This window comes from Pyrococcus sp., assembly GCF_030153625.1.
In the GTDB taxonomy this organism is placed as follows: Archaea; Methanobacteriota_B; Thermococci; order Thermococcales; family Thermococcaceae; genus Pyrococcus; species Pyrococcus furiosus.
Genome location: NZ_JASKLM010000004.1, coordinates 1 through 52,835, shown reverse-complemented (window position 1 = coordinate 52,835; position 52,835 = coordinate 1). Strand labels below are relative to the sequence as shown.

General features: G+C 40.0%; 52 protein-coding genes, 4 tRNA genes and 3 pseudogenes. 17 read left to right on the top strand and 42 right to left on the bottom strand.

Annotated features, from left to right (window positions below; all coding sequences use genetic code 11):
- Nucleotides 1-94: 94 nt before the first annotated feature.
- Nucleotides 95-1,072 carry a thiamine ABC transporter substrate-binding protein gene (locus PWP39_RS01405; RefSeq protein ID WP_288072071.1) on the top strand — a complete coding sequence of 326 codons (978 nt, stop codon included), beginning with the start codon at nucleotides 95-97 and terminating at the stop codon, nucleotides 1,070-1,072.
- Here the strand turns inward: PWP39_RS01405 and PWP39_RS01400 are convergent.
- The 11 genes and pseudogenes from PWP39_RS01400 to PWP39_RS01350 form a co-directional block, all read right to left on the bottom strand.
- Nucleotides 1,059-2,054 (bottom strand): ABC transporter ATP-binding protein, encoded by a 996-nt coding sequence (locus PWP39_RS01400; protein ID WP_288072066.1) that lies wholly within the window; start codon nucleotides 2,052-2,054, stop codon nucleotides 1,059-1,061. The two genes, PWP39_RS01405 and PWP39_RS01400, sit on opposite strands and share 14 nt — an antisense overlap.
- Nucleotides 2,048-3,613 (bottom strand): ABC transporter permease, encoded by a 1,566-nt coding sequence (locus tag PWP39_RS01395; RefSeq protein ID WP_288072064.1) that lies wholly within the window; start codon nucleotides 3,611-3,613, stop codon nucleotides 2,048-2,050. Before PWP39_RS01395 ends, PWP39_RS01400 begins: the two co-directional genes overlap by 7 nt.
- A 22-nt stretch (nucleotides 3,614-3,635) precedes the next feature.
- Nucleotides 3,636-5,639 (bottom strand): annotated as a pseudogene (gene fdhF, locus PWP39_RS01390) (formate dehydrogenase subunit alpha).
- 54 nt (nucleotides 5,640-5,693) lie between these two features.
- Nucleotides 5,694-6,467, bottom strand: coding sequence for an ABC transporter ATP-binding protein (locus tag PWP39_RS01385; RefSeq protein ID WP_011012669.1), 774 nt, complete (start codon nucleotides 6,465-6,467; stop codon nucleotides 5,694-5,696).
- A complete protein-coding gene (locus PWP39_RS01380) occupies nucleotides 6,439-6,852 on the bottom strand; it encodes a hypothetical protein (RefSeq protein ID WP_014835434.1) in 414 nt (137 codons plus the stop codon). The genes PWP39_RS01385 and PWP39_RS01380 overlap by 29 nt, the downstream gene beginning before the upstream one ends.
- Nucleotides 6,849-7,640: a hypothetical protein gene (locus tag PWP39_RS01375; RefSeq protein WP_011012671.1), complete on the bottom strand. Its 792-nt coding sequence runs from the start codon at nucleotides 7,638-7,640 to the stop codon at nucleotides 6,849-6,851. The genes PWP39_RS01380 and PWP39_RS01375 overlap by 4 nt, the downstream gene beginning before the upstream one ends.
- 492 nt (nucleotides 7,641-8,132) lie before the next feature.
- A complete protein-coding gene (locus PWP39_RS01370; protein WP_011012672.1) occupies nucleotides 8,133-8,441 on the bottom strand; it encodes a hypothetical protein in 309 nt (102 codons plus the stop codon).
- A 176-nt stretch (nucleotides 8,442-8,617) separates the two neighbouring features.
- Nucleotides 8,618-9,019 carry a hypothetical protein gene (locus tag PWP39_RS01365; protein ID WP_011012674.1) on the bottom strand — a complete coding sequence of 134 codons (402 nt, stop codon included), beginning with the start codon at nucleotides 9,017-9,019 and terminating at the stop codon, nucleotides 8,618-8,620.
- A gap of 125 nt (nucleotides 9,020-9,144) precedes the next feature.
- Nucleotides 9,145-9,738: a pyridoxal 5'-phosphate synthase glutaminase subunit PdxT gene (gene pdxT / locus PWP39_RS01360; protein ID WP_011012675.1), complete on the bottom strand. Its 594-nt coding sequence runs from the start codon at nucleotides 9,736-9,738 to the stop codon at nucleotides 9,145-9,147.
- 31 nt (nucleotides 9,739-9,769) lie between these two features.
- On the bottom strand, nucleotides 9,770-10,777 hold the full coding sequence (pdxS, locus tag PWP39_RS01355; RefSeq protein WP_011012676.1) for a pyridoxal 5'-phosphate synthase lyase subunit PdxS: 1,008 nt from the start codon (nucleotides 10,775-10,777) through the stop codon (nucleotides 9,770-9,772).
- A 100-nt stretch (nucleotides 10,778-10,877) separates the two neighbouring features.
- Nucleotides 10,878-11,636 carry a sulfide-dependent adenosine diphosphate thiazole synthase gene (locus PWP39_RS01350; RefSeq protein WP_011012677.1) on the bottom strand — a complete coding sequence of 253 codons (759 nt, stop codon included), beginning with the start codon at nucleotides 11,634-11,636 and terminating at the stop codon, nucleotides 10,878-10,880.
- A gap of 128 nt (nucleotides 11,637-11,764) precedes the next feature.
- Here PWP39_RS01350 and thiC point away from each other — a divergent pair, with 128 nt between their 5' ends.
- The 4 genes and pseudogenes from thiC to PWP39_RS01330 all read left to right on the top strand — a co-directional run bounded on the left by thiC (nucleotide 11,765) and on the right by PWP39_RS01330 (nucleotide 16,747).
- Nucleotides 11,765-13,054: a phosphomethylpyrimidine synthase ThiC gene (gene thiC, locus PWP39_RS01345; protein ID WP_011012678.1), complete on the top strand. Its 1,290-nt coding sequence runs from the start codon at nucleotides 11,765-11,767 to the stop codon at nucleotides 13,052-13,054.
- A gap of 105 nt (nucleotides 13,055-13,159) precedes the next feature.
- Complete coding sequence (locus tag PWP39_RS01340; RefSeq protein WP_011012679.1) at nucleotides 13,160-14,476, top strand: NAD(P)/FAD-dependent oxidoreductase; 1,317 nt, start codon at nucleotides 13,160-13,162, stop codon at nucleotides 14,474-14,476.
- Nucleotides 14,477-14,600: 124 nt separating this feature from the next.
- The gene (locus PWP39_RS01335; protein ID WP_014835437.1) at nucleotides 14,601-15,938 is read left to right on the top strand and encodes an NfeD family protein; all 1,338 of its coding nucleotides are present in this window, start codon (nucleotides 14,601-14,603) and stop codon (nucleotides 15,936-15,938) included.
- Nucleotides 15,938-16,747, top strand: a pseudogene (locus PWP39_RS01330) (slipin family protein). Before PWP39_RS01335 ends, PWP39_RS01330 begins: the two are co-directional and overlap by 1 nt.
- Nucleotides 16,748-16,751: 4 nt before the next feature.
- Here PWP39_RS01330 and malP read toward each other — a convergent pair.
- The 4 genes from malP to PWP39_RS01310 are packed head-to-tail and all read right to left on the bottom strand — an operon-like array spanning nucleotide 16,752 to nucleotide 22,015.
- Nucleotides 16,752-19,271, bottom strand: a complete 2,520-nt coding sequence (malP, locus tag PWP39_RS01325) for a maltodextrin phosphorylase (protein WP_011012682.1) — start codon at nucleotides 19,269-19,271, stop codon at nucleotides 16,752-16,754.
- Nucleotides 19,272-19,273: 2 nt separating this feature from the next.
- Nucleotides 19,274-19,825 carry a [protein ADP-ribosylglutamate] hydrolase gene (locus PWP39_RS01320; protein ID WP_014835438.1) on the bottom strand — a complete coding sequence of 184 codons (552 nt, stop codon included), beginning with the start codon at nucleotides 19,823-19,825 and terminating at the stop codon, nucleotides 19,274-19,276.
- Nucleotides 19,809-20,756 (bottom strand): DUF835 domain-containing protein, encoded by a 948-nt coding sequence (locus tag PWP39_RS01315; protein WP_011012684.1) that lies wholly within the window; start codon nucleotides 20,754-20,756, stop codon nucleotides 19,809-19,811. Before PWP39_RS01315 ends, PWP39_RS01320 begins: the two co-directional genes overlap by 17 nt.
- Nucleotides 20,756-22,015: an amidohydrolase family protein gene (locus tag PWP39_RS01310; RefSeq protein WP_011012685.1), complete on the bottom strand. Its 1,260-nt coding sequence runs from the start codon at nucleotides 22,013-22,015 to the stop codon at nucleotides 20,756-20,758. The genes PWP39_RS01315 and PWP39_RS01310 overlap by 1 nt, the downstream gene beginning before the upstream one ends.
- A gap of 81 nt (nucleotides 22,016-22,096) precedes the next feature.
- On the opposite strand from PWP39_RS01310, the gene PWP39_RS01305 reads away from it, so the two are divergent.
- The gene (locus PWP39_RS01305; RefSeq protein WP_011012686.1) at nucleotides 22,097-22,999 is read left to right on the top strand and encodes a dihydroorotate dehydrogenase; all 903 of its coding nucleotides are present in this window, start codon (nucleotides 22,097-22,099) and stop codon (nucleotides 22,997-22,999) included.
- 94 nt (nucleotides 23,000-23,093) lie between these two features.
- Nucleotides 23,094-24,482 carry an acetate--CoA ligase II subunit alpha gene (gene acdAI / locus PWP39_RS01300; RefSeq protein ID WP_011012687.1) on the top strand — a complete coding sequence of 463 codons (1,389 nt, stop codon included), beginning with the start codon at nucleotides 23,094-23,096 and terminating at the stop codon, nucleotides 24,480-24,482.
- 8 nt (nucleotides 24,483-24,490) lie between these two features.
- Here acdAI and PWP39_RS01295 read toward each other — a convergent pair whose 3' ends face one another.
- Together PWP39_RS01295 and PWP39_RS01290 are read right to left on the bottom strand one after the other, a co-directional pair.
- A complete protein-coding gene (locus PWP39_RS01295; protein WP_014835439.1) occupies nucleotides 24,491-24,679 on the bottom strand; it encodes a 50S ribosomal protein L37e in 189 nt (62 codons plus the stop codon).
- Nucleotides 24,680-24,690: 11 nt separating this feature from the next.
- Nucleotides 24,691-24,921 (bottom strand): LSm family protein, encoded by a 231-nt coding sequence (locus tag PWP39_RS01290; RefSeq protein ID WP_011012689.1) that lies wholly within the window; start codon nucleotides 24,919-24,921, stop codon nucleotides 24,691-24,693.
- 253 nt (nucleotides 24,922-25,174) lie between these two features.
- Between PWP39_RS01290 and PWP39_RS01285 the strand changes: the two genes are divergently transcribed.
- Both PWP39_RS01285 and PWP39_RS01280 read left to right on the top strand, forming a co-directional pair.
- Nucleotides 25,175-25,630 (top strand): Lrp/AsnC family transcriptional regulator, encoded by a 456-nt coding sequence (locus PWP39_RS01285; RefSeq protein WP_011012690.1) that lies wholly within the window; start codon nucleotides 25,175-25,177, stop codon nucleotides 25,628-25,630.
- A 17-nt stretch (nucleotides 25,631-25,647) separates the two neighbouring features.
- Complete coding sequence (locus PWP39_RS01280) at nucleotides 25,648-27,114, top strand: hypothetical protein (protein WP_011012691.1); 1,467 nt, start codon at nucleotides 25,648-25,650, stop codon at nucleotides 27,112-27,114.
- On the opposite strand, the gene PWP39_RS01275 is transcribed toward PWP39_RS01280, so the two are convergent.
- Nucleotides 27,095-27,430 carry a nascent polypeptide-associated complex protein gene (locus PWP39_RS01275; protein WP_011012692.1) on the bottom strand — a complete coding sequence of 112 codons (336 nt, stop codon included), beginning with the start codon at nucleotides 27,428-27,430 and terminating at the stop codon, nucleotides 27,095-27,097. The genes PWP39_RS01280 and PWP39_RS01275 overlap by 20 nt on opposite strands.
- 21 nt (nucleotides 27,431-27,451) lie before the next feature.
- Nucleotides 27,452-27,539 (bottom strand) — tRNA-Leu (locus PWP39_RS01270).
- A gap of 138 nt (nucleotides 27,540-27,677) precedes the next feature.
- Here PWP39_RS01270 and PWP39_RS09750 point away from each other — a divergent pair.
- Nucleotides 27,678-27,755 (top strand): annotated as a pseudogene (locus PWP39_RS09750) (IS6 family transposase); the annotation flags it as partial.
- 207 nt (nucleotides 27,756-27,962) lie between these two features.
- Here the strand turns inward: PWP39_RS09750 and PWP39_RS01265 are convergent.
- Complete coding sequence (locus PWP39_RS01265) at nucleotides 27,963-28,304, bottom strand: DUF7132 family protein (RefSeq protein ID WP_011012693.1); 342 nt, start codon at nucleotides 28,302-28,304, stop codon at nucleotides 27,963-27,965.
- Between the two features lie 34 nt (nucleotides 28,305-28,338).
- Complete coding sequence (locus tag PWP39_RS01260; RefSeq protein ID WP_011012694.1) at nucleotides 28,339-29,385, bottom strand: M42 family metallopeptidase; 1,047 nt, start codon at nucleotides 29,383-29,385, stop codon at nucleotides 28,339-28,341.
- A 109-nt stretch (nucleotides 29,386-29,494) separates the two neighbouring features.
- On the opposite strand from PWP39_RS01260, the gene PWP39_RS01255 reads away from it, so the two are divergent.
- From PWP39_RS01255 to PWP39_RS01245, 3 genes are all read left to right on the top strand, one after another.
- Nucleotides 29,495-30,589 carry a hypothetical protein gene (locus PWP39_RS01255; RefSeq protein WP_288072051.1) on the top strand — a complete coding sequence of 365 codons (1,095 nt, stop codon included), beginning with the start codon at nucleotides 29,495-29,497 and terminating at the stop codon, nucleotides 30,587-30,589.
- Nucleotides 30,590-30,658: 69 nt separating this feature from the next.
- Nucleotides 30,659-31,687 (top strand): RNA 3'-terminal phosphate cyclase, encoded by a 1,029-nt coding sequence (rtcA, locus tag PWP39_RS01250; protein WP_288072050.1) that lies wholly within the window; start codon nucleotides 30,659-30,661, stop codon nucleotides 31,685-31,687.
- A gap of 11 nt (nucleotides 31,688-31,698) precedes the next feature.
- Entirely contained in the window at nucleotides 31,699-32,211 is a 513-nt protein-coding gene (locus PWP39_RS01245; protein ID WP_011012697.1) for a metallophosphoesterase, read from the top strand.
- Here the strand turns inward: PWP39_RS01245 and PWP39_RS01240 are convergent.
- Nucleotides 32,208-33,482, bottom strand: coding sequence for a TIGR00375 family protein (locus PWP39_RS01240; RefSeq protein WP_011012698.1), 1,275 nt, complete (start codon nucleotides 33,480-33,482; stop codon nucleotides 32,208-32,210). The genes PWP39_RS01245 and PWP39_RS01240 overlap by 4 nt on opposite strands.
- 51 nt (nucleotides 33,483-33,533) lie before the next feature.
- Between PWP39_RS01240 and PWP39_RS01235 the strand changes: the two genes are divergently transcribed.
- From PWP39_RS01235 to PWP39_RS01225, 3 genes are read left to right on the top strand one after another with little or no spacing between them, the layout of a single operon-like run.
- Entirely contained in the window at nucleotides 33,534-33,962 is a 429-nt protein-coding gene (locus PWP39_RS01235; RefSeq protein WP_011012699.1) for an archease, read from the top strand.
- A 13-nt stretch (nucleotides 33,963-33,975) separates the two neighbouring features.
- Nucleotides 33,976-34,911 carry a tRNA (cytosine(49)-C(5))-methyltransferase gene (locus PWP39_RS01230; RefSeq protein ID WP_288072045.1) on the top strand — a complete coding sequence of 312 codons (936 nt, stop codon included), beginning with the start codon at nucleotides 33,976-33,978 and terminating at the stop codon, nucleotides 34,909-34,911.
- Nucleotides 34,912-34,917: 6 nt separating this feature from the next.
- Nucleotides 34,918-35,169: a hypothetical protein gene (locus PWP39_RS01225; protein WP_011012701.1), complete on the top strand. Its 252-nt coding sequence runs from the start codon at nucleotides 34,918-34,920 to the stop codon at nucleotides 35,167-35,169.
- Here PWP39_RS01225 and truD read toward each other — a convergent pair.
- From truD to psmA, 20 genes are all read right to left on the bottom strand, one after another.
- Nucleotides 35,166-36,389 (bottom strand): tRNA pseudouridine(13) synthase TruD, encoded by a 1,224-nt coding sequence (gene truD / locus PWP39_RS01220; protein WP_288072042.1) that lies wholly within the window; start codon nucleotides 36,387-36,389, stop codon nucleotides 35,166-35,168. The two genes, PWP39_RS01225 and truD, sit on opposite strands and share 4 nt — an antisense overlap.
- Before the next feature lie 10 nt (nucleotides 36,390-36,399).
- A complete protein-coding gene (gene pth2, locus PWP39_RS01215) occupies nucleotides 36,400-36,759 on the bottom strand; it encodes a peptidyl-tRNA hydrolase Pth2 (protein ID WP_011012703.1) in 360 nt (119 codons plus the stop codon).
- Nucleotides 36,760-36,771: 12 nt separating this feature from the next.
- The gene (locus PWP39_RS01210; protein WP_011012704.1) at nucleotides 36,772-37,605 is read right to left on the bottom strand and encodes a universal stress protein; all 834 of its coding nucleotides are present in this window, start codon (nucleotides 37,603-37,605) and stop codon (nucleotides 36,772-36,774) included.
- A 67-nt stretch (nucleotides 37,606-37,672) separates the two neighbouring features.
- Entirely contained in the window at nucleotides 37,673-38,320 is a 648-nt protein-coding gene (gene rpsG / locus PWP39_RS01205) for a 30S ribosomal protein S7 (RefSeq protein WP_011012705.1), read from the bottom strand.
- A gap of 6 nt (nucleotides 38,321-38,326) precedes the next feature.
- Nucleotides 38,327-38,770: a 30S ribosomal protein S12 gene (locus PWP39_RS01200; RefSeq protein ID WP_288072039.1), complete on the bottom strand. Its 444-nt coding sequence runs from the start codon at nucleotides 38,768-38,770 to the stop codon at nucleotides 38,327-38,329.
- 10 nt (nucleotides 38,771-38,780) lie between these two features.
- Nucleotides 38,781-39,218, bottom strand: a complete 438-nt coding sequence (locus PWP39_RS01195) for a NusA-like transcription termination signal-binding factor (protein WP_011012706.1) — start codon at nucleotides 39,216-39,218, stop codon at nucleotides 38,781-38,783.
- An 8-nt stretch (nucleotides 39,219-39,226) separates the two neighbouring features.
- Nucleotides 39,227-39,526, bottom strand: a complete 300-nt coding sequence (locus tag PWP39_RS01190) for a 50S ribosomal protein L30e (RefSeq protein WP_011012707.1) — start codon at nucleotides 39,524-39,526, stop codon at nucleotides 39,227-39,229.
- 3 nt (nucleotides 39,527-39,529) lie between these two features.
- Entirely contained in the window at nucleotides 39,530-40,723 is a 1,194-nt protein-coding gene (gene rpoA2, locus PWP39_RS01185) for a DNA-directed RNA polymerase subunit A'' (protein ID WP_011012708.1), read from the bottom strand.
- Nucleotides 40,724-40,733: 10 nt separating this feature from the next.
- The gene (locus PWP39_RS01180; protein ID WP_288072036.1) at nucleotides 40,734-43,466 is read right to left on the bottom strand and encodes a DNA-directed RNA polymerase subunit A'; all 2,733 of its coding nucleotides are present in this window, start codon (nucleotides 43,464-43,466) and stop codon (nucleotides 40,734-40,736) included.
- Between the two features lie 3 nt (nucleotides 43,467-43,469).
- A complete protein-coding gene (locus PWP39_RS01175) occupies nucleotides 43,470-46,823 on the bottom strand; it encodes a DNA-directed RNA polymerase subunit B (RefSeq protein ID WP_011012710.1) in 3,354 nt (1,117 codons plus the stop codon).
- Nucleotides 46,824-46,843: 20 nt separating this feature from the next.
- Nucleotides 46,844-47,092, bottom strand: coding sequence for a DNA-directed RNA polymerase subunit H (locus tag PWP39_RS01170; protein WP_011012711.1), 249 nt, complete (start codon nucleotides 47,090-47,092; stop codon nucleotides 46,844-46,846).
- A 103-nt stretch (nucleotides 47,093-47,195) separates the two neighbouring features.
- A tRNA-Thr gene (locus tag PWP39_RS01165) sits at nucleotides 47,196-47,272 on the bottom strand.
- Between the two features lie 49 nt (nucleotides 47,273-47,321).
- Nucleotides 47,322-47,942 (bottom strand): hypothetical protein, encoded by a 621-nt coding sequence (locus PWP39_RS01160; protein ID WP_014835441.1) that lies wholly within the window; start codon nucleotides 47,940-47,942, stop codon nucleotides 47,322-47,324.
- A 22-nt stretch (nucleotides 47,943-47,964) separates the two neighbouring features.
- Nucleotides 47,965-48,042, bottom strand: a tRNA-Pro gene (locus PWP39_RS01155).
- 2 nt (nucleotides 48,043-48,044) lie between these two features.
- Nucleotides 48,045-48,121: transfer RNA gene (locus PWP39_RS01150), tRNA-Thr, on the bottom strand.
- A 49-nt stretch (nucleotides 48,122-48,170) separates the two neighbouring features.
- Entirely contained in the window at nucleotides 48,171-49,004 is an 834-nt protein-coding gene (gene rrp42, locus PWP39_RS01145) for an exosome complex protein Rrp42 (protein WP_014835442.1), read from the bottom strand.
- The gene (rrp41, locus tag PWP39_RS01140; protein WP_288072032.1) at nucleotides 48,994-49,746 is read right to left on the bottom strand and encodes an exosome complex exonuclease Rrp41; all 753 of its coding nucleotides are present in this window, start codon (nucleotides 49,744-49,746) and stop codon (nucleotides 48,994-48,996) included. The genes rrp42 and rrp41 overlap by 11 nt, the downstream gene beginning before the upstream one ends.
- Complete coding sequence (gene rrp4 / locus PWP39_RS01135) at nucleotides 49,721-50,515, bottom strand: exosome complex RNA-binding protein Rrp4 (RefSeq protein ID WP_011012715.1); 795 nt, start codon at nucleotides 50,513-50,515, stop codon at nucleotides 49,721-49,723. The genes rrp41 and rrp4 overlap by 26 nt, the downstream gene beginning before the upstream one ends.
- Nucleotides 50,512-51,222: a ribosome assembly factor SBDS gene (locus tag PWP39_RS01130; protein ID WP_011012716.1), complete on the bottom strand. Its 711-nt coding sequence runs from the start codon at nucleotides 51,220-51,222 to the stop codon at nucleotides 50,512-50,514. Before PWP39_RS01130 ends, rrp4 begins: the two co-directional genes overlap by 4 nt.
- Nucleotides 51,223-51,255: 33 nt before the next feature.
- The gene (gene psmA / locus PWP39_RS01125) at nucleotides 51,256-52,038 is read right to left on the bottom strand and encodes an archaeal proteasome endopeptidase complex subunit alpha (RefSeq protein ID WP_288072031.1); all 783 of its coding nucleotides are present in this window, start codon (nucleotides 52,036-52,038) and stop codon (nucleotides 51,256-51,258) included.
- 160 nt (nucleotides 52,039-52,198) lie between these two features.
- Here psmA and trpY point away from each other — a divergent pair, with 160 nt between their 5' ends.
- On the top strand, nucleotides 52,199-52,699 hold the full coding sequence (gene trpY, locus PWP39_RS01120) for a TrpY family transcription regulator (RefSeq protein WP_014835443.1): 501 nt from the start codon (nucleotides 52,199-52,201) through the stop codon (nucleotides 52,697-52,699).
- Nucleotides 52,700-52,835 lie beyond the last annotated feature (136 nt).

Below are 52,835 nucleotides of genomic sequence, written 5' to 3'. Positions count from 1 at the left end.
AGTAAATAATGGTTTCAGACTTCATGTTCCCCCTTCTTTTTCTAAAGTACTGCCAGTAACTTAAACCTGACACCCCACAGCTTATCCTAACAGTATCCAGGGTGAACAGGAAAAGTTTTTAACAGTATATGCCTATGATAGCCTAGAATACTGGCTAAAGGAAGTAATTCCAGAGTTCGAGAAAGAATATAACGTAAAGATAAATTTAGTCCTAGTGGGGAGTACAGGAGAACTTGTTAACAGGTTAATTATAGAAAAGGACAATCCAAAGGCGGATGTTGTAGTTGGTATTGATAACACATTTATGAGCAAAGCAATAAAGGCGGGTGTTCTAGAAAAATACAAGCCCAGGAATGTTGATGTTATACCTCAGTGGATAATAGAAAAGTTCGACCCCGAATTTTACTTAACACCATTTGACTTTGGATACATAGCATTCAACTACAGAACTGACCTAATCCAAGACTATCCAAAGAGTTTAAATGATTTAATAAAACCAGAATGGAAAGGAAAAATTATAATCGAAGACCCGAGGACAAGTTCTCCAGGATTAGCATTTATGCTCTGGACTATTGCAGTGTATAAGGACCAGTGGCTCGATTATTGGGCAGAGTTACGAGAAAACGTCCAGATAGTAAAGGGATGGAGTGCAGCCTGGGAAGCTTTTAGTAAAGGCGAGTATCCAATAGTCCTTAGTTACGCCACTTCACCGGCAGCTTCTGTGTATTATGAAAACAAAACGAATATTAAGGCTATTGAGTTTGAAGAAGGAAACTTCCTTCAGATTGAAGGTGTTGGAATAGTTAAGGGAACTAAAAATATGGAGCTAGCCAAGAAGTTTGTAGAGTTCCTAATCAGCGAAAAGGCTCAAGAGAAGTTACCAACAACCCAGTGGATGTACCCTGTAAATAAGAACGTTAAGCTACCAGAAGTATATAAGTACGCTCTAGATGTTAAAAAGCCTGTCACTATTGATCCAGGTCTTGTGGAAGAAAATCTTGATAATTGGTTAAAGCAGTGGACAGAGGTTGTTGTAGAAGGAAAGAATCCTGAAGATGTTAAAGGACAATAAACTTTTTTACCTTAATTCCCACCTTTTCTCCCTTTCTTATTTTCTCTATCTCGTCTAGAGGTCTCTCAGCTAATATTGTTATGTTATCAACTTCTAAGTATACCCTCACTCTTCCTGGAATTATCTCGTAGTCAGCAACTCTAGCCATATTTCCCTCTTCAATTTCAACGTGTTCAGGCCTAAAAAATATCTTAACTTTTTTGGATGATATAGGGATATTAAATTCTAGAGAACCAATCTTTGCTTTTCCGTCTTCCACTCTTGCCTCCAACAAATTTCCGTCTCCCAAAAATCTTGCAACGAACTCACTATTTGGATTTAGATAAAGCTTCAAAGGTTCCCCAACCTGCTCTATTCTTCCAAAGTTCATCAAAGCTATCCTATCACTTATTGCCATGGCTTCCACTTGATCATGAGTTACGTACACAGTTGTAATTCCAACTTCCTCTTGGATTCTCCTTATTTCACGCCTAAGCCTTTCCCTAACTCTAGCATCTAAATTGCTCAAAGGTTCATCCAAAAGAAGAATATCTGGCTCAATAACTAGTGCCCTTGCAAGAGCAACCCTCTGTTGCTGCCCACCGCTAAGTTGTTCTGGATAGCGATTTTCAAGGCCTTCTAGTCCAACTAATTCTATAACTTCCTTAACTCTTCTTTTAATTTCATCTTTAGAAATCTTTCTAACTTTTAATCCAAATGCAATGTTCTCGTAGACGGTCATGTGAGGAAAGAGAGCATAATCTTGAAATACAAATCCAACATTCCTCTCATAAGGCTTTTTTGATGTAACATCTTCTCCGTCAAACAGAACCCTACCGGAGTCGGGACTTTCAAGCCCAGCAATTATTCTAAGGGTCGTTGTTTTCCCACATCCACTTGGACCTAAAAGGGTTAACAGCTCGCCATCTCTAACTTTTAAGCTTACATCAAGTCTAAAGCTCCCAAAAGATTTGGCTACATTCTTGAGTTCTACCCTCACCATATCTCACCACCAACTTTTTCAATTATTAAAAAGCTAATTCCCGAAACAAACATAAGAATTACAGCTAAAGCCGAAGCTGGACCAAATTGCCTTGCAGATATAAATTTGTAGATGGCCATTGTTAGTGTTGTATATTCTGGCCTTGCAAGCATGTAGGTAGTTGCAAGTTCTCCCAAGCTTATTGCAAAGGCAAATAGAGCTCCAGTTATAAGGCCTTTTTGTATCAGTGGGAGTTCCACCTCTTTAAAGGCAATCCCTTCTTTAGCTCCCAGTGTTAATGCAGCTTCAAACAGAGATTTCTTTATCTTCACTAGGGATGAGGAAAGAGCTCTTAGCACAAAAGGATATGCAATCGTTGAGTGAGCCAACACAATTATCACCCAGGAGTCATAAAGAGGAGTCTTTCTAAAGGCGAGAAGATATCCAAGGCCTAGAACTACAGAAGAACTGGCTAAGGGAAGAGTTGCAAGAGCATCTATCAGTATCTTTCCTTTGAATCTGTATTTAGTTATTGTATAGGCTAGAGGAAGAGCAACTAAAAGGGAGATTACCATTGTGAAGACACCGAATATTAGGGAGTTAAGAATTGTCCTTATGGAGGTTGTTCCAAACATTGGATTATACTCTTCCGAAAATGCTCTCATATACCATTCCAAACTAATCCTTCCGTCATAAGTTAAAGAGTCAACGACAACAGCCATCAGCGGACCAATAATAAATACTCCAATAAATGCGAAATAGAGAAGAGTTAGATAGAGAGTCAACCCCTTCAATTTTTTCTTCTCTATCATGATTCTTTGCTCTTCCATTTTTGCATAGAAGGTGAGTATCTTTAAGTAGGCGTATATAAAGACTAAGCTTAGAATGAGTTGAAGGAGAGCCAATGCAGAGCCTGTTTTGAAGTCCAAAAGAACCATTATTGAGGCAAAGATGTCAACTTCGAGAGTTGAATACTTATAACCTCCTAAGATCAAAGGTATTGAAAAGCTCATAAATGAGAATGTAAATGTTAGAAGGGCAGAAGATATCACTCCTGGAAGAATTAGAGGAAACGTCACCTTCCTAAAGAGAAGAAAACCTCTTGCTCCTAAGGTCATTGCTGCTTCTTCATAATGGGGATTTGTTCTTTCCAAGACAGCACTCACCATTCTCACTACTACTGGATAGTTGTAGAAAGCATGAGCCAAAATAATCGCTTTCCACGAGTACAGGATATTAAGCCATCCAAAAGGTCCTGACTTCCCAAAAAGTATTAGAAATCCCAAAGCAACCATAACACTTGGCATTACAAAGGGAATCGTGATTAAAGCCTTAAGAAAATCCCTCCCTGGGAAGTCATACTTTGCAAAGATATAAGCTCCAGGGAGTCCTATAACGAGAGTTACCACAGTTGAACCTATTGCCTGGACAAAGGTGAACGAAATAACTCTTAGGTGATAACTATCGGTCAACACATCCACTAAGGCCTTTACATCGATTCCCTCCTTGACTATAAGGAAAATTGGAAGGTAGAAAAACACCCCCAAGAACAAAAGTGATAAAGGCAACAATCTCTTCATGATTGTTTGTTAGATTAAGGAGTTATGAAACTTTCCTTATTCTTGCTGCCGAAAACTTGAGCTCTGGAGTTCCTGCTTTATTTAACGCATCGTTGGTTAATACATTGGCCTCAAAGTGGAAGGGTATTGCTATAACACCCCTTTGGATGTTTGATATCTTTGCCTTGAGGGTTAAGTTTCCCCTTCTCGTTTCAACTACAACGTAGTCTCCTTCTTTAATTCCGTACTCTTGGGCATCTTCCCTACTAATTAGTACAAACGGTTCACCAATCATTTTTGTCAAGGACGGACTCCTCATTGTCATCTCTCCAGTGTTATAATGAGTAATCAACCTAACCGTTGTAAGAATGAGAGGATATTCTCCATTCGGTTCTTCCCATGGCATTATTTGTTCCACTGATATAAATCGGGCCCTTCCACCTGGAGTCAAAAATCTATCGGTATACAACCTGGGTGATGGAATTACAATGCCCTCAGAGTTTTTCAGTTCCTCTACACTCCTATTTTCAAGTTCTGGGAATAACTTAAAGTATTCCTCTGTTATTTCCTCAACCCTTTTGTAGTTAAAACCCCTCAACCCAAGAGCATTTGCCAACATTGTTAGAATCTCCCAATCTGGCTTGCTCTCCCCTAGTGGTTCGCAAGCTTTATGACTCCACTGTATTCTCCTCTCGCTATTCATGTAGGAACCTTCCTTCTCACAGAAGGCGGCCGCTGGCAGGACATAGTGAGCGTACCTAGCTGTTCTTGTGAGAAATATGTCCTGAACAACCAATAACTCGAGCTTAGTTAGGGCCTTTCTAACTTTTAGAACATTTGCATCACTAATGGCAGGATTTTCACCAACGATGTAGAGGACCTTTAAATCACCATTCAATATGGCATCCCAATATTCAGTAAGGTACAAACCTCTCTCCGTGGGTAAATCTTCAACTCCCCACAATTTTGCAACTTTTTTCCTGAACTCCGAATCAGATAAAGGTACGTAACCAGGAAGAAATTCACTTAAAGTTCCCATGTAAGCTGCTCCTTGGACATTATTCTGTCCCCTCATGGGATATAATCCACCCTTTTCCCCAAAATATCCCAGGAGAAGAGCTATATTTATTAAAGCAAGAACGTTTTCAACTCCCGCTATTTGCTGAGTAACTCCCATTCCCCATAATATAGCCCCACTTCCAGCCTTTGCAAAAGCTTCAGCTATTTCTTTAATTAACCTCGCTGGAACGCCCGTAATCTTTTCAGCATATTCGGGAGTGTATTTCTTAACTCCCATCCTTATCTCTGAAAATCCTACAGTCCTCTTCTCAATGAAATCTTTATTGTACCAACGATTTTCAATTATGACATTCATTATGGCGTTTGCCAAAGTTATATCAGTCCCAGGACGAATTATTACCTTATAATCCCCAAATTTCATTGTTGTAGTTTCCCGAACGTCCACAACAATAATCTTAGCCCCATTCTTCTTGGCATTCATTATGTATTGCATAACGACAGGATGAGTTTCGGCTGGATTGTAGCCCCATATCATGAGTGCCTTGAACTTTTCCAAATCTGAGTAGGGGTTAGTCTGAATCCCTGCTCCTAGAGTTAGCTTTAAGGCGTGTACACTTGATTCATGACACAATCTAGCACAATTGTCTATGTTGTTTGTGCCCAAAAGTCTCGCAATTTTTTAGAGCAAATAATTTTCTTCATTAGTAATCTTTGATGAGGCAATAAAAGCTATTGAACTCGGTCCATAATTTTCAATAATTTCTCTTATCTTCTCAGCTATCTCGGAAATTGCTCTCTCCCAGGATATTCTCTTAAAGTCACTGCCTTCTCTTTTTAGGGGGTATCTAAGTCTATCTTTTGAATAGACATGCTCAAGTGCAAATAATCCTTTTGGACAAAGCTTACCCCTGTTTGGCTCGCCCCTATAAGGCCTAACTTTCTTTGTAATTGTATCTACCAAAAGATTGCAACCAAAACCACAGTAGGGACAAACTACTTTCACACTCATTCTCACACCTATAGACATGATAATGTCAAAAATTAAAAGTTTTTTGGTCTGTATTTACACATAAATGTAAATCTAAAACATCTTCATCAGCCAATCTTCAATAGAAATTGGTTCTATCTTAACAAGCTTCTTTCCTTGGGAGATTAGGGAATTCACTTTTTCCACATCGTTTATTATCACATTTCCATCCTCAAATATAGCCCTAAATCCTGTCAAATCAGATAGTTCTTTTCCTCTATAATTTGCAAGAACCTTGCCATGATAAAGAACCACAAGGGAATCTATTTCTTCAATGTTTGTAAATACGTGAGAGACAATTACTATGTTGAGCTTTTTCTTTAGCTCCAAAAATGTCCTCATCATACTTCGCTTAGCTATTATATCAACGTTACTAAACGGCTCATCAAGAAATACAGCCCTAGGATTTCCAACAAATGCTGAAGCTACTAAAAACCTCCTCTTGAACCCCTGGGAAAGCTCTTTAAATCTCTTATTTTTAACTTTATCTAGTTCAAAGAGGGTTATTATTTCATCAGAGTTATCATTCCCCCTAAGGTGTCCGACGGCACTAAGGTATTCCTTAACTCTGATGTTCGGTGGAAACACAATTTTTTCATACGCAAAACCCAATTCAGAGGCAGGAACATCCAGATAGTCCCTGCCGAATATCCTTATATTTCCAGAGTCTGGCCTTATTATATTGCTCATAATTTTGATAAAAGTTGTCTTTCCACTTCCATTTGGCCCTAGAATAAATGACAGTCCCTCATCAAGTACAAATGAGACATTATCTAGAGCTTTTATTTCTCCGTACGATTTACTTACGTTCCAGCACTCTAAAAACATATCCCCCCACCACGCCAATTATTATAATAAGGGCTACATGAGGAGTTGGAAATTTAACTTTAGGAAGCAACTTAACGGTAGCTTTGCTATTGAGGCTCTGAACTACCATCAACACAGCACCTCTGAGGTTAGTAGAAAATCTACCCTTGTGTGTACCTTCATAAGTAACTACGGTAACGTTTTCTCCTTTAATGAGATATTCCCCCGCTATGGGAATTGTTATAAGCTTTATATTAACTGCACACGTTTTTGTTTCTTCTTCCCCTTTAGAGACTCCGAAGGATAAAAAGGTCATTTCTAGGGGATGAGAAGCTAAGAAAGTAATCACTCCTAATGTTCCAGCCAAAAATAGAGATGACAAAATAATCGTCATCCAAAACCTCAATAGTAGTCACCTCCCTCAAAGATTTTAATTGTTACAAGAGGTGTAATGCCCAATAAGAGCAAACCAACAATGGACGTAAACTTCAACTCCACAAATTCAGGGAAGAGCATCCATTGAAAGAGGTCTAAGAAAGGAAAAATAAGTTCATTTCCTGGCAGTTCCGACAAGAATGCCCCAACCACTAGGAAAGAGAGTAGAACAGAAAAAGAGTATTCCCTTGAAGAAACAGAAATTAGCGATGAAAAGAAAATTCCCCAGGTTGAAGCTAAAAATAGCGAAATAAAGAGCTTTAACATAACACCAACTTCAATGTTCATTCCATATAGCTGAAGAAGGAAAGAAATAGCAATGCTAACAAGTAGGGAGCTGAAGAGAGAATAAACTAGAACTGGGGATAATCTCGTCAAGATTATGGCCCTTTTATTTCTCAAAATTCCAATGTCATATATTATGGTTCCCATAGAGATAGATTTTCCCAGGATAAGAGCAGATAAAAGAGAAGCAGACAAGAAAACTCCACTAAATACAATTTTTATTCCCTTTTTAAGTGCTTTAGTTTGGGAACGTGCTACCTCATCAAAAAAGTACATGAGCGAGTGAGAGCTTTCCTCTATAACATTTCCTACTTCCTTGCAGGGAACTGTCTTCATGAACTCTGTTCCCTCACTAGGAATTTCCCCTAAGTCACTGAGAGCAAACCAAGTTATTACCAACAGGAGGGAGGGGAGGATTATCAGGAGAATAACAAGACCTTTATTTGACTCAATTTCAAGCAAGATATGCTTCACAAAATCACCTCCTTCTTAAAATTAGGTATGCAATTAATCCAAGGATTCCAAAAACAATGAGTGGAGTCCTTGATGTTCTTTGAGAGATAAGATGCTCTATTTGATCCCTAGAGAGTTCAGGGTTGAATATTAACAGAACACTACTATTGGTTACTCCAAAAGGATCCACAGGGTAAAAAGCTGAGGCCTCTATAACGAAGTTGTTCTTATAACTTACATCTATGGTTTTTAAGGGGACAGGTGCATCACATATTATATTACTCCAATTTCCCCACTCAACTAGGCAGACCTCATAGTTAAATGTTGTGGAGGAGAACAGATACTTTACGTCATTAATAACGATTCCACTTGAACCTGTGCTAATTCTAAAACTTTCGTAGTCCCCCTCTCTAAGATACTCAACTAAATGGAATGGCCTTTTTGTGTTTGGATTTATATAAAAAGGAAAGAAAACTGGCGTGTTGTTTAGATAGAAAGTGTTAGTGTCTTCTCTTATTCTAAAGTCTTTGTAATTGATTTGTTGATAAACCCCTTGAGATCTGGGCTGGCATCATCTATATGTAGGACAACAGTCACTTCATGAGTGTTTTCTGGTATTATGATTTCTACTCTCCCTAGATATTCTCTAAATCCGCTCAAATTTTCAGGAATAGCTACTGGGATAGTTTGATAAGTATTGTTTCCTACCCCACATAGTGGGATAATAACAACTGTCCCTTGAACAATAGTTGTGGAATATCCTAGAGATAATAAACCAACAAAAAATACAAGAAAGAAATATGAAATAAATACTCCTCTCATCCTGCTACCCCCCGATATAGAGTAAACCTCCTACATCTGCATTGGGATTAAATATCACTATCTCTTCAGAATCTTTCCAGAGAAAGTGATATGTTTTTCTAACTACTTTTACATAAGCTCTTGCATCAATCCTATATCCATAGGATGTTTTCGTTGATAATTTTCGTATCCAATAGTTAGGTTTTATAGTACCTAACATCTTTCTCTAAGCTATCATAATCTTTGCTCCTCACTTCTAGTAAATACAATGGAGAGAATACAGTTCTCTCCTTATCTCCATTTGTATACCATGTGAGGCTATAGCCAGATGCTGCAGCTGCTACTACACCATATTTTCCATTAATAGAAACATCAAAAGAGAGGTACGCGCTCCCATACCCTCTAGAAATTGACACCCTAGCATATGATACACTATCAGCAGTGTCAACCCATTTGCCAAGCAACTTTGTTACTGTTCCATGACCAGCAAGTTCAGGAGTAATTTCATTCTTTCTACTATTTACATAGGTAGATACTACTAAAATAATAAGCAATATTACACTAAATAATCTGTATGTAAATTTCAATACCACTGTCATCACCAAAACTTTATCGTAATAATTTTCCTTATAAAATTTTCATTGTACAGATATATAACAGAACATAGGTAGGTATAACTGAGAACTTAATTAAGTTAAGGACAAAAATAAAATTCCAAAATAATTTAGACAATCTTCTTTAGGAAATACTCGTGAATTCTAGTATCGTCAGTAAGCTCGGGATGGAATTCTAGACCGATAACGTTTCCTTGTTCAACCCCTACAACTCTATCTTCCAGCCAAGCAAGGGGCTTAACCTTGTCTGACAAAAGCTCAACTATCCTCGGAGCCCTAATGAAAACACCAATGAATGGTTTATCGTCAAATGCCAACTTTACAGGAGCTTCAAAGCTGTCAACTTGCCTACCATAGGCATTCCTGTTCACCTTCACATCAAGAACCTCAAGGAACTTTTGCTCTGGTGTAGCTCCAATAACTTCCTTTGCAAGCATTATCAGCCCTGCACAAGTACCCATTGCGGGGAGGCCATCCTCAATCATCTTTTTTAATGGATCAAATAATCCTGTTCTCTGCATTAGTCTTGAGATTGTTGTGCTTTCCCCTCCTGGGATTATTACTCCATCAATTTGGTTGAGTTGTTCGGGTCTCTTGACCCATATAACACTCCCTTCAATCCCTAATCTTTCCAAGGCCCTTTTAGTAGCTTCAATGTGCTCGCTTACATCTCCCTGAAGGCCAATAACACCTATCTTGACCATTAAATCACCTCAAAAAATAGAGAAGAGAAATTCAAACTCCCCTCTCTTCCATTCTAACTTCTAACTCCGCTATATCTTGCCCACGCATTGGTTCACCAATTTCCCTGCTTATCTCGGCAAGAACATCAGGCTCATCCCAGTGGTTCACTGCCTCAACTATTGCCCTTGCCATTGCTGGTGGGTTTGAGCTCTTGAAGATTCCAGAACCTACGAACACACCGTCCATACCCATTGCCATCATTAGAGCTGCATCAGCTGGTGTGGCAACTCCACCTGCAGCAAAGTTCACTACTGGCAACCTTCCAAGCTTCTTTATCTCTAAGAGAATCTTGTAGAGACCATCAACGATTTCCCTGTATGTAAAGCCCTCATAGATGGGCTCATTTTCGAGGACTCTCTTTGGTAAACCGCTTATTTCCTTAACGCTGAATGCCAACCTTAAGTATGGTTCTGCAAACTTCTCTGCAACACCATATATTTCCTCATCAGTCATTCTCTGAATTAATCTTATGTTTTCATTAACTAGCCTCACATGCCTCACGGCCTCAATAATGTTTCCAGTTCCTGCTTCTCCCTTTGTTCTAATCATTGCGGCTCCTTCCCATATCCTCCTCACGGCCTCTCCTAAGTTCCTTGCACCACAAACGAATGGAACTGTGAACTTCTTCTTATATATGTGGAAGAATGGATCTGCTGGAGTTAGAACTTCACTTTCATCGATCATATCAACCCCTAAGGCCTCAAGAATTCTTGCCTCAGCTTCATGGCCAATTCTAACCTTTGCCATTACTGGAATTGTAACGGCATCCATTATCTCCTGAATCTTCTCCACTGGCGCCATTCTAGCAACTCCACCAGCCTTTCTAATATCAGCGGGGACCTTGTGAAGAGCCATTACTGCTACAGCACCAGCTTCCTCTGCAATTCTAGCCTGTTCAGCATTTGTGACATCCATAATGACTCCGCCCTTTACCATCTTTGCAAATCCTCTCTTGAGCCTTTCAGTTCCCTTCTCCATAATTATTTTCATCTTATCCATGCTAACCACCTCAAGTATAGTCTTTCAACAAAATATCAAGTTAAAACTTTATATAAACCTTACCTAAAATTTAGCAAACCATTGGCAAAAAAGAATAAAATTAGAGGCCAAGTTTTTGAAGTATTTCCATAGCAGCTTTTCTACCGCTCAAAAACATTCCACCAAAGATTGGCCCCATCCTTGGAGCTCCGCTAACAGCATTCGCCGCCATTCCAGTAACATAAAGTCCTGGGAATACTTCTTTTGTATTCTCAACTGTCAGCTTTTCACCCATCTCAGCCCACATTGCACCTTCTCCTGGGATCTTCTCGATTAACCCTCTTTTTAGAAGGAATTGAGTCACTTGAGCCCCGTGTCCAGTAGAATCTATCACGTACTTTGCCTCAACTGTCAATGGGTCAACGTGAAGCCCAGTCATCTTAACTGGAGTCCAATTAATAACAATTCCACTTACCCTATCGTCTTTTACAACCAAATCTTCAACCTCTACCATATTGAATATCTTAACTCCTGCCTTTACAGTTTTACTAGCTATTGTTGTGGCAACCTCTATGGCATCCGCAACATAGTATCCCTTCTCAAATTCTTCGTACCTTATATCGAATTCATCGAGTATTTCTTTTGCTTCCTCTTGAACCACTATTTTGTTGAATCCCATACCTCCTCCCCAGATGCCTCCCCCTATGGAGAGTTTCTTTTCAAATATGGCCACTTTGGCTCCACCTTTAGCAAGATAATACCCAGCCACCATCCCTGAAGGACCTGCGCCTACTATAGCAACGTCAAGTTCCAAGTTGTTTAAGAGGTCTTTGAAATAACTCTCAACTATAGCCCTACTTATAACAACGTCCTTCAGCATCTTTATCACCACTCAAAACTGAGTTTTATAATATAAAAACTTTGTTTTTTTCATCATGGAAAATGTTTTAAGTGCCCTACAAAACCAAGTTTTGTATTACAAAAACCCTATTATCTGGAGGTGCAAATATGACTCAGATGGAAGAAGCCAAAAGAGGAGTAATTACGGAAGAAATGAAGAAGATTGCAAAAATTGAGAAAATAGACCCAGAAAAATTAAGGAGAAGTGTTGCAAAAGGACATACTGTTATTTTTAGGAATGTAAATCACGATTGGGTTGTTCCGGTGGCGGTGGGTCAAGGGGTTAGGGTTAAGGTCAACGCAAACATAGGGACTTCAAGGGATATAGTAAACGTGGAAGAAGAGATCGAAAAGGCAAAGATAGCTGTAAAATATGGAGCCGACACTATAATGGATCTCTCCACGGGAGGGGATCTAGACTTCATTAGAAGAAAGATAATGAAAGCTGTGAACGTTCCCGTGGGAACAGTGCCAATATACCAAGCTGCAGAAGAAATGCTTGCAAGGGGAAAGGCCATAATAGAGATGACAGAAGATGATATGTGGAAAGCGGTAGAGAAACACTTTAAAGATGGCGTAGACTTTGTCACAATACATGCTGGAGTAACAAAGGAAGTTGTTGAGAAGTTAAAGAGAGTAAATAGGGTAGTTGGAATGGTATCAAGAGGAGGCACATTTTTGGCAGCATGGATACTTCACTGGGGCGAAGAAAATCCCTTCTATAAAAATTATGAGTACTTACTAGAGCTTGCAAAGGAGTATGACGTAGTTCTCAGTTTAGGCGATGGTCTTAGGCCTGGAGGGCTTCCCGATGCCGGAGATGAGCTTCAAATTGCAGAGCTCTACACTATAGGAAGACTAGTAAAGAGGGCTAGGGAATTTGGAGTTCAAACTATGGTAGAAGGGCCAGGTCATGTGCCAATAGACCAGATACCAACTCATATAAGGCTCATGAAGATTGCAAGTGACAATGCACCGGTTTATGTGCTTGGTCCAATAGTTACCGATATCTTCCCTGGCTATGACCACATTTCCGCAGCCATTGGAGGTGCAATTGCAGCTTTAAATGGAGCAGACTTCCTCTGCTATGTAACTCCAGCTGAGCATTTAGGCCTTCCAACCATAGAGCATGTAAAAGAAGGAGTAATAGCAACGAAAATAGCAGCTCATGCAGTAAACCTAACAAGATTTGAGGAAGACTTTAAGATTGACTACCAGATGAGCCTTGCTAGAGGAAAGCTCAACTGGAAAGAGCAATTTAAGATCGCATTTGACAAAGAGAAATTTATCGAGATAAGAAAAGAGAGGCCAACAAAGAGTGAAGCGTGCTCCATGTGTGGAGATCTTTGCGCAATTAAGATTGTAAGGGAAATGCTTGGACACAAGGCAAGAAGCTAAGTTTGAACAAATGCTAATTTTTCACCTCCAATACTGTGATTTTTTGGATTTTTTAAAAATTAAATATTTAATGTCACTCAAACTTTATTATCTCTTGGTGGTCGAATGAGAATAGTTGTTATAGGTTCGGGAACTGCAGGAAGCAACTTTGCACTTTTTATGAGGAAATTGGACAGAAAAGCCGAGATAACAGTAATTGGAAAAGAAGAAACAATGCAATATTCTCCCTGCGCTTTGCCTCACGTCATAAGCGGAGTTATAGAAAAGCCCGAAGATGTAATAGTTTTCCCCAATGAATTTTATGAAAAGCAGAGAATTAAGCTCCTCCTAAACACTGAAGCTAAGAAAATAGACAGGGAAAGGAAAGTCGTTGTCACTGATAAGGGTGAAATTCCATACGACAAGCTTGTTATAGCAACAGGTTCTAAGGCTTTTGTCCCTCCAATAAAGGGAGTAGAAAATGAGGGAGTTTTCACACTGAAGAGCCTAGAAGATGTCCGAAAGATAAAGGAGTTTATTAAAAAGAGAAATCCAAAGAACGCCGTTGTGATCGGCGCGGGTTTAATTGGGCTGGAAGGAGCCGAAGCTTTCGCAAAGCTAGGAATGAAGGTTACAGTTGTTGAGCTTTTAGAGCACCTCTTGCCCACCATGCTGGACAAAGATATTGCTAAAATAGTCGAAGAAAACATGAGAAAGTACGGAGTAGACTTCAAATTTGGAGTTGGAGTGGATGAAATAATAGGAGATCCAGTGGAAAAAGTAAAAGTGGGAGAGGAGGAAATCGACGCTGATATAGTTCTTGTAGCTACTGGTGTTAGGGCGAATGTAGAGTTAGCCAAAGAGGCAGGACTTGAGGTCAACAGGGGAATAGTCGTAAATGAATACCTCCAAACTAGTGACCCAGATATCTATGCAATAGGAGACTGTGCTGAGGTTATAGATGCAGTCACTGGAAAAAGAACTCTCAGCCAACTTGGAACTTCAGCAGTTAGAATGGCAAAAGTTGCTGCAGAGAACATAGCTGGGAGAAATGTGAAGTTTAGACCAGTATTCAACACTGCCATAACTGAGATCTTTGATCTTGAAATTGGAGCCTTTGGTATTACAGAGGAGAGGGCCAAGAAGGAGGAAATCGAAGTGGTTGTAGGAAAATTCAGAGGTTCAACGAAACCTGAATACTACCCAGGAGGAAAGCCGATAGTTGTTAAGTTAATCTTTAGGAAAGAAGACAGAAGACTAATAGGTGCTCAAATAGTGGGCGGAGAAAGAGTTTGGGGGAGAATAATGACACTTTCTGCATTAGCCCAGAAAGGAGCTACCGTTGAAGATGTTGTCTATCTTGAAACTGCCTATGCTCCTCCAATAAGCCCAACTATAGATCCAATTACGATAGCAGCTGAGATGGCTATGAGAAAGTTATGATAACCTGGGCTTCTTTTGTATTATTTTTTTGGTGATTTTTATGGAGGATTGATTAACCTCTCAAGGTTATGAAGGTCAAAACTTAAATACCTGTATTACTACTTTTAGTTGATTAGGGATGACCATGAAAAAGGCAATAATGATACTTACGATCTTCACTTTGCTACTCTTTGCCCAGGGTGTGAAAGGAAGAGACAGCAATGTTGTTTATGTAGCTCAAATTACAGGCCAGATAACATCATACACCTTTGACCAATTTGACCGCTACATCTCAATAGCTGAAAGAAACAATGCTAGGGCAATAATCATTGAGCTAGACACGCCAGGAGGAAGAGGAGACGCAATGATGGAAATAATTCAGAGAATACAACAGGCAAAGGTTCCTGTAATAATTTATGTCTATCCTCCAGGAGCATCAGCTGCTTCTGCGGGAACTTACATAGCCTTAGGCGCCCATTTAATAGCCATGGCTCCTGGGACAAGCATAGGAGCCTGTAGGCCTATTCTCGGATATTCACAAAATGGATCAATAGTAGAAGCACCCCCTAAGATCGTTAATCATTATATAGCCTACATAAAAAGCCTCGCCGAGGAAAGTGGGAGAAATGCCACTATAGCTGAGAAGTTTATAACAGAAGACCTCAGCCTTACCCCAGAAGAAGCTCTAAAGTATGGAGTTATTGAAGTCATAGCAAGAGATGTCGATGATCTTCTGGAGAAAGCAAACGGAATGACAACTAAAATCCCAGTGAATGGAAGATACATAAAACTAAACTTCACTAATGTGGAAGTTCGGTATTTAGAACCCTCCTTAAAAGACAAACTAATTACCTACATAACTGATCCAAATATATCCTACATACTCTTAACTCTGGGAATCTGGGCCCTAATACTCGGGTTTCTAACTCCTGGATGGCATGTTCCAGAGACAATTGGAGCAATAATGATAATCCTTGCAATCCTAGGGTTCGGTTACTTTGGCTACAACGCAGCGGGCCTATTATTAATAATAGTGGGGATGTTGTTCTTTGTTGCAGAAGCCCTAACACCAACATTTGGCTTATTCACAGTAGCTGGTCTTATTTCCTTTATCCTAGGGGGAATTCTACTGTTTGGAGGGGGGAACGTGGAGTATCTAGTGAGTAAAGATGTCTTTTCCCAGCTCAGACTTATAATAATAATCCTGGGGGTGATAATTGCACTGTTCTTTGCCTTTGGCATGGCTGCAGTAATAAGAGCACATAGAAGAAAAGCTGCCACAGGAAAGGAGGAAATGATAGGAAGTGAAGGAACCGTTGTTGAGGAACTAAATCCGGAGGGGATGATAAAGGTTAGAGGAGAATTGTGGAAGGCAAGGAGTAAGGATGGAGAAAAAATAGAGAAAGGTGAAAAGGTAAAAGTTGTGGGAATGGAAGGCTTGACCCTTATTGTTGTTAGAAAGAAAGAGGAGGGTGGTAAGTGATGGCCACGCCAATAGGGTTTTTTACTGCAGCAATAATTTTGTTATTTATTTTGATTTTCCTTTCAAGTGCAATAAAGATAGTAAAGGAATATGAGAGGGCGGTGATATTCAGGCTAGGTAGAGTTGTAGGAGCAAGAGGACCAGGATTGTTCTTCATAATCCCAATATTCGAAAAGGCCGTAATAGTGGATCTTAGAACTCAAGTACTTGACGTCTCCGTCCAGGAGACAATAACCAAGGACAACGTTCCAGTTAGAGTAAATGCTGTAGTTTACTTCAGGGTCGTTGATCCTGTTAAAGCTGTCACCCAAGTAAAGAACTACATTATGGCAACCTCTCAGATTTCTCAGACGACATTGAGAAGTGTAATAGGTCAGGCCCACCTGGATGAACTCCTCAGTGAAAGAGATAAGCTCAACATGCAACTTCAAAGAATAATCGATGAGGCAACGGATCCATGGGGAATAAAAGTAACAGCTGTAGAGATTAAGGACGTGGAGCTACCAGCAGGAATGCAGAGAGCCATGGCAAAGCAGGCTGAAGCTGAGAGAGAAAGAAGAGCAAGGATTCTATTGGCAGAAGCTGAAAGGTAGGCAGCTGAGAAGCTTAGAGAAGCTGCAAGAATTATAAGCGAGCACCCAATGGCACTGCAACTTAGAACTCTCCAAACGATAAGCGACGTGGCAAGTGACAAGAGCAATGTTATTGTTCTCACCCTACCAATGGAAATGCTAAAGTTATTCAAGACACTTAGTGAAGCTGCAGAAGCATACAGAGAAAAAGTTGAAAAAGAGAAAGAAAAAGAGTGAACCTCTACTCTTTCTTTTCAATATCTTTCCATTTTATGTAACCACCCAGGAGGAATTTTGTAGGTAGCATTGGGTGGTGGGCATAGATTCTAAGCTTGTACATCCAGCAGGGCTCTTGAAGCCTCTCAAGAGCTCTACCCTCATACTTGTATATGTATTTTCCATTTCCAAGTGCTTTTACTGGCCTTAGCTCGACTGTGTTGGCATTTATCAAGCCTTGTTCCCCATCGACGAGACCATAGTAGATTTCTAATCTTACGTCCTCTGGAGTTAGATCTCCAAGATTTACTATCGCCTCTATAACGTGTTTGTTGACCTTCACATCTTCAATGTTAACATTCTCCCACTCTCTTGCAATTTTTTCTTTCCACTTAGCTATTTCTTTTGCCCATCTGTAGTCATCTCTACTCAAGAATATTCCTAGTTCTATGGCTTTTGAGTAGAACTTCGTTATATACTCTTTTAGCATTCTGTGAGTGCTAAAGTTAGGAGCAATGCTCTTTATGCTCTCTTTCATCATCCTTATCCAAGCTTCCCTGTTCTCATAATACATTGGAATTACGACGTTTTCCAAGAGGTCATAAAGACTCATTGCATCCCAGTAGTCATCTTCCTCGCTTTCTGGTTCTGTAGTAGTGTCACCGACTACCCAACCGTTTCTACCATTATATCCTTCAACCCACCAACCATCGTAGACGCTCAAATTTATTACACCGTTAAGTCCTGCCTTCATTCCGCTTGTTCCGCTAGCCTCCAATGGCCTCCTGGGAGTATTCAACCAAACATCCACTCCCGAAACAAACAGCCTTGCTGAACCCATGTCATAGTTCTCTATGAGGATTATCTTACCCTTGAATTCTGGCATTTGAGAGACTTCATACACTCTTCTCAGGAATTCCTTACCAGCCTCGTCCCTGGGATGAGCTTTGCCACCAAAAACAATGTATACAGGCCTTTCTGGGTTATTTACTATTCTCTTAAGTCTCTCTAAGTCTGTAAATAGGAGCACTGCTCTCTTATAAGTTGCAAATCTTCTGGCAAATCCAATTATGAGTGCGTTCTCATCTATATCTGGGAGAGGCTCCTCTATTCCCAGTCTCTCGTTTCTTCTCATAATCTTCCGTCTTACTAGGTCAATGAACTCTCTCTTTGCCTTTAGGTGAGCCTCCCACAACTCTTCGTCTGGAATTCTCTCGATTGCATACCATATACCCTCAAGGTTTATATGCTCTCTCCAAATCTTTCCAAGATAAATATCGTAGAGCTTTGCTATGCTCTCATGCACCCAAGTAGCTGTGTGGACTCCGTTGGTAATACCCTCAATTGGGATTTCATCTATTGGCACTCCTTTCCATAAATCAGCCCACATTTCTCTAGTTATCTTTGCATGTAATTTGCTCACACCGTTAACAAAGTTTGAAGTCTTAATAGATAATACTGTCATGTTAAAGTTCGAATCTCCTGGGAATCTTCTTCCAAGGTCGAGGAATTTTTCTGCTGGCAGTCCTTCAAAGAACTTAGCAAGCTTTTCTCTAACAAAGTCCGCTGGAAAGACATCGTGCCCTGCTGGTACTGGGGTGTGCGTTGTAAAGACACTCGTTCCCCTCACTACTTCTAAAGCCTCTTCAAAGCTCAAACCTTCATCCATTAACCATCTTATTCTCTCGAAGTTTGCAAAAGCTGGATGGCCTTCATTTAAGTGAATAACTCCAGGTTCTATTCCTAAAGCTTTTAATAGTCTCATTCCTCCAATACCCAGTAGAATTTCCTGCTTTATCCTCTTATCGGGCTCTGCATTATAGAGATAATCACAGATTTTTCTATCTTCCTCGTTATTTTCAGGAACATCAGTATCTAAGAGGTACAAATCTACTCTCCCCACTTTTACCAGAAAAACTCTCGCTTTAACGATTCTATTCTCCATCGGAACATCTATCAGGAGGGGAGACCCATCTTCATTTAGAACTTGTCTTATGGGCATCTCAGAGATATTATACTCGGGGAAGATCTCTATTTGTCTTCCATTCTTGTCTATTTCTTGCTTGAAGTACCCATGTTTGTAGAGTAATCCTATTCCAATCAAAGGAAGGCCAAGATCACTGGCTGTCTTTAAGTGATCTCCGGCAAGTATTCCAAGCCCACCTGAATAGATGGGAAGGCTCTTACTTATACCGTACTCCATACATAGGTAAACTATTGGCTTATCCCACTTTGGATAATTAGTTGAAAACCAAGTGGTTTCTGGATTGAGGTAAGAGTTGAACCTCTCAATTACGAGTTCATATAAGTCTAAGAAGGTATCATCCCTTGATAATTCTTTCAATCTAGACTCTGGAACATCAAGAAGTAATTTCACTGGATTCTTATACTCTCTCCAGTGATCTTCATCAATTCTCTGCCATAGCTTCATTGCCTTATCATCCCAGCTCCACCAATAGTTGTAGGCCAATTCTGCGAGTTTCTTTAAGTTTTCAGGAAGCTTTTTCTCAATTTTTTTCTTAATTGAATTCTCCACTTTAACCATTTTCAAACACCTCCTTGCCCTACTATTTTTAGAGCTTTTTCGTAATCCTCTTGAGAGTACAAGACTAGAAACACTTCTCTTAGGGATTTAGCGGAAGGCAGGAATTCCTTAACTACTTCTACAAAAGTCTCAACAACCTTCTCCAAAGGACAACCATAGATTCCAGCACTTATTGCTGGAAATGCTATGCTTTTAACCCCAAGTTCATCAGCCTTTTTCAAAGCTCCCAGTATAGCCAACTTTAATTTGCTCTTTTTATCTTCGTCCCAGGAACCTCCACAATAGGGACCAACGGTGTGAATCACGTATTTAACTCCATTCTTTTCTAATTGAAGGGGTGGGGTGACTACAACTTCACCATGATCAATCCAATCTTTCCCCAGTTGCTCTCGCATAGCTTCCTTGCTTATTCTGATGTACTCCCTAACGTCTCCAGCAGCAGCTTTTGCAATTGCATAAGCTACTCCCCCTCCATGCTCTAGATACTTGTTAGCAGCATTGACAATTGCCTCAGCTCTAAATTTTGTAATATCCCCTTTAACAACCTTGATCATGGTAATCACCCATTATTTTTTCCAACATGGCAAGCTCTTTTTTTGAAAGCCAGCTTAAATCTCCAACGCAAATTACTTTCGAGTTGTTCAGAATACTAACATCTCGAAGATATGCCAGCATCTTTGCAACAGGTTCAAATCCATTTTCCAAAATTAAATAGTCAAGACAGTCTATTATAACGATTTTTCCATTCTCTAGTTTCTTACTCGCGATATCAACTAATTTTTCTAGTTTATTGGGATCTATTGTATTTTTTCCTTCAACCTTTGTAATCCAGAACCAATCCTCTTTATTTTGAGGCTCTCTCGAGAATACAACAGCATTATCTAGTTCAATTTCTGGAAATTCCTTGCATATTCTCAATCCAGACTTATTAGTCTGCAGTTCTTCACCCACTGGAGAGAGAAAAGTCAAAATTTCTTTTTTACTAGTTGATAACATGAGATACCCAAACGCCACTAGAATGGCGAATATCAAGTATATGGAAATTTTAGTTGGCAATAAGAGCACTAGAGAAAGTATTCCCACCAACATCCCGCTGGCTTTTACGGGTTTTTCATGAGCTATTATCATTACTATGGCTGCCATTAGGAGAAAGGCAATGCTAACTACGAGAGATATAGAACTTTTGTAGAATAATATTGAGGCTGCAAATGGAGCTATAGCAACCCACTTTATTCCCCTTCCATTTCTTGGGAGTAATGTTCCATTTAAAATCTCTAAGGTTCCAAGCCAAATGGCTCCAGAAAACATTGCAAGGGTAAGTGGCTTAGTGTAATCTCCCACAAATACCCATAAGGCCATAGCTAAGAATGCTATTGAAAAGTATAGCATCTCTAACTTATTCCGTGTATAGTAGAAGTAGAAAAACATGGCATAGAGAAATAGGAAAGAGAGCCCTATAATGAAGTTTGGCTGGAAGATCCACATTATTCGATCACCTTCAAAAACTTATCTAATATTTTTTCTTCATTTACCGTTAAAAACTCTCCATCTAATATCACTATCTCTCCATTTACAAAGAGTGTATCAACGTCCCCTCCTCTTGCCGAATAGATCAGCAGAGATGTTGGAGAATTGAGAGGTAATAAGTGCGGCCTTCTTAGGTTTATCAGCGCTAAATCTGCAATATACCCCTCTTTTATCACTCCACTCTTGAGTCCTAATGCCTTTGCTGGATTCACTGTCGCCATTTTCAAAATTTCTTCTGACTTTACTATTGCTGGATTTAAATGGGCAACTTTTTGAAGAAGGCTGGCCAATCTCATTTCTCTCAGCATATCAAGAGTATTGTTACTTGCAGCTCCATCCGTTCCGAGGGCCACATTCACTCCAAGGTCGAGAGCTTTTCTCAATGGAAAGACACCACTTCCAAGTTTCATATTGCTTGCTGGGCAGTGAACTACAGTGGCATTTGCAGAAGAAAGCATCCTCAACTCTTCCTCACTTAACCAAACTCCATGTGCAGCTATTAATTTTTCATTGAGCAGACCAACTTCATCCAACAATTGGGTAGGGGTCATTCCATATTTCTTCCTTATTTCCTCCACTTCTTTCTTGGTTTCAGAAAGATGAATTGTCACTGGAACGTTCCATTGATTGGCTTTTTTAGAAACCCACTTTAAACACTCTAGAGAGCAAGTATAGGGAGCATGAGGAGCTAAGACAAAGTTTACAAGCGGAGAATTTATTTTTGTTACATACTCATAAAATTTCTCAGTCTCCTTAATCTCAACTTCAAGCTTCTCTCTGTTTTCCAAATCAACCATTCCGTATCCCAAGAACCCCCTCAGACCAACTTCTATTGTCGCTTTTGCTACCTCCTCTATGTGAAAGTACATGTCAACAAACGTGGTTACTCCAGAACGAGCCATTTCAACTAATCCAAGAAGAGTTCCCCAGTATATATCCTTCCTCTTAAGCTCTCTTTCCCTGGGCCATATATAATTTTGAAGCCATTCTTGGAGTGGGACATCCTCTGCCAAACCTCTGAGTAAAACCATTGACACATGAGTATGAGCATTAATTAACCCAGGAATTACTAGATGAGAAGAAGCGTCGATAACCATATCAGCCGGAGCTCTAATGTTTTTCCCCACTTCCTTTATCACACCATCTTCAATAAGTACATCAGATCTCACAATTGTAAACTCATCACCATAAATGATCATTCCATTTTTAATTATCACTGACAATGATACATCACCTACTTAAGAATTAAGCGGACAAATATAAAAACCTTGCCCAGTTTTTTCATGAGGGGATAATTAATGAGCATAAAAATAGAGCTTTTTGGAATTACTTTCGAAAATCCGCTCATATTAGCCTCGGGAGTTGTTGACATGACACCAGAGTTGCTAAGAAGAGCCCACAAAGAAGGAGCAGGAGGAGTAGTGACTAAATCAATCGGAATAGAACCCAGAAAAGGATATGATAACCCAACTGTAGTAGAAGTCCCATGTGGATTAATAAATGCTATGGGACTACCAAACCCTGGATGGAAAGCATTTCTTGAGGAATTTGAGAAAGAGTCATTCGATTTTCCAGTTATAGTCTCAATCTTTGGAGGGAATCCCGAAGAGTTTGCATTCCTTGCGGAGAAACTTGAACGTGTAGGAGATGCCTTTGAATTGAACTTAAGTTGTCCCCATGCAAAAGGATATGGATTGGAGATAGGACAAGATCCAGAAAACGTATATAGGGTTGTTAAAGCTGTTAAAGATGTTACAGATAAACCCGTAATAGCAAAACTAACTCCAAACACGAGTGATATAACCAAGCTGGGCCTAGCTGCAGAAAAAGCTGAAGCAGATGGAGTTTCTGCCATAAACACACTAAAGGCTATTGCAATTGATATCTATGCTAAAAGACCGATACTCAGCAACAAATTTGGGGGATACTCTGGCCCAGGGATCAAACCAATAGCACTTAGAGCTGTTTATGATCTGGCTTCAAAACTAGATATTCCGATTATTGGAATCGGAGGCATAACTACTTGGCAAGATGCAGTAGAATTCCTATTAGCCGGAGCTTCTGCAGTTCAAATTGGAACTGCTGTTTATTTAAAAGGATTTTCTGTATTTAGGGAGATTGCAGAAGGGATTAGAAAATACTTGGAGGAAGAAGGATTTTCCAGTGTAAAGGAAATAATAGGGCTTGCCCAAAAAGTTTAACATCTGCCGATCAAAAGTTCGTTAAAAGCAGAAGGATAAAGTTATAATATTAAGAGAGAACGGATAGATGGAAGCAATTTCAGAGGTGATTTAAATGAGTTTGGAGGCTCTTTTTAATCCAAAAAGCGTCGCAGTTATAGGAGCTTCTGCAAAGCCTGGGAAAATAGGATATGCAATTATGAAAAATCTCATAGAATATGGGTATGAAGGCAAAATATACCCAGTAAACATCAAAGGCGGGGAAATAGAGATTAACGGAAGGAAATTCAAAGTCTACAAGAGCGTTCTTGAGATTCCTGATGAAGTAGATATGGCAGTCATTGTAGTTCCAGCTAAGTTTGTCCCTCAGGTTCTAGAGGAATGTGGTCAAAAAGGCGTCAAGGTCGTCCCAATTATAAGCTCTGGATTTGGAGAGCTAGGAGAAGAAGGAAAGAAAGTCGAGCAACAACTTGTCGAAACTGCCAGAAAATATGGAATGAGGATCCTTGGTCCTAACATCTTCGGAGTTGTATACACTCCAGCAAAGCTTAATGCAACATTCGGTCCAACTGACGTTCTCCCAGGGCCATTAGCACTAATTAGCCAAAGCGGTGCCCTTGGAATTGCACTAATGGGATGGACAATACTGGAGAAAATAGGACTTTCAGCCGTTGTTAGCGTTGGGAATAAAGCCGACATTGACGATGCAGACCTTCTAGAGTTCTTCAAGGATGATGAGAATACGAGAGCTATTCTAATTTACATGGAAGGTGTGAAAGATGGAAGGAGGTTCATGGAGGTAGCAAAAGAGGTTAGCAAGAAGAAGCCAATAATTGTCATTAAAGCCGGAAGAAGCGAGAGAGGAGCAAAAGCAGCCGCTTCACACACGGGATCTCTTGCAGGTAGTGACAAAGTTTATAGCGCAGCATTTAAGCAGAGTGGAGTCTTAAGAGCATATACCATTGGTGAAGCTTTTGACTGGGCAAGAGCTTTAAGCAATCTACCTGAGCCACAAGGAGATAACGTTGTGATAATCACCAACGGAGGAGGAATTGGAGTAATGGCAACTGACGCCGCAGAAGAAGAAGGCTTACACCTCTATGACAACCTTGAAGAGCTCAAGATATTCGCAAACCACATGCCACCATTTGGAAGCTATAAGAATCCCGTTGACTTAACTGGAATGGCAGATGGAAAGAGTTATGAAGGTGCTATAAGGGATGCTCTTGCTCATCCAGAAATGCACTCAATAGCAGTTCTCTATTGTCAGACTGCCGTCCTTGATCCAAGAGAACTGGCTGAGATAGTGATAAGAGAGTACAACGAAAGTGGAAGAAAGAAGCCTCTTGTAGTTGCAATTGTGGGTGGTATAGAGGCAAAAGAAGCCATAGACATGCTAAACGAGAACGGAATTCCTGCATATCCAGAACCAGAAAGGGCAATAAAGGCATTATCAGCACTGTACAAGTGGAGCAAGTGGAAAGCAAAACACAAAGAAAAGTAAAGAAGAAATCAATGGGCGTTCTTTTTCTTCTTCCACTTCTTACTCCATCTATATTTCCTTAGCCTTCTGCTTCTACCGAATCCACAAGCTGCACAATAGCCTTTCTTTACATTATATGAAACTCTACCGCATCTCCTGCATCTAATGTGAGTGGGAGTGCTATTTCTTTTTCCAAAGGTCGCTGTTCCACTACCCATCAACACTCACCTCAACCTTCTTCTGTTGGAGAAATCGCCAAGACATTGTCACCTCTGATCACGATTTTGCCGTACTTCTTTACAACTTCTCCATCTTGGAGCAATTCAGCATTGGCTAAAACTACGTTGAGGTGAATGTCATATCCAATGAGCTTACCCCTAAATTCGAATCCCTTCTTTAGTATCACGAGCACATCTTTATCCAAGGACTTGTGTATGACATCGAGAGGCCTTTCCGCCATTTTTATTCCCCCCTTTGTTTCACAAACATAATTGGAAGTTCCTTTATAACTCTTTCCTTATGGAACTCAACCTTCTTCCCAGGAAATAAGGGCCGAAAGTTTCGTGAATTAATTGTTTATTCTTCACGCCAAGCTACTCTCCAAGGATATTTAAAATTTTCTTGCTTATGTATATATTACAAACGACAATATCCCCACCAAGCCATCAAATTTATATCTTATGATGATGAAAATTTTTTAGAGGTGTTAATAGATGAGAGGAATTCTTGATGATATTGACAAGAAGATAATAGAGATTCTTCAAAAAGATGGAAAAGTCCCCCTAAGAGAGATATCAAAAATTACCGGCTTAGCAGAATCAACAATTCATGAGAGAATCAAGAGATTGAGAGAAAGTGGAGTAATAAAGAAGTTTACGGCAGTTGTAAATCCAGAAGCCTTGGGATACAATATATTAGCCTTTATATTGATAAAGGTGAAGGCTGGAAAGTACTCTGAGGTAGCATCAAAGCTAGTCAAATATCCAGAAATTGTTGAGGTTTATGAAACCACTGGTGACTATGATATGGTTGTGAAAATTAGAACAAAGAATAGTGAGGAGCTCAACAACTTTCTTGATATGGTGGGGAGCATAGAAGGGGTTGAAGGAACACACACGATGATAGTTTTAAAGGTTCACAAGGAAACGACTGAATTACCTGTCAAATAGCCTCCTGGGGGAAAAATATGGCAAAGGAGTTCTCTATAATCAACATAAGACAAGTTAGAAATGATGTTAAAAATTGGAAGATCAAAGATGCTGCTGAAGCTATTGCATTAGCAAAGAATAAGGTTAGTATTTTAGAATATTTGTTAAATGACAAGGACAGCGAGGTAAAGTCAAATACCCTTTATCTAATTGAAAAATTAATCAAAGAAAAAGTCCTTTCTCCAATTGAAGTTGAAAATCTTCTGGACAAGATAATAGAACTAACTAAGCACCCTTACGAGAAAGTCTCATTAGACGCAATAAAATTGTTAAAATTTATATTAGAGAACGTTGATATTTCGGAAAATTCATATACAAAGATATCTGAAGCCCTCACAAATGTTATCAAAGAAGGAAGAGGAGTTCTCAGCGAATATGCTGCTGAAAGTTTAGGTGTTTTAGGGATAAAGGTAAAGATCCTTGTGAGAAAATTAGTTTCAGCACTTTTATCCATATTAAAAGGAAGCACAAAAAGAGAAGTCCAAAGTGCAGCTATAACTGCGTTGACAGAAATAGCGATTAAGTCCAACGACAAAGAGATATCGGAGAATATAATAAATGAACTCTCTGAGTTAGTGAAGTCGGAAGATGAATACTTACGAGAAAGAGTGCTAGCAGCGATAGAGAGAATTATCAGTAGACATCCACAAATTTCCGAAGAAGCAATCAAAAACTTATCAAATGCCTTAATGACACTTAGCAAAGAAAAAGGATCAGAAAAGATCGATAGGATCATTAATACACTTAAAGAAAAGAAAGAAGAATTGTTGGAGGAATTCTCAAAATATAAAGTAGAGGAGTTGTTTGATTTAGAGAAACATGAAATTGTAGCGGAACTAGCCAAAAGAGATGAGAATGTTCTCGATGCTGTGATAGATTTATTATCGTCAGAAGACTATATAAAGCGAACGGATGCTTTATGGGTACTATCTAAAATTGTTGATAACCTAGGGCCCAGCAAGGCGTATTCAATATTGCCAAGCTTGGGCAGTTTTGTAAAATCTAAGAATCCTTGGGTTAGAGATACTGCAACAAAGATACTGGCAACGATTTATTTCCTATATCCCGGGACTAAAAACTACATATTATCTCTTCTGGATTCTCTAGTAAAGTCTCCAAAGAAAGAGGACTTAGAGGCTGGTCTTAAGATTGTAGAAGAAATGTCAAAGAACCCCGAAGCTATTGACTTATTCAAGGCTGTTCTTATCCTGACATTAAAAAGGCTTCAAGAAAATGAGGTAAGGCTACCAATCCTTAAATTCTATGCTCGCATGTCTGACAAATTTTTGGTTCTGGATGAAGATGTCCTAGAGGTTATGTTTAATGCGTTGAATTCAATTTATGAAAGAGCTACTGACGAAGAAAGATTAATAATTACTCAACTTCTTGATTTAATAGCAACTCTAAAAACTAAAAAACAAGAAGCTAAGGAGAGCCTTCAGTAAGCTTTAGTATCGCTTCCGCTAAATCTCCATTAGCTTCTTCCAAAGCCTTTTTTGCTGTTTCATAGTCAACACCAGTCTGCTCCATTACAAGTTTAATATCTTCTTCAGATATTACTAGTTTTACTTTCTCCTCTTCTTCTCCTCCAGCAATTTGATATATCTTTTCTCCCATGGCTTTTATCACGGTCACAGTTGGATTTTTTATTATAATCTCTCTGTCTTCGAGCCTTATGATAACTTCAACAACGTTATCAAGCTGTCTCATGTCAAGTTGCTTCATCAATTTTTTGAGCTGTTTTGGGTTCATTGGCATCATTTCCTATCACCTAAGAAGAGATGGTGCGGGGGGCGGGATTCGAACCCGCGCAGCCCTACGGCACCGGATCTTAAGTCCGGCCCCTTTGGCCAGGCTCGGGCACCCCCGCTCACATCCACATGAATAATTGAAGTTTAAAAATGTTATTCTTCTCATAAAGGCCACGTCTATCTACAAAGTGTATAGAACAAGTAGTGAGGTAACAGGTTTAAGTTAGTGACAATACTTCAGAAAAAGAAGGGAGAACATGAGAATTAAAACCATTATTTACTGTATGGTTTCGGCCTTGAAAACCTTTCGCCGGAACAAAATCCCCCCAGAAAAGTGCTTCTGAAACAATTTTAGAGCTAGAGACTAGTGGAGGAGTCACAACTTAGTTTTCTGTTTACCTTCTGGTATAATTTGTCAGGGATTTATTCTAGGTTTGATAGACCTCCTGGTAATGTTACTGAATGGATCCAGGAGGAGATCACCATAACAGTATCGCTATGTGTAAATTAAATTAAAATAGAGAGTTAGAGCCCTTAAGCATCTACTCTTCTTCTATTTCCTCGATTTCCTCTAATATGTGCTCAAATTTCTTAAAGTCTTCTGTTTTAGCGAGTAATGTTATGAACTCATCAATTTCGTCTTTCTCTAGGAAAGCTCCAGCGAGCATCCTACCTGTATACTTGTTGTCCTTGATCTCCCAGAACAGATAAAATTCTGGGAATACTTGCTTAATTTTTCTATATGCAACTCCATATTTTGAGTCCTTTAATGGATTTTGCTCAAGATAAAAGTGGTTTGGACTGAGCTCTATCATGTGAAGTATTGCTCCTCTTTTTGTTCTTACAAGCTTAACTTTTACATTCCATTCTTTCAATACCCTCATCCAGAATCACCTAAAAAATAAGGTAAGAGAGTAATTAAATCTTTAGCTCGTGTATATGTTCAAGAACTTTTACCATCAACTTTACACTTGCATCAACGTCTCTCTCATCTACAACCTCTGCATTTGAGTGTATGTATCGTGCAGGAATACTTACAGCACCTGTTGGAACTCCAGCCCTAGTTAAGTGAATAGCCCCAGCGTCTGTACCTCCTCCCAGCAGAATATCCCACTGGTAAGGAATCTCGTACTTCTTTGCCAGTTCCTCCATCCACCTAACAATTGTTGGATGGCAGATTACTGAACGATCCATTATCTTGATTGCAGTGCCCTTTCCAAGTTGAGTAACTTGCTTGTGCTCTGGTGTTCCTGGTACATCTGCAGCTATAGTAACATCAATGGCAAAACCATAATCGGGATTAATTCCAAAGGCACTTGTCCTCGCACCTCTTAACCCAACCTCCTCCTGCACTGTGGCCACAAAGTAGATATCTGCCTTCGTATCTTGAAGCTGTCTTGCAGTTTCAATTAAAGTGTATACAGCTATCCTATCGTCAAATGCTATGCTGACAAATCTGTGTTTCCCCAGCCTCTCAAGTCTCCCATCCCAGGTTACTATTGTTCCTATTTTTACTCCCAACTCCTCGGCCTCTTCCTTGCTCTCTGCTCCAATGTCTATGAATATCTGATCCCAATCTGGAGCTTTCTTCCTATCTTCAGGCTTCTGTATGTGTGGAGGAACACTACCTCCAACTCCGTAGATAAACTTTCCTTTGTCTATCCAAACTTTAAACCTCTGAGCAATTAATGTCCTTGGATCTATTCCTCCTATTGGAGCAACTCTGAGAAATCCATTCTTTTCTATATGCGTGACCATCAGTCCAATTTGATCCATATGGGCCGCTATCATTACTTTTGGACCTTCCCCTTTCTTGTGAGCAATAACGTTTCCGAGTTTGTCTACATTTACTTCATCCACATAGTCCTTTATCTCTTCAATAACGACATCTCTAATTCCCATGAACTCATATCCTGAAACTCCCGGAGCCTCTACTACCTTTTTTAAAAGCTCATAGTCCACCATCTTCCTCCCCCCATTTAGATGATCATCTAAGTGTTATTTTCTCATTATATAAGGATTTTGGGCGAGACTTTTAAGGAGAAACTACGTAGATAATTTGAGGAGAGCTAATATGAGCGAGAGTATTAATAATATCACAAAACCAAAAGAAAGAAGAGATTTTGTAGTAATGGCTGGTATGAGGAAAGACGGAACTATCGATTTCATTAAAGTCTATGCCTTAAATGAAAAGCTTGCCATTGAAGTTCTTGAAGCTTTTCTGAAGGAGAATAACATTCATCCTTCAGATTTCATTGTAATTCAAAGAGGATATGAAGATGTTAAAGATAAAAAGGCAATAACTACAAGAAGCGAAGAAGAGTTATCTGCCATGTTAGGACGACTAGGACTTAGGTTAGTTTCTAATGGAGTATTGTATACAGATGGTATAGATAAGTTATATCAGATAACTGCGATATCTAGAGAGCTTTTTGAAAGCCTCCAGAAAGAAAAAAGAGAGATATTTGAAGATGTCCAAGAAAAGATTACTTTCAACTTTTCTAAGGTAGATTTACCTGAAAAGTACGTGAAAAAACTTAGACTACTTGAGCTCATGGAAGATACCATTATTTTTAACATGGCGGAGCTCGAAATTCCAAATCTTCTGAAAGCAATAGTAGAGGGAACAGTGCTAATTCCAAGGTTCCTTGAAAAAGAAGACCTAATAATAAGAATATTTGATGAAGAACTCCACGAATACAGAGGCTCTTACTTTGATAAGGTTTTAATAAAGCCTCCAATAATTCATTGGGATTTTTATCTAGATAGCTTGGAAGACTTCTCATTTAAGAAAGTGGAGGAAAGTATCTATATAGCTCCCCTCTTTTTGAGAGCTACTGGTGGATTTTTGATCCTTACAGAGCCTTCAGAAGACCTTGTAAAGACATTGCTCAAACTAAAAAAGAGAGGAGAAGTGAGAACTATATTGGAAGGAAAAAGAATAACAATTCCAATAAATTTCACACTAATTGTTGACACCAGACATCCCGAAAGATATGCTGGGTTAAAGTTTCCAATTAGAATTAACTTGCCTCCCTTAGATGATGAAACTTTCCTTAAAGTCCTAGAAACAAACCTGGGAATAACTCCTCCAACCGAGATAGTGCGGATATTTCCTCCAGACTACAAAACGTTTCTTGGCGTAGAATTAATAAAAAACTTACTTTGAAAAATTAAAACTCACCGAGAAGGGCAAACTTTTAAAGGAAGCTGCTACTATCATCACTGGGGGCACGCCATGATAATAATAGACGGAAGTTATGGCGAGGGTGGAGGACAGATCTTGAGAACCTCCATAGCACTCTCAGCCATAACTGGAGAACCCGTGAAGATTATAAACATTCGAGCAAACAGACCAAACCCTGGACTTAGACCACAACATCTAAACGCAATTTTAGCTTTGAAAAAACTAGCAAATGCTAAAGTCGAAGGAGCTGAAGTAGGGTCTAGAGAAGTAACTTTCATCCCAGGGGAGCTAAAAGGAGGGGAAATAAGGGTAGACATAGGAACTGCGGGTAGCATAACCCTTGTTCTCCAGGCCCTCCTTCCCGCAATGGTATTTGCAAAAGATACTGTAGAATTCAAAATAACAGGGGGAACAGACGTCTCCTGGACTCCACCTGTGGATTATCTTATAAATGTCACAATGTTCGCCCTAAGGAAAATTGGAATTGAGGGAGAGATAAAACTTCTTAGAAGGGGACACTATCCAAAAGGAGGAGGGATAGTAGCGGGTTACGTGAAACCCTGGATAGAGAGAAAGGAGCTAATAGCGGAAGAGTTCGAAAATATATACAAGGTCTCGGGAATAAGTCATGCAACTAATTTACCAGCCCATGTAGCTGAGAGACAGGCAAAAGCCGCCATGGAAGAACTAAAGGTTCTTGGAGTTCCAATTGAAATAAAAAAGGAGGTTTCACACTCCTTAGGCCCAGGAAGTGGAATAGTTGTATGGGCTGAAACCGAGTGCCTAAGATTAGGTGGAGATGCTCTAGGCAAAAAGGGGAAACCAGCCGAAGAAGTAGGAAGGGAAGCAGCCCAAGAGCTTTTATCCCAGGTAAAAACCAAGGCCTGTGTGGATAAGTTCCTTGGAGACCAAATAATTCCCTTCCTAGCAATAAGTGGAGGAAAGATTAAGGTTGCAGAGATAACAAAGCATTTAATTACAAATGTTTGGGTTGTAGAGCAATTCTTTGGTAAAGTTTTTGAAGTTAAGGGAGGAGTTGGTGAAAAGGGAGAAGTTAGAGTAGTTAGGAAAGCCTGGTAGGGTGAGGAAAAATGAAAGTCGGAATAATGAGTGATACTCACGACAATTTGGAAGCAATAAAGCTTGCCGTGGAGTACTTCAATGAAGAGGGGGTTGATTTAGTTTTGCATGCAGGAGATTATGTAGCCCCATTTGTGGCAAGAGAACTATCGAAACTAAGTGCACCTTTGAAAGGAGTTTTTGGAAACAACGATGGAGAAAGAAAAATGCTTGAAGAGAAGCTTGGAATAAAAGATGAAATACTAACCCTTGACATAGACGGGCTAAAAGTAGTACTCTTGCACGGAACTGACGAAAGGGTTGTAGAGGCTTTCGCAAGAAGTCAAATGTACGATATTGTAATTAGGGGCCATACTCACAAATATGGAATTCAAGAAGTTGGAAGAACTCTGATTGTAAACCCAGGGGAAGTTTGTGGGTATATAACAGGAATTAAAAGCTTTGCAATTCTCAACACAAGGGAAAGAGAAATTAAGATTATAAACCTAGAAAACAGAGAAATCTTAGGGATAATGAGCATTTAATTTACCTCTTTATTTTTAATATATTGAAGCAGGGTCCTCTGCTTAGGTTTCGGCAACTCGGCTTCTCCTCCCGATATCTCAATACTATTCAAATCTTCAATTTTAGCCTTTAGAATTTCTTCTGGGATCCTTATCTCTCCGTACTTACCTCCCCCTCCTGGGACTATAATGAGTTTGTTATTCCTATATGCCCATATCGCCTTCGCAACTCCTTCATGAACACTAGCTATTGATTCTATTGGCAAATCTATCAGCACTCTTATTTCACTTCCAAATTCCCTAAGGAATCTATTCCATAGAAGCTTAACAGCCTTACTTTCAATTCCCTTCCCAAGTACCATAGCTATAATCTCAGCCAAAGGAGCTAACCTAACATATGGAGGCCTATCTTTTGGTTTTTCACTCGTATCTGCCAACTCAAGAATTCTGTCTCTTACCCCCTTTTTGATAATTCCTCCACACTTGGGACACTTCCAACTGAGGGAAACCGCATCTTGAAGTGTGTATTTTGTATAACACCTACTGCAGGCAGTTAAATGATATTTCCCAAGCCTTGGATCTAAACCAGCATTTAACATGATCTTTCTCCCACCTACCCCCTTTATTGCTTTTCTAATTTCCTCAAAAGTCACATCTTTAACTTCAAATCTGTTAAACTCCCTTCCCAATCTATGGGGGTTCGGGGAATGAGCATCGGAATTGCTCAAGTATGGAATTGAATGGTGAGCCTTTATCATGTCAGCCATGTCACTATCCGCTGAAAGTCCTAACTCCAGAAAATCTATTTTCGCATCTCCATATGCATCTTTCAACGAATCATATTCCTTATACAAGCTTGTCCAAGGTGTGAAGGCATGAGCGGGGCCTATTAAAATATCTAACTCATTTGCCATTTCAGCAATTTCTTCGGCTGTTAAATTTAAGTTAGGCCTACCCTCACTCTCAATATTTGTGGAGTATATCTTTACTTTCTCCCTAAACTCTCTCACCTGGGACAATGTTGGGAATATAAGAAGATGGTGAACTCTTCTTTTATCCTCAACCTCACAGGTTAGTATGAACTTAACCCCGTTAACTTCAAAAGTACCATCATCAATAGGCTTTGAGTGTTTTAATAACTCCTTTTCCCAGTGAGGGTTTAGACTATCCCCCGTCCCTACTAAGTTGAGACCCTTAAGTTTTGCATTTTCAGCAATTATTGGGAAGGTCATGAGCTTGGAAACTGCTTTAGAATAGTGAGAATGAATGTGAAGATCTCCATCAACTATCATGGAGAGAAATCATTAAAGTCAGTTTATAATTTTAACTTAGGGGGATGAAAAATGAGACAGTGGGAACACTATGAACATACGGCTGATATAGGAATTAGGGGCTATGGAGACACACTTGAGGAGGCTTTCGAAGCTGTGGCATTAGCTCTCTTTGATGTAATTGTAAATGTTAGAAAGATTGAGAAAAAAGTGGAAATAGATATTGAAGTAGAGGGAGAGGATTTAGAAAGCTTGCTATATTCATTTTTAGAGGAACTATTATACCTCCACGACATAGAGGGACTTGTTTTTGGAGACTTTAAAGTAAAAATAGAGCAGAAAGACGGAAAATATATATTAAGGGGAAAGGCCTACGGAGAAAAATTTGATCCAGAGAAACACGAGCCAAAGGAAGAAGTCAAGGCAATAACATATCACGACATGAAAATAGAGAGACTACCAGATGGAAGATGGATGGCTCAGCTAGTTCCAGACATATGATGGAGGTGTAAAAGTGGAGTATTTAGAAGAATTCAGAAAAATAAACGAAAAATTAGTGGAGAGATACTCAAAACTTGACGAAAGCGAAGACTTTTGGAAGTATCTGTATAAACCCCTCCGCCCTAGTATAAGGATAAACACGTTGAAAGGCCATCTAAACGAGATTAAAAGCTTACTAGAAGAGAAGTTTGAACTAGAACCAATACCATGGACTAAAGGAGAGGGGTTCTTCATAAAGAGATATGAAGTAAACTTCGGAGAGCTAATTGAATACTCGCTGGGCCTTATAATTCCCCAGGAAGCAAGTTCAATGATACCTCCCGTCGTCCTAGATCCACAACCTGGAGAATTAGTTCTAGATATGGCTGCAGCACCTGGGAGCAAAACAACCCAGATAGCCCAGTACATGAACAATGAAGGTTGTATAATTGCAAATGATGCAAAAAGAGACAGGGCAAACATACTGATATCAAACCTCAATAAGGCTGGAGTTCTAATTGCAAAAGTGACTGTCAAAGATGGAGCATACTTTAGAAGATATGAAAACACATTTGATAAAATCTTATTAGATGCTCCATGCTCCTCCGTTGGGATGATAAAGAAGAACTTCAAGTTTGCACGAACTTGGAGCATGGGGAAAGTTTACTATCACTCAAAGCTCCAAAAGAGACTAATACTTGCGGCATACAAAGCTCTAAAGCCGGGGGGAGTCTTAGTGTACTCCACATGTACAGTGGATCCTCTAGAAAACGAGGAAGTGGTGGATTTCTTGCTCCAGAAAACTGACGCAAAACTTGAGAAGATTAACCTCCCATTAAAATCAACTGAACCGGTGTTGGAGTGGGAGGGCAAAAAGTATTCTGATGAACTTAAGAAGACCCTTAGAATACATCCCCAAGATAATGATACGGAAGCGTTTTATATTGCAAAGATAAGAAAACCTAGGTGAATGATTATGCTTGTAAAGAAGAAGGGTGTATTCACTGAACTTGACGCTCAAAAAGTAATAGAAATGGCAAGTAAAAGCATGGAAAAAGAAATAATTGTCATGGCATACAAGGTTACAGAGGAAGCAAAAAGAAGACTTTGGGATTACCAGAGAGCTGTAAGTTTAATGGCCGATTTGACAGGAGAGAAAAGAGAGGTAAAAGTTGAGATCCTGGAGGGTTATGTGAGTGACAAGGTTAAGGGAATAGAACTGGATTAGTTTTTCATTATCTCCCTTAAAACGCTTGTTGCGTAAACTCCTTTAGGAAGGAAAAACCTAAAGATAACATCCCTATCCTCAACTTTGTATGCAAATTTCATTGGCCTTATCAGTAATTCCCTTCTTCCCCCAGGCTCCCTCATTGGTTTTGGAAGCTTCTTAAAGTATTCAAGTTTGACTCCCGCTTCTTCTAAAATCTCTTCCTCCAATCTTCCAGGAATTCCCTTTCCTTTTCTGTACATATAGCCAAAAATAGGGCCAGAAACCATCGCCTCACCTTCTTTAATTTTTCTATTAACAAAATCAACGTTATTCTCGGTGACTCTATACGTTCTCTTTCTCAAGGGTATGCCTTTCTTTACTTGAATAACTATATCACCTGGGAGAGCTTTATTTAAAGGAAGTCCCTCTTCAATTCTCCTAGAAAGATAAAGGTTAAAGAGATAGGACTGGAAGGAGTGAATAAATATCCTCAGTATCGGTCGAGGAAGAACTAAAAATGCTTTCTTCCAGCTACCTGTTTCTTTGTATCTGTAGAGCATTGCTCTCTCATATCTCAAGAAGTTTGGAAACTCCCTAAGAGCAAGATCAACATCCTTAGTCTCCAGAAATTTTCTTCTAGCTTCATCTCCTTCCATTCCTTCTCCTGGGAATCCCAAAAATACTTCCGCAGCCTCTTCATATTTTCCCAAGAGAAGTAGCTTGCCAACAACATGATTTACACTCCTCTTTTCACCAAACCTTTGTATGCCAAAATAATTTGGAAAGCCTCCCTTTTCTTTGGCTTCTTCAATTACACTTGGCAACAGTGAGGGATTGGATTCTCTAACCCTAATCTTAAAGAAGTTCCCCAGGAGAAAGCCAAGCTTTAGAGGTCTTCCATATCCAACGAACTTGAGCTCAATATCTCTAATTTTCACCTCTTCCAAGTTAACATCTCTACAAATGCTAATATACTGGTAAGTCACAGCATGTCGATCTTTGGTTCCTGCAAAGCCAATTTCCGAATAATGAACTCCTACTCGTTTTGCAATCTCCTTTATTGCGGCCATGGTTTCCCAATTTTTCTTCTTTAAAATATATATTTTGCATTTCCCAGCTTTAAAAATGGACTTTGGAATAACCTCTTTAACTATGAAATCTTCGGGATATACCTTAATTTTCCCACCTATCCCAGGAGAAGTTGTCAAGTACTTCAGCCCTCCAACAGGATCACTCATACTCTTCTACCTATAGAAGTTTTAAATGTCCTGTCACCTTATCTACAACTTCCTCTGGCCCAGGCCCTATGGCTAAAACTGTTATTGTTCCTGGAGGAATTTCAGTTAGCCCTGCATCTCTTATTAAAGCTGTAGGAAGACCTAGCTTTTCGGCTTCACTTTTCAGTTTAAATAACTCTTCCTCGTTTTGGGCCTTGACAACAACTTTTTTCTGCCCCTCCCTGAACCATGCTTCGAACCACTCTCTCTTCTTTTTGTATGCCTCAAAGGCCGCAGTAACGGCACCATGAGCCACTTGAACTGCCAGCTTCCCTTTACTTAGTTTAAGATCACTCCTAGCTACGATGACTTGTTTGTATCTAAATCCCACAAAAATCACCTCTCATTCACATGGAATTAAGAGGGTAGGCAATTTGCAATCTCTAATTACTCTTTCAGCAGTGCTTCCAAGAAGTAGATCCTTTAGTACACTTCTTCCCTTCTTCCCAATAACAACAAGTGTAACATTATTATCTATGGCCGCACCTATTATTCCTTTAGAGGCTATTCCAGCCTGCACTTCTATTTTTGTTTTCCATGGTAAAAGTTTGCCATATTTAGATAGCTTTTCCTTAGCGTTTTTGATGTTATTTTCTAACTCCTCAACCTTTCCATAATCAACAACGTGGAAGAGAACAGCCTCCCTAACACCTGGAAGATCTTTAATAGTTTCAATAATTTTTTCTGAGCATTTAGAGAGGTCTAAAGCTACTAGTGGCTTCTCGAATATTCTAGAACAGTCTTGGAGAGATTTAATTTCCCCGTTTTCAACCTCATATCTAAGGAGTAAAACTGGTTTGTGAGTTATTCTCGCTAAGTTTGAAGCAGTACTACCCAAAAGCATCTGCCTTAATATGTTCTCTCCCTTTGAGGGGATTATAATAAGATCCACGTTTTCCTCCTTTGCCACTTCTGAAATTTCTAAAGAGGGAATACCAATTCTCACGATTGGTTTTACCTTAATACCCTTCTCTCTAAGCTGACTAGCCAAATTGTTCAACTCTTCTTTATCTACTTCAGCTAATTCAAGAGCTCCGATCTCTGAGGCCGTTATGTCAACTACATGAAGCAATATTAACTCACTACCCTCTCCAATTCCTAAAATAATGCTCGGAACACATTCGGTTAATGCCTTTTGAGAAACTTCAGAAAAATCTGTTGGATAGAGTATCTTCATTTACATCCCCAATTATACTTAAGGGGAGAAGGTATAAGAATTTTATGTGGAAAAGACAAGAGAAGAGCTAACGTGAAGATTCGGCAATTCTCTCGATTTCAAGCTTCTTACTGTATGCGTAGCTCTTTGGATCCTTGTTAGCTGCAAGAATTATTTCCTCTGCTAAAGCTTCAGCAAAGCTCATCTTGTTTCTATAACACTTTGCTGAAGCTCCGAGGGCTATGTTTCTAAGTGCAACATCTAGCCTTCTCATTGGAGAGATATCTACTGCAACGTGGTATCTTATACCACCGAACATTACGCTTGTAGTATCTTCTCTCGGCGCAGCATTTTCAATTGCCCATACTAGAACTTGAATTGGATTCTTCCCTGTTCTTTGCTCGATTATCTTAAAGGCCTCTTTAACGACTTCATAAGCCTTAACCTTTTTGCTGTTGAGGGATCTGTGCTCTCTTCTCATGAAGTGTCCTGCCACCTTGTAGTGGCTTCCACCACTTCTCATTATCTTGTTTATTAACCTCTCGACAATGTGAACATTGGCCTTCCCAAAGTGCTTCTTCGCATGTCTTCCATGGGTGTGGGGGAGAAGTCTTGGCTCAAGGTTTATGTAGGGCTTAAGAGAGGGATCTCTAACCTCAACGTCCTCTGTTGACCATCTTCCCATGACTTTTATTTCATGAGGAATAAAGAATCTCTCGTTTAGTGGCTTTGCCATACCTCTTCACCTCCTGGGCTTTTCTTTTCTACCCTTCACTAATTCCTTTAGGGAAACTCTGTTGACTTTGACTACCTTGTATCTAATTCCTGGGATGTCACCCATTGAACCACCCTTTGGACCACCGATACCCTCAATAATAACCTCGTCGTGTTCGTCTATGAACTTAATTGCACCATCACCAGGACAGAATGCTGTTACTACTTTACCGTTCTTGATTAGCTGCACTCTTACAGCCTTTCTCATTCCAGAGTTCGGCTGCTTTGCCTCAACTGCAATCTTCTCTAGTACAATTCCTCTAGCCTGAGGAGCACCTTCAAGTGGATCGCCCTTTTCCTTTAGCCTGAGGACTCTTCTCTTGTATCTGATATCGCTCCACCTAAACTTCTTTCTCTTGAGCTTGAGTTTTCTACCAGCAAATTCACCATTTGGAGCTTTCTTACCAGGCATGATCTCACCCTCAAATTATTATTACATCTTCAATCCCATGGTGTCTTTCCATTAACTGTTTAACAATATTAATGTTACGTCCCCCTCTTCCGATTGCTCTCGGCTTATCACGTGGGTTAACATCAAGGAGGGCAACTTTCTTACCGTCTCTCTTTTCAGTTATATGGACTTTTTTAACCTTTACGCCCATTGTTCTGTAGATGTTCTTTATGAATTCCTCTGGGTTCTCTGAATGTTCAACTAAATCGATTTCCTTTCCAATTAATCCCTCTATCCTTCTTACGTTTATTCCCCCTCTTCCTAAGGCTAAACCCATTTCCCCCTTCTTTATGACATAAATTAGCTTATTCCTCTCTTGATCAATTAAACAATCCAGCACTGTAGCTCCCGTAAAGCTCTCGAAAAGAGCTATGTACTTTATTTGGTCAGTCGTTAATTTTAGTGGCATTTCTCAACTCACCTCTTGGCTATTGCTAGAATCTTGCTTTCTCCTGGGTCAACAATTGCAAGGGATGCCACCACAAATGGCTTTCCTAAAAGGGTTCCAAGTTCAACACTTGTTCCTTCAAACTCATAAACTGGGATGTCACTGAGCTTTGCGTAGTAGTAGATGTCATCCTTTATTTCCTTGGGAGCATTCTTTGCCACTATAATTAGCTTTGCTCCTCCAGTCTTTGCTAACCTAATTGTTTCATTAGAACCGAGGACAACTTTTCCAGTTTCCATAGCTTTTCTAAGCTCAAATGCTAAATCCATCTATCACACCTCCTCCTTTTCTTTCTGTGGTCTTAGTGGTAGTTTCATAGTTAACTTAACCATGCCCGTTCCCACTGGAACGGGCTGCCCGATTAAGACGTTTTCAATTACACCGTTTAAGTTGTCAACTTCACCTTTTTCAGCAGCCTCAAATAAGTGCTGGACAGTAATCTCGAAGGCAGCTCTTGCAAGTACACTACTCTTCTCTCCAACAACTCCATGTCTACCAATTGGCCTCACTATCCCATCTAAAGTCATCATGTCTGCAACGAGCATGATGTGCCTTATATCTACTTCTAGACCTTGTTCCTGCATTGTACTCACTATTTCATCAATTATTGCATTTCTTGCGGCCTCTATTCCAAGCACCTCTGCAATTTCGTGTATGTTATTTGTCCTAGTTCTTGTCGGATCTACACCCGGGACTTTTAAGACTTGCTTAAAGTTGGAGCCTTCAGTGTATATTACGTACTCGTCTCCCTCTTTCCTCACTATTGTTTTACCGACGCCCGAGAGACCCTTAAGACGGTGCTTTTTAATCTTTTCGGCAAATCTTCTGAGGTCAGAAATCTTATCTGCCTTCTTTGGCCTTACAATTAGGGTATACCCATCAACCTCAAACTCAGCGCTCTTGAATGAACTTTCTAGCTTTTTGACTACTTTTTCCATAGTAAGTCCACTTCTCTCGAGCCTCTCAGGATCAATTTCAACTATAAATTCAAAGTTTATTAAGTCCAAAGTTGTTGATCTGGCAAGATTTTCTAAAGTTGTTCCTTCAATTCTTCTAGCCACTTCCTCGGCCTTTGCCCTGTCATATCTGTGTTCCTCATCTAAGTATACAGTCATCATGGGGGTTGATGGATTTTTCCTAGCATCCACGATTTCTATAATTCTTGGCAAACCTAAAGTAACGTTAATTTCAGCAACACCTGCATAGTGGAAAGTGTTGAGAGTCATCTGGGTTGAAGGTTCTCCAATAGACTGGGCAGCAACAGTACCAACTGGCTCCCCAGGTTCAACTAATGCCCTTTCATATTCTTTTACAACATCATCAATGATTGCCTCAATTTCAGCCTTCGTTAATTTGTACTTCTCGTTATACTTCTTAAGCTTCTCATAAAGTTCAGATTTCACATTTTCAGGAAGATTTGCTCCCTTCTTTTCAATTAAAGATTTAATAGTAGAAAGAGAGACCATAGAAACCACCTCACACCTTCGCCTTGTTATTTCCTCTCATCTTTAAGAGAGTCCTCACAATAATTCTATCTACATCAACTGTCTTGCCTCTCCAACTCTTCATTGGATCAACTCCATCCTCACCGTACTTGAACTGAACAATGATTCCTTCTGGACTTCTAACTGTACCATCATACTCAACCTTTAGGTCTTGTAGAGCGTTAATTAGTCTTCTCTGCATGTAACCGCTCTGGGCTGTTCTAACTGCGGTATCTACGAGACCCTCTCTACCACCCATTGCGTGGAAGAAGTACTCTTGAGGTGTTAAACCGCTCTTGTAAGAGTTTACAACGAAACCTTTCGCTCTTGCCCCAAGATCCCCGGGCTTAAAGTGACTTAGCACTCTACCTCTGAATCCTCTATAGAGTCTCTTTCCTCTAATTGACTGTTGACCGAGCAGAGCAGCCATCTGGGTAATGTTCAGGATTTTACCTCTAGCTCCAGTCTTTGCCATTATTACAGTATGGTTGTCCATACCCAGGTACTTCTCTGCAACGGCACCTGCATTATCTCTAGCCTCGGCAAGAACTGCCATTATCAAGCTCTCCAGGGTATCTTCAAGGCTCTTTCCTGGGAGAGGTTCCAGCTCACCTCTCTTATATGCCTCTATAAGCTTGTTAACCCTTTCTTCGGCTTCTCTGATTATCTCTCTTATTCTATCCCTAGCTTCTTCTGGAAGGTCTTCGTCATCTATGCCCGTTGTAAATCCTTTGTGGGTAATTACCCATATTGTTAGCTTTGTAACTTGATCAAGGAATTGTCTGGCTCTCTCTACGCCATATTCTCTCACAATCAAGTCAAGGATAATTCCATCCTCTCTACCATAGGCCTTCTTGTCAATAGCTCCACTTAAGAGCTTTCCATTCTGAATGTACACGAATCCATCGTAAGCAAGCTTTCTTACTTCCTCCGGATCTGGCATTAACTTCTCTTCTATCAGCTTCTCAAGAGCTTCACAACGCTCGGGCTCGTCACACAGCTTATTCCTATACCACACTGTCAGGTCTTCTGGAAGTAAGAGAGAGAATATTGTCTTCCCACTCCACAGTGGATTTCCATTCTCGTCATACTTATCGGGTTCTGGGAGTTCTGTTATATCTACACCAGCGAACATCAACATTTGCTCAACTTCGTCTCTCGTGAAGTATGCGCCCTCCCTAGTTAACAGATAGCCTCCAGAGATGTGATCTTGAATTCCACCAATTATTGGACCACCATATCTTGGAGAGATTATGTGGTTTTGAACTTCCATTAGAATCCTAGCCTCAGCTTGAGCTTCCTCCGTTTGTGGAACGTGCAGATTCATCTCATCTCCATCAAAATCAGCATTGTATGGTGGACATACAGCCAAGTTGAGACGGAATGTTCTGTAGGGCATGACCCTTACTCTGTGAGCCATAATGCTCATTCTGTGTAATGATGGCTGTCTGTTAAACAGCACTATATCTCCATCCATTAGATGCCTCTCAACTGTCCATCCTATGTCCAGTTGATTGGCGAGAGTTTCCTTGTTGCTATCCATGATTCTCCTTCTTCTACCCTCGGGGTCTATCACGTAGTTAGCTCCGGGATATTTGTCTGGGCCATTAAGGACCATTTTCCTTAGTCTCTCAATATTAAATTCAGTGACCTTTTCTGGAACTGTTAATTCCATTGCGACTTCAACTGGCACTCCAACTTCGTTTATGCTTATCATTGGGTCTGGACTGATAACTGTTCTAGCTGAGAAGTTGACTCTCTTACCGCTCAGGTTTCCTCTAAATCTACCTTCTTTTCCTTTAAGTCTCTGAGCTAGAGTTTTTAATGGCCTACCACTCTTGTGCTTGGCAGGAGGAACTCCTGGAGCTTCATTGTTAATGTAAGTTGTAACGTGATACTGCAAGAGATCCCAGAGATCCTCAATAATCAACTGAGGAGCTCCAGCTTCTATATTCTGCTTTAGCCTGTTATTTATCCTTATTATGTTAACAAGTTTATGAGTTAAGTCATCTTCAGCTCTTATACCGGTCTCCAAAGTTATAGAAGGTCTAGCAGTTACTGGGGGAACAGGCAAAACTGTGAGAACCATCCACTCTGGTCTTGATTTTTCTGGGTCAAGTCCCAGGAGGGGTAAATCCTTGTCAGGTATTTTTTCTAACCAATCTCTAACTTCAGTTGGCATCAATCTGTGCCTATATTCATTTCCTTGCTCATCTTTTCTAATTTCCCAGTAGATTGTTGGTTTTTCGAATTTTATAGGATACTGAGGAGCTCCACAGTGAGGACATACCATTCTCTCTTTTGCCTTTTTGTGAATCTCTTTAATAATTTCATTAAATTCACTTCTTCTATTTCTCGCTAGTTCAATTTTCTTCATGTACTCTTCGATTTCCTCATCTGTGAGTTTTATTCTTCCACATTCTCTACATGTACTTTCCAAGATTCTATAGATCGTCTTTGCAAATCCTACGTGAATAACAGGACGAGCAAGTTCAATGTGACCAAAGTGTCCTGGACATTCTCCTGCCCTTCCTCCACACGTTTCACATCTAAGTCCTGGGTCTATTACCCCCATTCTTTTGTCCATTACTCCGCCTTCTATTGGATAACCATCGTCATCGTAAGTATCTGGTACTGTGACTTCCACAGCACTCATTTTTCTAATTTCTTGAGGAGAGAGGATGCTAAACTCAATACTTCCAATAACTTTTTTCATGGATTGCATGGTTCACACCCTCTCTGAGAGGTTTAACTTAGGTCTAATAACCATGGCCTTCAACTCATCAAGCAACAATTTGAACGCGTAGCTCATCTCTACTTTGCTAATTCTTTCTTCTTCTCCACAAACAGGACAGTAGACTCTTCTTCTTCTCTTGTCCTCTAGTGCTATGTGTCCACAGTTCTCACATACCCATACTTCAGTCTTATCGCTCTCCTCAAGTAAACGCTCTATTAGTAACATGGCAGCTCCATGGCCAACAAGAACGTCTCTCTCCATTTCTCCAAATCTTAGACCACCCTCTCTTGCTCTACCTTCCGTCGGTTGCTTAGTTAGAACTTGGACAGGACCTCTTGAACGTGCATGTATCTTATCTGCAACCATGTGGTGGAGCCTCTGATAGTAGATCACACCAATGAATATATCAGCCTCTAATCTCTTCCCTGTTATACCATCATACATTATTTCTCTACCCGTATGCTTGAATCCAAGCTCTTCTAGCTCTTTTCTTAGCTTCTCTTCTGGTTCTCCGATAAATGCTGTTCCATCAACTCTCCTTCCCTTAAGTGAAGCAACCTTACCACCTATAGCTTCAATTAGCTGACCCACGGTCATTCTTGATGGTATACCGTGTGGATTAACTATGAGATCGGGTACAATTCCACTCTCGGTCCAAGGCATGTCCTCCTGGGGCACAATAAGTCCAATGACACCTTTCTGCCCATGTCTTGAAGCGAATTTGTCTCCGAGTTCTGGGATTCTCAAGTCTCTCACAGTAACCTTAACTAACTTAGTTCCATCTCCCGTCTCGGTTATTATTACTTTATCAACAACTCCCTTCTCACTCGGCCTTACAGCCACACTAGTCTCTCTTCTCTCCTGAAGAGACACAGTTCCAAGACCTCTCTCTTCAAGGAACCTTGGTGGAGAAGTTCTTCCTACTAAAACGTCCTTCCCCTCGACTTTTGATTCTGGGAATATGAGACCATCTTCATCAAGGTTTCTATAGTACTTTTCTCCTCTGTAACCTCTTACAGTAGGATCCGGAATTTCAAACTTGTCAGTCTGACCTCCAAGGTATTTCTTCTCCTCAGCTTCATACGTTCTGAAGAAAGTTGATCTGGCGAGTCCTCTCTCTATGGAGGCCTTGTTTATTATGATAGCATCCTCCATGTTATAACCTTGGTAAGCCAAGACTGCAACCACGAAGTTCTGACCAGCAGGCCTATCCTCATATCCTACTGCTTTCATTATTCTTGAGTTCACCAGTGGAATCTGTGGATAATGAAGTAAGTGACCTCTAGTATCTACCCTAATTCTAAAGTTTGCCCATCCAAGTCCAAGGCTCTGCTTGGCCATACCTGCTCCATACGTGTTTCTTGGAGCTGCGTTGTGTTCAGGATAGGGAACAAGGGAAGCCGGTAGGCCAAGAATGGCTGCAGGCATTAATTCTAAGTGAGTGTGCTCTTCAGTAACTTCCCAGGGCCACATTGCAACATATGCGTTTTCCTCCTCTTCTGCGTCAAGGTATTCGATAATTCCCATTTTAATTAAGTCACTCCACTTGAGCCTTCCTTCTTTAACTGCTTGAACATGCTCTTTAGTTAGTTTAGGAACGCCATTTTCAACAATGATTAGAGGCCTTCTAACCCTACCATCGTCGCTGTTAACGTAGACTTCTTTAACGTCCTCATAGTATGCCACATTGATAACATCGCTGATCTTTCCACTTCTTCTGTCTTGCCTAATTCTCTGAACTAAAGCTTTTCCATCCTCTATTGTTCCGATGAGGACACCATTAAGGTAAACTCTCCACAATGTTGGATCTGGTCTTCTAACTTCAATTGGAACTATTCCCAAAGACATTAAGTACTCCCTAATCTCCTCTTCAGGAACGGCTGTTGTTATTTGAGCCATCAATGCTAAATTCTTCACAAGACCACAGTTTGGACCTTCAGGAGTCTCCGTTGGACAAATTCTTCCCCAGTGAGTTCCGTGAAGGTCTCTAGCCTCGAAGTGGGGCTGTTCTCTGTCTAGTGGAGACGTGACTCTTCTAAGGTGGGATAATGTAGACATGTAGTTAGTTCTATCTAGCAACTGACTGACACCCGTTCTCCCACCAGGCCAAGCTCCAGTTGCAAGAGCATGTTCAATTCTCTCGGTGAGAACGTCTGGCCTTATGGAGTTCCTAATAAATCTATGGATGTTTCCAAAAGTATATTTGTCCCCTTTTCTTTGGTATGTCTTGGTCATTTGATATTGTATGTCTTTAACAAGTTGAGAAAATGCTACACGGAACAAGTCCTTTAGAAGATCTCCAGCCAGCCTTAGCCTCTTATTTGCATAATGATCTTTGTCATCTTCAGGTCTTCTTCCGAGGGAGAGCTCGATGACCTTAAGAGCCATCATTCCCAGGTAGTAAGCCTTCTTTATTCTATCCTCTGGAGAAACACCCATGTGAGGCAACAAGTTGTTATCAATTACATATTCTGCCCTCTTAAGTCTGTATTCTCTGGCCTGCCCAGGAGCTACAAGCTTACCTATGAATTCAAGAGCCTCTTGTTGGGTAGTTATATCGCTGGCATCCTCAAGGTTATCAAACATAATTTGTTGAACTTCTGGATCATTACCTACTGCCTCAACGATATCCTTATCTCTCTCCAGCCCAAGAGCTCTCATCACATAAACGAATTTAACAGGCTTAGGTACGTTAGGTATATCAACGTAAAGAATTCCATCCTTTCTTCTCTCAACAGCAACTAAAGCCCTATACCCATGTCTATAAGAAAAGACCTTTGCTATGTACTTTTCTTGCCTTTCGTCCTTCTCTACCAAAGTCCTATTGGGAGCTATGTCTTCAATAGAGACTATAACTCTTTCAGAACCGTTGATTATGAAGTAACCACCTGGATCCTTGGGATCCTCTCCAAGCTTTATTAATTCTTCATCGCTAAGTCCGTACAGCCTACAAACTTTAGATTTTAGCATTATTGGAAGTTCTCCAATTCTAACCTCTACTGGATCTTGCTCAACTCCTTTTATAACTGGAATCATTTCTAGGTAGAGTGGTGCGGCGTAGGTTAGGTTTCTTATTCTTGCATCCATTGGATAAAGGGGCTTTCTTTGACCATGAGGTTCTTGAAACTCGGGTTCTCCTACTCTAATCTTACCGAACTTTACTTCAAAGTCTGGAATATCCGGCTTTATTCCACCAAACTCATTTACCACCTCTTGAAGTCCTCTCTCAATAAAGGCATTGTATGAGTCAAGATGCTGTCTCACAAGCCCTTTCTCTTGCCAATAGCTCTCCATTACAATCCAAAGATCGTCGGGAGTAACATCTACAACAGTCGGACCTCTCATTTTCTCACCCCTTCAGAACTTTAGTCTTCAACAACAACCCTATAGTAGTAGTAGACACCCGCAGTTGGACTTTTCCTTTTAATTTCGATAACATCTCCCGGCTTAGCTCCCAAAGCTTTTACAGCAGGATCGCTAGCTTTGATTTGAGGTAATTGAGCTAAGGTAATTTTGTACTTTTCTAGCAATGCTTTCTTTTCCTCTTCACTAAGTACTCTATGTTCAGGTACTAACACATGATCAAATATGCTAAATTCCTTTTTCCCCGCCACGGAGAATTGCCCCCCAAAAAGTTTTTACAAATGTCATCTACACCAGCCCTTTAGTCTCTAGTATATAAGCTTTACTCAACCTTAATAAACATTATTAAAAACATGGAGCCCCGGCCGGGCTTTGAACCCGGGACCTGCCGCTTACCAAGCGGCCGCTCTACCAGGCTGAGCCACCGGGGCATTGTCGGAGTTTTCTCGCTCGAGAGGATATATAAGATTTTCGGTCAAGTTAAGCAGCTCCTCCCCTCATACCCCACAAGAACATTGTGAACTCAAAGTCATAGGCCTTAGTTAAGAAAGTTGCTGGGCTATATGGATAGTATATGTAGAATTTCCTCAAACCTATAATTCTATGGGAATCCTTAGGATCAACTTTATAGTCCCAAACTTCAACGGCGGGAATAGGGGCTAGGGATCTTATGATAACTACCGAATTCACGCTTTCAAATCTACCCTTTGAGGGGTTGTATTTTCTATCAACTAATCTAAATGCCATCATAAGTCCAGCTCTTGGCATTCCGTACGATTTTATTGCTGTTATATTAAAATGGTAATCTCTATTTCTTTCCATTTCAGAGATTAGGCAGGAAGATGTTAAACAGACCCCTGTTCTTGTCAAAGAGTATACGTAAAGGTAATCATTTGTCAGCTTAAACTGAAGGAGGGAGGTTATTAATGAGGATATGAAAATCGCTATTATAAATGCTTTTAGAACAGATCTCCAGTACCTCCTTACTATGTAATTCCACTTAATTCTTAGAGTTACTAGAAGAACTGCAGGAATCAATGTATAGTAGAGGACCATGCTAAATATATATCCCCCAAATGTTGGAAAATGATCAAAGTACATAGATAACACCCGAAATTACTTTTGGTGGGGCCGCCGGGATTTGAACCCGGGTCACGGGCTCCCAAAGCCCGCAGGATGGGCCAAGCTACCCTACGGCCCCATTGGAGCCCGGGGCGGGATTTGAACCCGCGACCTGGGGATTACAAGTCCCCCGCCCCACCAGGCTAGGCTACCCGGGCTCTAAAGGTCGAAATGAAAGGAAGAAGTTAAGTTTATAAATATTTCCATTTATTCCTCAGAGTTATTTGCCTTCTCTAGAGCATTTAATATTATTTTTCTGATCTCTTCGGCCTTTTTGAAAGCTGTTTCAACAGCATACATAACTTCCTCTAATTTAAAGGCTCCTCCCTCGCTTTTTTGGACTGCAGATATGTGGCCTGTTTCGTCAGTGGTTATTGTAAGTCTGCCATCCATAATCTGCTCTTCCTCTAAAGTTGGATCAACAACCAAGTAGTTTCCAATCTTAGCAAAGGTCACTGGAATTGGTATTTTTTCTACAGGCAAGGGCTCTTTCTCCTCAAGGATCTCAACTTCTCCAGTTTCTTCATTATACAAAACTTTTGGAACTCTTGCATTTAACAAAGCAGCTATAGCTCCGATTCCAATGGCATCCATAAGGTTGCCGTCGTGGTCTAGGACATGGACATCGATAAAGACGACTCTCACAATCTTGCCCGGAGCTATAACCATTTTCTCCAAATTCAATGCTCTGCTTTCCCTTATCCCTCTGTCAATAACTCTTGCAAGTTCAATTGCCCTTTCATCAGGAGGCCCAGGCTCAAATGTTGGAGAGGCAAGAGGTACTAGCTCCACGTTAGTTGTCATGACACCCATGTTTGGGGTATCTGGGAAAGGCTCTCCGAGCGTTGCCTTTATCCCAACTAAAACTTGAGTATTTCCAAGTTTCACAAGTGCGGATCCTTCTGCCTTCTCTATTACTCCAACTTCAACTTCTATAGGCCTATAATCTTCAAATCCTCTATCATCAATTCTTTTTTTCTCTTTAAGGAGATTTAGAATATAATCCCTCATTATTCCAGCAACAATCTCGTCATTGCTCACTTCCCTCAACCTCCTGGGCTATTTTAAGGTATTTTTCTTTAAGAGCTTCCCTCTGTTTTTGATAAACAGCCTTTGCTCCCTTTATTGCTAATTTTACTGCTTCTATGAACTCTTCCTTTGTTAGATAACCGTCCATCTGAAGAAGGGTTATGTCATTCTTTATAGGCATAATAGCTACTGGTACATCTGCCTCACCGTAGTTATCTTCTTCCTTATTTAGATCAAGCACTATTTCTCCCTCAATTTTTCCAGCACTACACGCTGCAACGAGATCTCTCATTGGTATCCCCGCATCAGCGAGTGCAAGAGATGCTGCAGTTATTCCTGCAACTCTAGTTCCAGCATCAGCCTGAAGAACTTCTATAAACACATCGATTGCAGTTCTTGGAAACATTTCAAGAATTAATGCAGGTTCAAGAGCTCCTCTGATTACCTTGCTTATCTCAATACTTCTTCTGTCCGGACCTGGCTTTTTCCTTTCTTCTACGCTAAAAGGAGCCATATTGTATCTAACTCTTAGTATGGCCCTATCAGGTCTTTGAAGATGCTTCGGATGAATTTCTCTAGGCCCATAAACAGCGGCAATTATCTTATTTTTTCCCCACTCAATGTATGCAGACCCATTTGCATTCTTTAAGACACCGACTTTCATTTTAATAGGCCTGAACTCATACTTTTTTCTACCATCAAGCCTTCTACCATTCTCATCAATTAGTTTAAGGCCCTCTGGCTTCAACATCATTTTCCATCACCGTTTCTTCCTGTGTTTCCTCCTCTAGGGAGGGAATTTCTTCTATAACTCCCCGTTCCTTTAATTCTTGCAATTTTGAAAGAAGCATATTTTTTATTCTATCAGTCAACCCTCTTGTGTGGCTTTCTCGCTCTATCTTGAGTATTGCCTCTATGGCGAGCTTCTCTAGCTCAGGATTTTTACTACTTATCCAAATCCAGCCGTTTTGGCCAACTATAATTCTGCTCTGAGTTAGCTTTTTGATCATATTAATCATTGATCCTCCCTTTCCTATTACTCTTGGAACCTTTGATGATGTAATCTTGATTATTTGTCCTCCCCTAAGAGGCCCCCCATTAAATGGCATGCCCTTTGTCGTTAGCTCTATGTTATTGACCTCATTAATTCCCTTTACCTTGGCGTAAATAATATCCCCTATATCAAAGAATTTCCTTAGATCTGTCCTCAGGAGGTCTATTTTTTCATCTGTATAGTCCTGAATTTTCAAAGTTGCAGAATAGGGAGAACCTATGTCAACGGTCCAGCTTGAGAATTTAACGTCGACAATTTTCCCAAGTACATTATCCCCAACTTCAGGTATATAGGGCCCCTCTAAGGGGATAACTCTGATTGTGTTTCCCTTTATGTCTACAAGTCCTATTACCGTTGAGTATATCCTTGAACCTTCTTTGAAAGTTCCTCTCCCATTTTTATAAGGCCCTTGGGCCAATAGCGTTCCAGGTACTACTAATTCTCTATTTTGAACAAAAATTCTCCTCATAACCCCTTCCTCTCTATTAGTTTAGTTTGAGCACTGCTCTTTGTAAGGGCATTTAGCTTCTCGTAAAACTCCTCCTCAACTCCACCTGGGATTTCAATTAAGAACATCCAAGAACCATCACTGCCCCACTCCTCCTTCTTAATTGTTCCAAACTTTCTTACTTCACCATAGGCTTTACCCACGTACTCCCCTGGGATCTTAACTGCTATTACCTTTGTCTCAATTCTAAGCGGGAGAACTTGTCGAATTGCTTTTATAACATCTTGAACTTGGGCTTCCGCATCTTTGAATATATCCACTCTCACTCCCACTTCTTCCATAGCCCTAAGAATTCTCTCTACTGGATGTGGATATCCAGTTCTTGGATCTACTGCATTTCTATGAATTATAGTAGCTATTTGCCTCTTCTTTTCCTCAAGCATCTCTCTTCTCTGTTGAGCAGTGAGCTGGATTTCCCCTTTTCTTAAAATTATCTTAGCTACTTCATAAGGATCACTTGTTCCAAAAATTTTCTCCATTTCATGCTCACTAGCTTTATCGCCCTTGTGAGCATCCTTAAACACATATGGAGTTGCTAAAATTTCTTCTATTGGAACATCCTTACCTTCTCTAAAGTCTCTAGCAAGATAAGGATCGACCAATATTTCAAAAACTTCTCCATGAATTTTTAATCTTGCGATCACAGCCTTATCAACACTAATTGGCATTCCCACCACCTCCAAATAAAAATTAGAGAAAAGTCAGTAGTTGCTATCCAGCTCCGAATAATCCTCTTCCTTTTCCTTGACTTCTTCCTCTTCAACTTCTTTTAGCACTTCCGACAGGTACTTTTCTATTTCATCCCTAGTAAGTTTTCTAAACTTTTTGTCCTTTACAGTTATTACAGCCACTTCTATATTATCTGCACTAGGATTTTCCATTGTCTTTGCCAGTGCCATCAAAGCCAGCTTTATTGCATCTTCTAAATTCATGTCATCTCTATATTTTTCTTCGAAAATTGCCATTGCTGTGTTCCTTCCACTTCCTATAGCTACAGCTTTCCAAGCAAAATATGCACCACTTGGATCTGTCTCATAAAGCTCTGGTCTGTCATTTATACCCGCCATTAAAAACGCTGCTCCAAATGGCCTTACGCCTCCATACTGAGTATGCATCTGCTTAAGGTCACAGATTTTTTTGACTATAACTGAAACTGGTGCTGGTTCACCATATGTTAGTCTATAAATTTGAGCTTCTAATCTTGCTCTGTTAACTAGAACTCTCGCATCGGCTATAATACCACTTGAAGCTGCAGCGATGTGATCATCAATTTGAAAGATCTTCTCATAACTGTCAGGTTCAATTAACCTGCTCGTTATCCTTTTCTCAACAGCTAAGACAACACCCTCGCCACACTTAACTCCCACAGCTGTAGCTCCTCTTTTTACTGCTTCCCTTGCATAATTTACTTGGAATAATCTTCCATCTGGACTAAAAACTGTAATTGCTCTGTCGTACCCAGCCTGAGGTGGAACAAATGCCATTCCGTTCACCTCCAAGTTAGCTTTATCGTGGAGTGTTTATATACCTTCCGTGGAAGCAAAGGTTTATATCTCTACCCAAAGGTATATTTGATGACATGGAAACATTTTTAATAATAATGTACCTAAAAGTATAATGTTGAACTTTGTTGGAGGGAGGCTCATGTGGGGGAAGATTGAACATTATTTTGATGAATATCCAGTTAGAAAGTTAATAGCAAAAACCTTGCTGAGGTATGGGCTAAGAGTCTCAGAGGACATGAAAATTAAAGCTGGTGAAATTGAAGTTCCCTATACTAAAATAGCAAAAGCATTAAACGTTGACAGGAGAGTTGTTAAAGAGACCGTAGCAATGATACTCAAAACACCAGAACTTAGAGATATCTACATGAACCTTGAACCTACAGTACATATGAAATATGTAGGAAAGCACGTGGGATATGGTGTCATAGAAATAGAACCTGAACCTAGAGCTATTGGAATTCTGGCTAAAATCGCTCAAAAGATAGCAGAAAGAGAGATAAACATTGTACAGGTTGTTGCCGAAGATCCTGAACTTTATCCAGAGGCAACACTTACAATAATTACTGAAAAACCCATCCCAGGAGATTTAATTAACGAACTATCAAAATTAGAAGGCGTAAAGAGAATATCGATCTATTGATTCTTTGAGCATTCTTTGAGATTTTAGTTTTTACCCATACGATACTGTTAGGATAAGCGGTAGGGCGTTAGGTTTAAGTTTCTGATAATTTTTCAGAAAAAGAAGGGAGAGAAATGAAGGCTGAGAGCATTCTATA

Excerpts from the sequence above, each read along its gene's own strand:
- trpY (WP_014835443.1), top strand. The coding sequence starts at position 52,199 with ATGTGGGGGAAGATTGAACATTATTTTGATGAATATCCAGTTAGAAAG.
- rpoA2 (WP_011012708.1), bottom strand. The coding sequence starts at position 40,723 with ATGGTCTCTCTTTCTACTATTAAATCTTTAATTGAAAAGAAGGGAGCA.
- PWP39_RS01275 (WP_011012692.1), bottom strand. The coding sequence starts at position 27,430 with ATGATGCCAATGAACCCAAAACAGCTCAAAAAATTGATGAAGCAACTT.
- PWP39_RS01295 (WP_014835439.1), bottom strand. The coding sequence starts at position 24,679 with ATGGGTAGTGGAACAGCGACCTTTGGAAAAAGAAATAGCACTCCCACT.
- PWP39_RS01320 (WP_014835438.1), bottom strand. The coding sequence starts at position 19,825 with ATGATCAAGGTTGTTAAAGGGGATATTACAAAATTTAGAGCTGAGGCA.
- PWP39_RS01245 (WP_011012697.1), top strand. The coding sequence starts at position 31,699 with ATGAAAGTCGGAATAATGAGTGATACTCACGACAATTTGGAAGCAATA.
- PWP39_RS01285 (WP_011012690.1), top strand. The coding sequence starts at position 25,175 with ATGAGAGGAATTCTTGATGATATTGACAAGAAGATAATAGAGATTCTT.
- rrp4 (WP_011012715.1), bottom strand. The coding sequence starts at position 50,515 with ATGAGGAGAATTTTTGTTCAAAATAGAGAATTAGTAGTACCTGGAACG.
- PWP39_RS01195 (WP_011012706.1), bottom strand. The coding sequence starts at position 39,218 with ATGCCACTAAAATTAACGACTGACCAAATAAAGTACATAGCTCTTTTC.
- pdxS (WP_011012676.1), bottom strand. The coding sequence starts at position 10,777 with ATGGATAAGATGAAAATAATTATGGAGAAGGGAACTGAAAGGCTCAAG.
- pdxT (WP_011012675.1), bottom strand. The coding sequence starts at position 9,738 with ATGGTCAAGATAGGTGTTATTGGCCTTCAGGGAGATGTAAGCGAGCAC.
- PWP39_RS01395 (WP_288072064.1), bottom strand. The coding sequence starts at position 3,613 with ATGAAGAGATTGTTGCCTTTATCACTTTTGTTCTTGGGGGTGTTTTTC.
- PWP39_RS01280 (WP_011012691.1), top strand. The coding sequence starts at position 25,648 with ATGGCAAAGGAGTTCTCTATAATCAACATAAGACAAGTTAGAAATGAT.
- PWP39_RS01255 (WP_288072051.1), top strand. The coding sequence starts at position 29,495 with ATGAGCGAGAGTATTAATAATATCACAAAACCAAAAGAAAGAAGAGAT.
- PWP39_RS01260 (WP_011012694.1), bottom strand. The coding sequence starts at position 29,385 with ATGGTGGACTATGAGCTTTTAAAAAAGGTAGTAGAGGCTCCGGGAGTT.
- rtcA (WP_288072050.1), top strand. The coding sequence starts at position 30,659 with ATGATAATAATAGACGGAAGTTATGGCGAGGGTGGAGGACAGATCTTG.
- rrp41 (WP_288072032.1), bottom strand. The coding sequence starts at position 49,746 with ATGATGTTGAAGCCAGAGGGCCTTAAACTAATTGATGAGAATGGTAGA.
- PWP39_RS01160 (WP_014835441.1), bottom strand. The coding sequence starts at position 47,942 with ATGTACTTTGATCATTTTCCAACATTTGGGGGATATATATTTAGCATG.
- PWP39_RS01210 (WP_011012704.1), bottom strand. The coding sequence starts at position 37,605 with ATGAAGATACTCTATCCAACAGATTTTTCTGAAGTTTCTCAAAAGGCA.
- thiC (WP_011012678.1), top strand. The coding sequence starts at position 11,765 with ATGACTCAGATGGAAGAAGCCAAAAGAGGAGTAATTACGGAAGAAATG.
- PWP39_RS01400 (WP_288072066.1), bottom strand. The coding sequence starts at position 2,054 with ATGGTGAGGGTAGAACTCAAGAATGTAGCCAAATCTTTTGGGAGCTTT.
- PWP39_RS01350 (WP_011012677.1), bottom strand. The coding sequence starts at position 11,636 with ATGCTGAAGGACGTTGTTATAAGTAGGGCTATAGTTGAGAGTTATTTC.
- PWP39_RS01240 (WP_011012698.1), bottom strand. The coding sequence starts at position 33,482 with ATGATAGTTGATGGAGATCTTCACATTCATTCTCACTATTCTAAAGCA.
- rpsG (WP_011012705.1), bottom strand. The coding sequence starts at position 38,320 with ATGGCAAAGCCACTAAACGAGAGATTCTTTATTCCTCATGAAATAAAA.
- PWP39_RS01335 (WP_014835437.1), top strand. The coding sequence starts at position 14,601 with ATGAAAAAGGCAATAATGATACTTACGATCTTCACTTTGCTACTCTTT.
- psmA (WP_288072031.1), bottom strand. The coding sequence starts at position 52,038 with ATGGCATTTGTTCCACCTCAGGCTGGGTACGACAGAGCAATTACAGTT.
- PWP39_RS01385 (WP_011012669.1), bottom strand. The coding sequence starts at position 6,467 with ATGTTTTTAGAGTGCTGGAACGTAAGTAAATCGTACGGAGAAATAAAA.
- malP (WP_011012682.1), bottom strand. The coding sequence starts at position 19,271 with ATGGTTAAAGTGGAGAATTCAATTAAGAAAAAAATTGAGAAAAAGCTT.
- PWP39_RS01175 (WP_011012710.1), bottom strand. The coding sequence starts at position 46,823 with ATGAGAGGTCCGACTGTTGTAGATGTTACTCCCGACGATCTTTGGATT.
- PWP39_RS01370 (WP_011012672.1), bottom strand. The coding sequence starts at position 8,441 with ATGAGAGGAGTATTTATTTCATATTTCTTTCTTGTATTTTTTGTTGGT.
- acdAI (WP_011012687.1), top strand. The coding sequence starts at position 23,094 with ATGAGTTTGGAGGCTCTTTTTAATCCAAAAAGCGTCGCAGTTATAGGA.
- PWP39_RS01225 (WP_011012701.1), top strand. The coding sequence starts at position 34,918 with ATGCTTGTAAAGAAGAAGGGTGTATTCACTGAACTTGACGCTCAAAAA.
- PWP39_RS01340 (WP_011012679.1), top strand. The coding sequence starts at position 13,160 with ATGAGAATAGTTGTTATAGGTTCGGGAACTGCAGGAAGCAACTTTGCA.
- PWP39_RS01265 (WP_011012693.1), bottom strand. The coding sequence starts at position 28,304 with ATGAGGGTATTGAAAGAATGGAATGTAAAAGTTAAGCTTGTAAGAACA.
- PWP39_RS01305 (WP_011012686.1), top strand. The coding sequence starts at position 22,097 with ATGAGCATAAAAATAGAGCTTTTTGGAATTACTTTCGAAAATCCGCTC.
- PWP39_RS01235 (WP_011012699.1), top strand. The coding sequence starts at position 33,534 with ATGAGACAGTGGGAACACTATGAACATACGGCTGATATAGGAATTAGG.
- PWP39_RS01130 (WP_011012716.1), bottom strand. The coding sequence starts at position 51,222 with ATGCCAATTAGTGTTGATAAGGCTGTGATCGCAAGATTAAAAATTCAT.
- PWP39_RS01315 (WP_011012684.1), bottom strand. The coding sequence starts at position 20,756 with ATGTGGATCTTCCAGCCAAACTTCATTATAGGGCTCTCTTTCCTATTT.
- PWP39_RS01365 (WP_011012674.1), bottom strand. The coding sequence starts at position 9,019 with ATGACAGTGGTATTGAAATTTACATACAGATTATTTAGTGTAATATTG.
- PWP39_RS01190 (WP_011012707.1), bottom strand. The coding sequence starts at position 39,526 with ATGGATTTAGCATTTGAGCTTAGAAAAGCTATGGAAACTGGAAAAGTT.
- PWP39_RS01290 (WP_011012689.1), bottom strand. The coding sequence starts at position 24,921 with ATGGCGGAAAGGCCTCTCGATGTCATACACAAGTCCTTGGATAAAGAT.
- truD (WP_288072042.1), bottom strand. The coding sequence starts at position 36,389 with ATGAGTGATCCTGTTGGAGGGCTGAAGTACTTGACAACTTCTCCTGGG.
- PWP39_RS01180 (WP_288072036.1), bottom strand. The coding sequence starts at position 43,466 with ATGCAATCCATGAAAAAAGTTATTGGAAGTATTGAGTTTAGCATCCTC.
- PWP39_RS01200 (WP_288072039.1), bottom strand. The coding sequence starts at position 38,770 with ATGCCTGGTAAGAAAGCTCCAAATGGTGAATTTGCTGGTAGAAAACTC.